Origin of the sequence: Pseudomonas sp. CYM-20-01 (assembly GCF_023169845.1) — a bacterium.
Lineage (GTDB): Bacteria > Pseudomonadota > Gammaproteobacteria > Pseudomonadales > Pseudomonadaceae > Aquipseudomonas > Aquipseudomonas azotoformans.
In genome coordinates this window covers 5151221-5208218 of the sequence record NZ_AP025169.1, presented here as the reverse complement: position 1 = coordinate 5208218, position 56998 = coordinate 5151221, and the positions used below count along the sequence as shown (strand labels likewise).

Genomic DNA, 56998 nt, shown 5'->3' with positions numbered 1-56998 from the left:
AAATTTCGTACACTCTTTTATATCGATAATCTGGGGTCGACTATTGATAGTTCGTACGTCTACGCGGCGGGCAAACCATACAGCGTCGCTAATCTGCCGGACGATAAGAAGTGGGTGCTGGCGGTTGGGGATGTTGAGTTTGAAAAGGGTGAATTTGAGGTGTTGAATCTCAATGGGTTCTCTTTGGCCAAAAAGGCAACAGGAGCGTATTCTGTTCTGGATTTTCGCAAAGGGGCGATCTGGGATCCATCGATAAAGACCTCCGGACTATCCAGTGCTGAAGCATGGGGTACATGGTCTGACAGCGGGAAGGTGTCCATAAAGTTTGAGAAACCACTGCCAGAAGTTTTTGACCTGGTTCTCACGGCAAGTGCCTTTGGACCTAATGTTGATCAAAATTTCTATGTTGAACTCAATGCCCAAAGAACTCCGTTTAAATTGACGGCCACTAGTGCGTCCCATGTGGTTCGTGTGCGCTATTCAGGGAGTAGCAACGTCTTGTCTATAATTATCCCGTCGCCTTCATCACCCAAACAATTAGGTCTAAGCGGGGATGATCGTCCACTTGGGTTGGGAATTGAGCAAGTCGAGATTCGTAAGGCAAATTAATGTATGGGTATCTTTTTTCGACGCTCTTCGTTGAAGAGACTGGACTTACGCTGGATAGAGTATTTGTATGAGAAATTTAAATGGGAACGCATTTTTAAGGTCGTCTACTCAAGACCGAAATTCATGTGATAGTATCACGATCTTAGATGCTGTTTTTTGGAGTGTTTTAGTTGGTGATTTGGATTCATGTCACTGTTTTATATGAATCGCTGCCATTGTCACGGGCTCGAGTTCGCCCAAGCGGAATGGGCCGTTGCTCTTTGCACTAAAAGATGACTTCAGGAGAATGGGCAGCCATTTCTCCGCCCTGTCACCGCTTTGTGTCAACCGGCTCAGGCATTCCGATCATCGTAACGTCACTGCGGGAAAAAATTGATGAAGGCACTGAGGGATTTTTTGTCGGACCCATCGCTCAAGACATTGGATGTCGATGGTCCAGAGCGTATGGAGTTGCACGAGAAGGTGCTAGACAACAAACCGATGCTACGCGAGGTTTTTATCGAGTTCCATCATTCGTTCCATCGCCTCGCGGAGCTCTTCTTCAAGGTCCAGGGCTCCGAGATAGAGCTGGGGGCAGGAATTGCACCTATGCGCAATTCCTACCCGCATGTACTGGCCACTGATGTTGTCTCCAGCGACCGGCTGGATATGGCGCTGAATGCTGAGGCCATGAGCTTGGACGATGATTCGGTCAGGGCATTTTATGGCCAGAACTGTTTTCACCACTTTCCTCACCCTGATCGGTTTTTTACGGAGCTACAGCGCACTTTGAAACCGGGAGGTGGAGCGATTTTAATCGAGCCTTACTATGGTCCTTTTTCGGCATATCTCTACAAGCGCCTGTTCAAGTCCGAGGGCTTCGACATGGACTTTGTGTCATGGGAAACGCCGTCCGCGGGCCCGATGAACGGTGCGAATCAGGCCCTCAGCTACATTGTTTTCGTCCGTGATCGCAAGACATTCGAGCTCAAGTACCCTGATCTGGAAATTGTTCATCAGGAGGTGTGCGGCAATTACCCGCGGTACCTGATTTCGGGGGGGCTTAATTTTCGCCAACTGCTCCCAGATTTTCTTATCCCAGTGATTAAAATCGCGGAGAAGTTGCTAAGTCCTTTGAAGCGCATACTAGGGCTTCATCACATTGTGGTCATCAGGAGGAAGTCTTGACCTTCGTCCGTTATGGCACCATTCAAGTGTTAGCCTATGCGCTGGATATGGGCACCTTTTTGCTACTGCTTTGCTTATTCAGTGATCAGGCGGTGTTGGCTAATATTGCTGGCAAGGGTGTCGCCGGTGTATTTGCGTTCTTCCTGCACCGGTATTTCACATTCCAGTCCACGGGATCCAGCGGTAAAGTCCAGGCGCTTCGGTATTTCTCTCTGCTGGCGATCAACATTCCGGTGGCGTCTGCTTTGTTGGGGATTGGTTTGTTTTTTGTCGATAACCCAACCCCTGTGAAGGTTACTTCTGATGTGGCCTGTGTGCTCATGACTTACTGGATCAGCAAGCTATTCGTTTTTCGTTCCAAGCAATACGATCCTGCCCCCTCTGATCACATGCAAGGCCAATAGCAATGAAGCTGCTTATTACCGGCGCTACCGGCTACATTGGCGCGCAATTGGCGTCTCTTGCCCAATCAGAGGGCCATGAAGTCATTGGGGCGACGCGCCAGCCGTGCTCCAAGGCCTACTTGTGGTGCCCTTACGATTTGTCAAAGCCTGTGCCGGTTTTCCCGCCGGGCATCCAGGTTTTTATTCATCTGGCTGCCGATACCTCGACGGGCACCCAGATCAGCCCGGATGATGAAGTCCGTGCGGCTCAAATGCTTATCCGCAGCGCTTATCAGGCCCAAGCAAGGTTCATCTTCATTTCCAGCCAAACCGCTGATGCTGCGGCCCCCAGCGTTTATGGGCAGACCAAGTGGCGTATAGAGCGTGATGTCCTAGCTGCAGGCGGTATTGTGGTACGGCCAGGGCAAGTCTATGGCGGCCCCGAACTAGGCCTCTTCGGAGTGCTGACAACGCTGGTTCGTAGAGTGCCGTTTATTCCCGTATTCGTGCCGGCACCTCGCGTTCAGCCCATCCATGTCGACGACCTTGCCGCCTCCATATTGACCTTGGTCGAGCGACCGGAGATTCGTGGCGACTTATTCAACCTGGGCGCTGTGCAGCCTGTTTCCTTTCATCATTTTCTGAAAACAATTGCGTCAGATCGCGTCCGTGCCGTTCGCCTGCCAGTCCCCGTCCCGGTGGTACTCCTCCGATTGCTGGTGCGGGTACTCGGGCACTCTTTGAGTGCGAAGTTAGGGCTCCAGCGCATTTTTTCGCTTATTGAGCTGCCTTCAATGGATAGTGCAGACTCCCTCGAGCGATTGGGTAGAGTGTTGCGTCCTATGGCGTATGGCATGCATCGGTCTGGCCGGGGGAGTCGCCGTCAGCTTCTTCAGGAAGCGGTTGTGCTCCTGAGCTACTTGCTGAAAAAAGTACCGCATGCAAGCCTGGTTCGTCGGTACGTGAGAGTGCTTGAGCGCGCCGGGAAAAGTAGGCCAACTGTTGCTTCTTGCCTGTTGAGGCGCTGGCCGATACTGCTGACACTTCTCGACAATCAAACCGTTCTGAAGTCGACCCACGGCGAGGGGTTGGCCTGGCGGCTTCAAGTTGCACTCGGCATCGCTGAAGCCAGTCCTCAGGGGGCGCAAGCGTTTCTCGGCACACTGCGCCAGCGTGGCTTCGTTGTTACACTGCTTGCATTGGGAGGGACCACGATCAAGGAGATTGCCTGGATGATGGCGAGTGTTCTGTTACGGCCTTTTGCCTGTCAGTTGTTTCTAGAAAGTGGAAACCCGCGTGAAGCCTGAATTTGATGTGATTATTGTCGGCAGTGGCCCGGCTGGAACTTCGGCTGCCTACCCGTTGGTCAAGGCCGGTCTTAAAGTGCTGATGGTCGATGCCCAAAGCGATCCTGGATCTTTGGCCGCGCCACAGCGTCCGTTTCTGGTTAGCAGGGCGAACGATGAGCAACAGTGGAAGTGGATGATTGGCGAAAACTTTCATGCATTGAATCAGCTGGATGCGGTTTCACCCAAGCTCAAGACGCCCACCCATGCTCATGTATTTCAAGGCTTCAGCGCAAGCAATCGCATTGAATCCGAAAACTTTATCGGCATCGGTTCCCTGGCAACAGGTGGTTTGTCGAACGCCTGGGGGTGTGGCGTCGCGAGGCTGCCTGCCAGCGACTTTTCCGAGGCCAGCATTGATTATGTTGAACTGGAAAAATCCTACGAAACTGTTTCCAGGCGGATAGGTATCAGTGGCCAAGCCAGCGATGATTTGTCGGGCTACTTTGGTCTAGATGACTGGTCACAGCCGCCATTGCCGTTGGATAGGCTACATCAGCGAATGCTTGATAACTACAATCGCCACCGAAAGGCATTTCCTGGCCTGGGGTTTCGGCTTGGGCGCTCCAGGGTCGCGGCCCTGAGTGAGCCTCTTGATGGGCGTCAGGCCTGTGACCTGTCAGGAAACTGCTTGTGGAAGTGTCAGAATCAGGCCTTGTACAGCGCTTCGTTGGAACTGCCAAAGCTCAAGCAATACCCCGGCTTTCATCATGTGCAAAACTTTCTGGTGGGTGACTTTCTCCAGCAAGGCGGCTCCTGGACTGTCACCGATGTTCGCTCTACCCGACGCTTCTCGAGTAAACGACTGCTGCTGGCGGCGGGCACGTTGGCCACGACGAGGCTTGTGCTCAAGCAACTGAATCATTCAGCCCCATTGCCATTGCTGTCATCGCCAACTGCTGCTTTCCTGCTATGGCTACCGAGGCTCCTAGGCAGCCCACGGGCGCCAGGGTTTGGCCTTGGCCAACTCTCTTTTGCGCTGGAGTTGAACGCCACTGCAACAGCCTTTGGTTCGACCTTCAGCACCACCGGCCTCCCAATGACGGAGTTTGTCAGCCGGGTTCCCATGAGTAAGCGCTCCAGCATCGAGTTGCTGAAAAACCTGCTGAGTTCCTGCCTTGTAGGCAATATATTCCTGCCCGGCAACCTGTCCAGTAACACTGCGGTATTACGTCCGGATGGTTTTCTGAAGATCAGCGGTGGTGTGCAGCCGGAAATACCTGCACTCATGGAAGCGGCCGAATCAACACTGCGTCGAATTTATTGGAAAATGGGCGCGATCCTGATGCCAATGAGCTTCACTGTGGGTAAGCCTGGAGCCGATATCCACTATGCTGGAACGCTCCCTATGCGCTCTAAGCCGCGAGTAGGGCAGACGGATAGTTTCGGAGAGGTGGAGGGGTTGTGTGGTGTACATGTGGTTGACGCTGCCTGCCTGCCCACGCTTACCGAGAAGTCCCATACGCTGACCATCATGGCGAATGCGGACCGGATCGGGCGTTCAGTGGTAACGCAACTGCAGCAGGCTTGAAAGCATAAAAACAGGGCCCTGGCGATAATTGAAGCTGGCAACAGGTTTGTGAGTATCTCAATGGCAATCGATATCTCCCAAAATGTTACGGCGACGAACTGTGCAAGTTGTAACCAAGCGGGCCTGAATTATCACTAAGCGCGAAAGGCCATTGTGCTAGCATTCTGGGCTGAATGCGTTCGGAGCCTATTATTCGATTCGCTGTTAAACAATGAGGGATCATGATGTTTTTCAAGACCAAAGCCGCAGCTCTTGGTGCAGACGAAAGCCCTGCTTATACGCTCGATTCATTTCCGCTCCGACCACCGCTTCCTCTTCCCAATGGAGTGTCGAGACAAGAATTGTTCGATTGGTTAAAAGCTGTGCGTGTCGCTGATGCTCCCGATTCGATTGCCAGTTACTGTACTCAGGATTTTGAGCGGTTTGTTCATACCTTCGGTTTGGTTCAGCGAGCGACGTCGAGCGCGACTGGCAACTTGACTGGGCTGGAGTTGGGCGGAAATCCTTACTTCACGACAATGTTGTTGAAGCAGTTCACGCCGATTGATTGGCGCCTTGGCAATTATTTTGGTGACCAGATCCCGAAGGGCGATGCCCATCAGCGCGTGTACATGAGCGAGTTTGGGGCGCTGGATAAGAAAACGCATGTCGACCTGACTTACTCGCATTTCAATATCGAAGAGGATGCCTTCCCTTTTGAATCAGGATCACTCGATATCGTGCTGTTTTGTGAAATTATCGAGCATTTGCTAAACGATCCATGCGCTGTACTCCGGCAGATAAAGCGTGTTCTTCGAGATGACGGAACGCTGGTGTTGACTACACCTAATGTCAATCGCATCGAGAACGTCGCACGCATGATCGTCGGCGCCAACTTGTACGACCCTTACAGTGGCTATGGACCTTATGGGCGCCATAATCGGGAATACAACAAGCACGAACTCTATAATCTACTAACGTATCTCGGGTTCACTATCGACGAGATTTTCACCGCCGATGTACACGATAACGCTACCGGCTCCTACCTCGATCCGGATAAGTTCGGGCATTTAATAAAATATCGAGAGCACGATCTCGGTCAGTATATTTTTATACGGGCCAGGAAGACCGGGGTTGATAAGGGTAAAAAACCCGCGTGGTTGTACAGGTCCTACGATTCGGCCGAGCTTGAGTGAATTTCAATGTCTCGTAATCAATGGGGGCGCTGAGGAGGCTGCCCCCACGTTTTCATTCACGCCAACATCGGATAAACAAACAACCCAAAATGCACCAAGTTCACCCCAAAATGCGTCATAACCGCAGCCCCCAACCCACCAAACCGATACGCCAACCCATACCCCACACCCGCAATGGTTGCCAGTAACGTCCACTGCCACCCCGCGCCAAGATGCACCAGCCCAAACAGCAACGAAGCCAGCAACAGCGCTACGTTGTCGCCATACGACAAGTGTTTGAACCGCCGGCTCAGCCCACCTTGCACGTAGCCTCGAAACAACGCCTCTTCCACCAGCGTGACCAACAGTAAGTTGTTCAGTACCCATAACCACGCCTGCTCTGGCCACTTCGGCGCCCAGTGAGTGATCCCCAGCAGCACTGCTCCACCGAGCGCAACAACAGCAGTCAAGGTTAGCGCCAGCGCTGCCACACAGATCGACAAACGCAACGAGCGCCGCGCCACAATCCACGGGCAGGCCAGCAACAGCCAGAAGCCAATCAGCGGTTTGTCCTGGTTCAAGTACATCGAGAAGGGTACTGCATCTTCGGTGAAACGCTGCGGGGCAATGCCACGCCCGTTGTAGAAGCCGGGCAACCAGTGCATCGCCAGGCTCAGGGCCAATACGATAAACAACCCGTGGCCCAGGTAGCGTGCCCACGGCGTGCGTTGCTGGCGTACGGCGTAGCCGGCAATCAGCAGCAGGGCGACGGACACGCCCGCCAGTACGCCCAATTGCCCGTAGATCAAGGCCAGTAGATAGCCAATCGAAAGAAGCGCCAGGTACAGCCAGGGCAATGCGATCATGGGAAATCCTTGGAAAAAGCTGGGCGGCATTATAGCGACCCGTCCTGCAGGCCCCACATGAAAACTCCTCCATTCATGCCGATTGCAAAACCTATCACCGGCTGGTTATAGTCCTCGCGTCTTCATCCCTTCAAAAGATCAGCCCATGCCAGCTCTCCAGCGCACAGCGGTAGTCGATTCAGCGGTCAACGCTGTGGTCGTGCCGTGCGCGAACAAGCAGCCTGCGCAGATCAGTCACTACCCCCCTCCTGTCGGCAGCACGCCGGTGTACGCAGTCGTATCACCGCCGGGTGTTGGTATTTCGGGCTGATCAGCTGATTGCTGTTCCCGTCTGCCCGCCTGAAAAAAACCTAATGCATTTCAGCGTCTGCTGAATCGGCTTTTTTGCCTGATGACAGGTGGTAACCATGTCTGTTCTTTCGAAACAATCCGTGGCCGCGGCGGCCTCGACGAGCCTGTTTGTCCTGCTGTGGAGCAGTGGGGCGATCTTCTCCAAATGGGGTCTGGCTCACGCGTCACCCTTTGCGTTTCTGCTGATCCGTTTTGCCATTGCCCTTGTGGGCCTGGTGGTGCTGATACCGATCCTCAAGTTGAAACTGCCTCGCCCCGGCAAGCCTCTGTTGTATGCGGCGGCGACGGGGTTGGTGTTGTTGGGGGCCTATCAGATTTTCTATCTGTTGGCCCTGGACCTCAACGTCACCCCCGGCGTGATGGCAACTATCATGGGCGTACAGCCGATCCTCACCGTGGTGCTGATGGAGCGCCAGCGTTCTTTCAGCCGGGTGTTCGGCCTGGGCCTGGGGTTGGCGGGGCTGATCATGGTGGTCTACCAGGGTATCGGACTTTCCGGCATGTCCCTGGCGGGCATGCTGTTCGGGCTGCTGGCCCTGGCCAGCATGACCTTCGGCTCGATCATGCAGAAACGCATCACCGACAACCCCTTGGGCACGTTGCCGGTCCAATACCTGGCGGGGTTGCTGCTGTGTTCGGTGTTTGTGCCGTTCCAGCCGTTTCATTTTGAACACAGCGGCAGCTTCTACCTGCCGGTACTGTGGATGGGCTTGGTGGTGTCGTTGCTGGCCACGCTGTTGCTGTACCGCCTGATCGCCCGGGGCAACCTGGTGAATGTCACCAGTCTGTTCTATCTGGTGCCGGCGGTGACGGCGGTGATGGACTATCTGATCTTCGGCAACAAGCTCGCGATGTTGAGCCTGTTGGGGATGGGGTTGATCATCATCGGTTTGGTGTTTGTCTTCCGTAAGCGTTGACACCGCACTGTAGGAGCCTGGCAAGCCGGGCTCCTACAATTTTCGCGGCCGCAACACCAACCACAACGCCCCCGCAATCAACACCCCGCCATACAGATGCGCCATGGACAACGGCTCATCCAGCAGCAACGCCCCCCACAGCACTCCGAACGGTGGAATCATGAACGTCACCGTCATCGACTTAACCGGCCCGATGGACGTCAGCAACCGGAAGTAAAGAATGTAGGCGAACGCCGTACACACCAGCCCCAACCCCAGCAACGACCCCCACACCTGCCATCCACCCCAACTCGCCGGCGGTTGGCTGATCGCGCTGTAGGCAAAGAACGGCAACAGGAACAACGTAGCGCCGAGCATGCTGCCCAGGGCCGACAGGCGGCTGTCCAAGCCACCACGCTGATCCAGCCAGCGCCTTGCCAGGAACCCGGCAAAGCCATAACAGGTGGTCGCCAGCAAGCAGGCCAGCGCACCCATCAACAATTCCAGGTCAAACGCCACCGGCCCGGCGCGGGTCAGTACCCCCACGCCCAGCAGGCCCAGGCACACCCCGGCGACTTTCGACGGGGTCAGACGTTCGCTGAAAAACAGCCCGCCGATCAGCACACCCATCAACGGCGTGGTGGCGTTGAAGATCGCCGAGTAACCCGCCGGCAGCACCTGGGCGGCGACTGAATACATGGTCGCCGGGATCCCGGAGTTGATCACGCCGAGCAGCAATACAGTCTTGAACTTGCCTTGGAAGTCCCAGCTCACCCGCATCACCGCCAGGATCACCAGCAACCCGGCGGCGGCGATCGACACGCGGAAAAATGCGGTCGGCAGCGTGCCGATCTCCGGCGCGATAATGCGCATGAACAGGAAGCTCGCGCCCCAGATGGCGGCGAGCCCCAGCAAGTACAAGGTGTCGACAGGTCTCACGGAACACTCCTACCTCAATAAGCCGGTGAGTGTTACATGACACTTCTAAGGATTACAGGACAAACCGCGTCACCAGCCCATTCAGGTCTACCGCCAGGCGTGACAGTTCCTGGCTGGCGGCCGAGGTCTGGGTGGCACCGGCGGCGGTCTGGGTGGACAGGTCGCGGATGTTCACCAAGCTGCGGTCCACGTCGCGTGCCACCAGCGCCTGCTGCTCGGCGGCGCTGGCGATCACCAGGTTGCGCTGGCTGATCTGCGAGATGGCCGCGGTGATTTTTTCCAGGGCACTGCCGGCGCTGTTGGCCCGCTGCAGGGTCTGGCCCGCGTGCTCGGCGCTGCTGTTCAGCGCGTCGACCGTATCCTGGGTGCCGCGCTGGATGCCGGTGATCATCTGCTCGATTTCTTCGGTGGAGTCCTGGGTGCGTTGCGCCAGGGAGCGCACTTCATCGGCCACCACCGCAAACCCCCGCCCGGCCTCGCCTGCGCGGGCCGCTTCGATGGCGGCGTTGAGCGCCAGCAGGTTGGTCTGCCCGGCGATGCCGCGGATCACTTCCAGCACCTTGCTGATGTCCTGGGCCTGCACTGCCAGGCCTTCGGCCTTGTTCGAGGCGCCAAGCACTTCGTCGACCAGGTTCTGGATCGAGCTGATGGTTTCGCTGATCTGGTAGTGGCCGTGCTTGCTGTCCTCGTCGGAGGCCTGGGACGCCTCGGCGCTGGACACCGCATTGCCCGCCACTTCGTCCACGGCCGCGCTCATTTCGGTGACTGCGGTGGCGGCCTGTTCGATTTCGTCGTTCTGCGCCTGCAGGCCACGGGTGCTTTGCTCCATCACTGAGCTCATCTCTTCGGCGGCGGAGGCCAGCTGTTGCGCCGATTCGCTGATGCCGCGAATGGTGCCCTGCAACTGCGCCTGCATGGTCGCCAGGGCGTTGAGCAATTGGGCCGGTTCGTCCTTGCCGCTGACGGCAATCGGCTGGCTCAGGTCGCCGCCGGCAATGGTGCGGGCCACGCTCAGCGCCTGGCCGAGCGGGGCGGTGATGCTGCGGGTCAGCAGCCAGGCGAGCAACAAGGTGGCGATCAAGGCGAATACGATGATCAGGCCGACGATCCACTGTGCACTGGAATAGGTCTGTGCGGCTGAATCCACCGCCGTTTCCACGCCGTTCTGGTTGAACACGATCATGTCCTCCAGGCTCTTGTTGAGGATCACACCCTGCGGAGCGAGCCGGCTGTTGAGCAGGTCAATGGCGTCTTGCTGCTGATCCTTGTCCACCAGGGTGACGATCTGTTCGACGAGGGCCAGGTAAGTGTTCACGTTCCCTTCGAGTTGCTTGAGCATCTGGCGTTCTTCGTCGCTGCTGAGCAGGCTTTTGTGATGGTCGAGCAGGGTTTGCAGCTCGCTGCGCTGGCGAGTGATCAGGGCTTTGCTGTTGTCGCGGATCCGCGATTCGTCGGTGGTCGCCAGGCGCAAGGCCTCCAGGCGGATGCTGGCGACAAAGGCCGCGCTGTCGTGGATGTTCTCGATGCTCGGCATCCACGATTGTTCGATGACCAGCGCGCTCTGTCGCAGCTTGGCCATCTGGCCCAGGCCGAACAGGCCCACAATCACCAGCAAGCTGGCCAAAACCCCAAAACTCAGACTGGCACGCAGACCGATCCTCATGTTCCTCAATGACATCTCTATGCTCCTTGGGCGATTAGAACCTGTTCCCGGATCGGTCTTCGGACCTTGTTAGGGTGGGAGAGGGCGCGCTATATATCAAAGTGCCATCAAGGTGGTAATCAGGGTTTCCCTTAGTTGGATCCAAAGATGTATGCGGAGCAGAGTCCCCGGGGGAGTACACGTGTTTCCGGCGCTAAGCAGCAAAGCCGCGTCGTTGTGGGCGTATGGGGAAAACAATGTGCGACTTTTCAGTGCGTTTATTGACCAATTGGTCGAATTAAATAAATTGAAAATAAATGTACGAAATGAACGGAGTTGTACAAGGCTGCACGAAAAATGACCCTTCTCCTGTGTTCGTACACTGGCTAAGCTCAGGGCTTCCCGATGCCCGCTCGAGGTTTCCCGCATGTCGCAATCCGCCCTCGCCATTGCCCAGATGATCCTTGATGGCTTCGACGATTACCGCGAACACTTCCGCCAGATCACCGATGGCGCCCGCGAGCGTTTCGAAAAGGCCCAGTGGCAGCAGGGCCAGGCGGCGTCGGCGGCGCGGATCAATCTCTATGAGGAAAAGGTCACTGAGGTGACCCAGCGGTTGCGTGAGCGCTTCGATGACGCCGCCCTGCTCGACATCGATGCGTGGCCCTTGGTCAAAAGTGCCTACATCGGCCTGATCGACCGGCGCTTTGACGATGAACTCTCCGAGACCTGGTACAACTCGATCTTCTGCGGGCTGTTCAGCCACGACCTGATCAGCGACGGCTGTATGTTCATCCACACCACCCGGCCTAGCCTGCGTCGGGCACGGGCCGCGCAGACGCGCACCTACACCCCCGCCGCGAAAATCCCGGAAATGCTCGCGCAGATCTTTGCCGACTACCGCTTCAGCGAACCCTACGCCGACCTCGCAGGCGACCTTCAACGCCTCGAAACCCAACTGCGGGAAAACCTGCCGGACTGGGTGTGCAAGGACCCGGACCTCAAGGTCGAGCTGTTTTCCTCGGTGCTCTACCGTAATAAAGGCGCTTACCTCGTCGGGCGCATCTACACCCGCGACGAACAATGGCCGCTGGTGATCCCGTTGCTGCACCGCGAAGGGCAAGGTATCCAGATCGATGCGCTGATCACCGACGAAGCCGATGTATCGATCATCTTCTCGTTCACCCGCTCCTACTTCATGGTCGATGTACCGGTGCCAGCGGAATTCATCGGCTTTCTCAAGCGCATCCTGCCGGGCAAGCACATCGCCGAGTTGTACACCTCCATCGGTTTCTACAAGCACGGCAAGTCGGAGTTCTATCGCGCCCTGATCAACCACCTGGCGACCACCAACGATCAGTTCATCATGGCCCCCGGCGTGCGTGGCATGGTCATGAGCGTATTCACGCTGCCGGGCTTCAACACCGTGTTCAAGATCATCAAGGACCGTTTTTCACCGTCGAAAAACGTCAACCGCGCCACGGTGATCGAGAAGTACCGCCTGGTCAAAAGCGTCGACCGGGTAGGGCGCATGGCCGACACCCAGGAGTTCGCCGACTTCCGTTTCCCCTTGAGCAAGTTCGAGCCCGAATGCCTGGCCGAGCTGTTGGATGTGGCGGCGGGCACCGTCGAAGTGGAGGGCGATACCGTGTTGATCCGCCACTGCTGGACGGAGCGGCGCATGACCCCGCTCAACCTCTACCTCGACAACGCCAACCCCGCCCAGGTGCGCGAGGCCCTCGAAGACTATGGCTTGGCGATCAAGCAACTGGCGGCGGCGAACATCTTTCCCGGCGACATGCTGCTGAAGAACTTCGGCGTCACCCGCCATGGCCGCGTGGTGTTCTACGACTACGATGAAATCTGTTTTCTCACAGAGGCCAACTTCCGGCACATCCCGGCGCCGCGTACCCCGGAGGATGAAATGGCCTCCGAGCCCTGGTATTCCATCGGCCCGTTGGACGTCTTCCCCGAAGAATTCCCACCGTTCCTGTTCGCCGACGCCGGCCAGCGCAAGCTGTTCGACGAGCTGCACGGCGAGTTGTACAACGCCGATTACTGGAAGGGGCTGCAGGAGGCGATCCGGGCGGGCAAGGTGATCGATGTGTTCCCGTACCGGCGCAAGGACCGCGATAACGAATGAGGGGGCACGCTTGGGGGCGGTTTTCTGCGACAATCCGCCCCCTGCATATATAGACGACCCCTGCGTACCTGATGACTGACCAAGCGCCCACTATCGACCAACTGCTCAAAACCCTCGATCACGCCATGCTCGCCGACCGCCACCGCTTGCGGCGCCAGCTGCTTGAGCTGCGCAAGAAGCCCGACGAGGAGAAGCTGGCGCAGTGGGTCGCGCGCATGCAGGCGTCCTGCGCCCAGGTCACGGCGCGGCGCGCCAGCCTGCCGGTGATTCGTTATGACGACAGCCTGCCGATTGCGGCCAAGCGCGATGAAATCAAAGAGGCGCTTAACAAGCATCAGGTGCTGATCATTGCCGGCGAAACCGGTTCGGGCAAGACCACCCAGTTGCCGAAGATCTGCCTGGAAATCGGTCGCGGCCAGTTCGGTCTCATTGGTCATACCCAGCCCCGCCGGATCGCCGCACGCAGCGTGGCCAGCCGGGTCGCCGAAGAGTTGGCCACACCGCTCGGCGCGCTGGTCGGCTATCAGGTACGGTTCGAAGACCAGAGCGATTCCAACACGCTGATCAAGCTGATGACCGACGGCATCCTGCTGGCGGAAACCCAGAACGATCGCTACCTGGAGCGCTACGACACCATCATCGTCGACGAGGCCCACGAACGCAGCCTGAACATCGACTTCCTGCTGGGCTACCTGAAAACCCTGTTGCCACGTCGCCCGGACCTCAAGGTCATCATCACCTCGGCGACCATCGACCTGGAGCGTTTCTCCAAGCATTTCGACGATGCGCCGATAGTCGAGGTCTCGGGCCGTACCTTCCCGGTGGACACCTGGTACCGCCCGCTGACCCTGGAGCAGGATGAGGAGGGCAACCGCGTCGAGGACGACCTCACCGTCGACCAGGCGATCCTCGCCGCCCTCGATGAAATCGCCGCCTATGAGCGCAGCGAGCGGCGCAGCCCCGGCGACGTGCTGGTGTTCCTGCCGGGCGAGCGTGAGATTCGTGACGCTGCCGACATGCTGCGCAAGGCCCAGCTCAAGCACACCGAGATCCTGCCGCTGTACGCGCGCCTGTCGCCAGCCGAGCAGCAGCGCATCTTCCAGTCCCATCCGGGCCGACGTGTGGTGCTGGCGACCAACGTCGCGGAAACCTCCCTGACCGTGCCGGGCATTCGTTATGTGATCGACAGCGGCACTGCGCGCATCAGCCGCTACAGCTACCGCGCCAAGGTGCAGCGCCTGCCGATCGAGGCGATTTCCCAGGCCAGTGCCAACCAGCGTAAAGGCCGTTGCGGCCGGGTCGAGCCGGGCATCTGCATTCGTTTGTACAGCGAAGAAGATTTTATCGGCCGCCCGGAATTTACCGACCCGGAAATCCTGCGCACCAACCTCGCCGCCGTGATCCTGCAAATGCTGCATTTGCGTCTCGGCGAAATCACCGACTTCCCGTTTATCGAACCGCCGGACGGCAAGGCCATCAGCGACGGTTTCAACCTGCTGCAAGAGCTGTCGGCGGTCGACCGCAACAGCCAGCTCACCCCACTGGGCCGCCAGCTGGCGCGCCTGCCGGTGGACCCGCGCATGGGCCGCATGTTGCTCGAAGCCGCCAAGCTTGGCAGCTTGCAGGAAGTACTGATCGTCGCCAGCGCCATGTCGATCCAGGACCCGCGCGAGCGCCCACCGGAGCGTCAGCAGGCCGCCGACCAGGCCCACGCACAGTGGAAGGACCCGGATTCGGACTTCGCCGGCCTGGTCAATTTGTGGCGCGGTTTTGAAGAGCAACGTCAGGAACTGACTGCCAGCCCACTGCGTAACTGGTGCCGCAAGAACTTCCTCAACTACCTGCGCCTGCGCGAGTGGCGTGATTCCCATCGCCAGTTGAGCCTGATCTGCCGCGACATGCAGTTGAGCGTCAATAAAGAGCCGGCGGACTTCCCGAAACTGCACAAGGCGGTGCTGTCCGGTTTGCTCAGCCAGATCGGTCAGAAAACCGAGGACGGCGATTACCTGGGCGCACGTCAGCGGCGTTTCTGGATTCACCCCTCGTCGGGCATCGGCAAGAAACGCCCGCAATGGCTGATGACCGCTGAACTGGTGGAAACCACCAAGCTGTATGCGCGCATGGTCGCCAAGATCGACGCCGACTGGATCGAACCGCTGGCCGGGCACCTGATCAAGAAAAACCACTTCGAGCCCCATTGGGAGAAGAAGCGCGGCCAGGTCGTGGCCTTTGAGCAGATCACCCTGTTCGGGCTGATTGTGGTCGGGCGCCGGCCGGTGCACTACGGGCCGGTCGATCCGGTGGTGTCCCGCGAGCTGTTTATCCGTGAAGGCCTGGTACGCGGCGAGATCCAGTCGCGGGCCAAGTGCCTCACCGCCAACCAGCAACTGCTGGAACAGCTCGACGAGTTGGAAGCCAAGGCGCGCCGGCGCGACATCCTGGCGGACGAGGAAACCCTGTTCGCCTTCTACGATGCGCGCCTGCCGGCGGAGATCCACCAGACCGCGACCTTCGACAGCTGGTACAAGGTCAACAGCCAGAAAGACCCGCAACTGCTGATCATGCGTGAAGAAGACGTACTGGCCCGCGAGGCCAGCGAAGTCACCGCCGCGCATTACCCGGACACCCTGCACCTGGGTGACCTGGAACTGGCCTTGAGTTACCACTTCGAACCCAACCACCCGCGTGACGGTGTGACCCTGCGTGTGCCGGCGCCGCTGTTGCCCGCCTTGCCGGCGGAGCGCCTGGAGTGGTTGGTGCCGGGGGTGATCGAAGCCAAGTGCATCGCCCTGGTGCGCAACCTGCCCAAGGCGCTGCGCAAGAATTTTGTACCGGTGCCGGACTTCGTCAAGGCTGCCCTGCAACGCATCGAGTTCGGCCAGGGGTCATTGCCCCAGGCCCTGGGCCGCGAATTGTTGCGCATGACCGGGGCGCGGGTCAGCGATGAAGCCTGGGCTGAGGCCGCGCAGCAGGTGGAAAGCCACCTGAAGATGAACCTGGAAGTGGTCGACGGCCAGGGCAAGTTCCTTGGTGAAGGCCGGGATCTCGCCGAACTGACGGCGCGTTTTGCCGAGGCCAGCCAGGCCGCATTGGCTGTGCCGCAAACCGCAAAAAGCCAGCAGCCGGTGGAGGCCAAGGTATTCGCGGCGGTGGCCGAGAAGACGCAACAAAAGATCGCCGGGCTGTCGATGACGGTATATCCGGCACTGGTGGAAGACAACGGCACGGTCAAGGAGGGGCGTTTCTCCACGGCTGCCGAGGCTGAGTTCCAGCATCGCCGCGCCTTGCAACGCCTGCTGATGCAGCAACTGGCGGAACCGGCGAAATTCCTGCGCGGCAAACTGCCAGGCCTGACCGAACTGGGCCTGATGTACCGCGAATTGGGACGCATCGATGCGCTGGTGGAGGACATCCTGCTGGCCAGTCTCGACACCTGCGTGCTCGAAGGCGAAGCCAACCTGCCGCGTGATGGCGCCGGTTTGGCTGCCCTGGCCGAGCGCAAACGCAGCAGTTGGACCGAACACGCCGAGCGCCTGGCGCGCCTGACCCTGGAGGTGCTGAAACTCTGGCATGGCCTGCAAAAACGCTTCAAAGGCAAGATCGACCTGGCCCAGGCCGTGGCCTTGAACGACATCAAGCAGCAACTGAGCAACCTGGTGTACCCCGGTTTTGTGCGGGAAACCCCGGCGCAGTGGTTTAAGGAGTTGCCGCGTTACCTCAAGGCCATCGAGTTGCGCCTGGAAAAACTGCCGAGCCAAGTGCAAAAGGATCGGGTGTGGAGCGGCGAGCTGGCCGGCCTGTGGACGCAGTACGAAAACCGTCTGAAAAAACACGCCCAGGAAGGCAAGCGCGACCCCCAGTTGGAGCTGTATCGCTGGTGGCTGGAGGAATACCGGGTGTCGTTGTTTGCCCAGCAGTTGGGCACCAAGGTGCCGATTTCCGACAAGCGTTTGAGCAAGCAGTGGAGCCTGGTAGAAGCCTGATATCTACACGGTTTCCAGGGCAATACAGGTCCAGTGTGGGAGGGGGCTTGCCCCCGATTGCGGTCTGTCAGTAAAGGATGTGTTGACTGGCCCACCGCTATCGGGGGCAAGCCCCCTCCCACAGATAGCGCCAAATTCCGAGGGTTGTGGCAAACTTCGCGGTTATAAATGCCGGGATCGTCGTGAAAGGCTGCGGCGCGATGGAATAAAGCGATGCCAGTTTGGTGTCCGCGGAGCGGAATCGGACTACTTACAGTTTGGTACGACGGTACCAATATCTTCTGCCTGACAGATTTAGAGGAACGACCGTGCATAACGTCGTCATCAGCGGCACTGGCCTGTATACCCCGGCCAACAGCATTTCCAACGAAGAGCTGGTGCAGTCTTTCAATGCTTACGTGCAACAGTTCAACAGCGACAACGCCGCCGCCATCGAGCGCGGTGACGTGCAGCCGCTGACCGAATCCAGCGCCGCCTTCATCGAAAAGGCCTCCGGCATCAAGAGCCGCTTCGTGATGGACAAGGACGGCATTCTCGATCCGCAGCGCATGGCCCCACGCCTGCCCGAGCGCAGCAACGACGAATGGTCGGTCCTCTGCCAGATGGCCGTCGGCGCCGCTGAACAAGCTCTACAGCGCGCGGGCAAGACCGCCGCCGACATCGACGGCGTGATCGTCGCCTGCTCCAACCTGCAACGTGCCTACCCGGCCATCGCTATTGAAGTCCAGGAAGCCTTGGGCATCGAAGGGTTTGGTTTTGACATGAACGTGGCCTGTTCCTCGGCCACCTTCGGCATCCAGAACGCCGCCAACAGCATCCAGCTAGGCCAGGCGCGGGCGATCCTGATGGTCAACCCGGAAGTCTGCACCGGCCACCTGAACTTCCGCGACCGCGACAGCCACTTCATCTTTGGGGATGCGGCCACCGCCGTGGTCCTGGAGCGCGCCGACCTGGCAACCTCCGAACATCAGTTCGACGTGGTGAGCACCAAGCTGCTGACCAAGTTCTCCAATAACATCCGCAACAACTTCGGCTTCCTCAACCGCACCGCGGAAGAAGGCATCGGCGCGCCGGACAAACTGTTCGTACAGGAAGGCCGCAAGGTGTTTCGCGACGTATGCCCGATGGTGGCCGAGCTGATCGGCGTGCACCTGGAAGAGAATCAGTTGAACGTGACCGATGTGAAGCGCTTCTGGCTGCACCAGGCCAACCTGAGCATGAACCACCTGATCGTGAAGAAACTGCTGGGCCGCGAAGCCACGGTGGAAGAAGCGCCGGTGATCCTCGATACCTACGCCAACACCAGCTCGGCGGGTTCGGTGATTGCGTTCCACAAGAATCAGGATGACCTGCCCAAGGGCTCCGTGGCGGTGCTCAGCTCGTTTGGCGCGGGCTATTCGATCGGCAGCGTGATCCTGCGCAAACGCTAAGACAGTCGAGGTCTTGAATGGCAGCAGCGGACGACGCGCACCTGCTTGAACGCCTGCTCCAGGGTGAGCAGCGGGCCTACAAGGAATTGGTCACCACCTACCAGAGCGCCATGCGGGCGGTGGCCTATGCCATCGTCGGCCAGCGTCACGCCGACGAAGTCGTGCAGGACGCCTGGCTGTCAGTGGTGCGCAACCTGGCCAGGTTCGAAGGCCGTTCCAGCCTCAAGACCTGGCTGCTGACCATTACCGCCAACGCTGCCAAGGGGCGCTACAAGCAGAACCGTCGCGAAGTGTTGCTCGACGATCTGCCCTCGCCCCACGGCACTATCGGTGACGATCGCTTCACCCCCGACGATGGTCACTGGGCCGTCGCCCCGTATGCCTGGCACCAGGACACCCCGGAAGCCTTGCTCACCGAGGATGAACTGCGCAAATGCCTGGAGCATACGATCCTGAGCCTGTCGGAGTTGCAGAGCAGTGTGCTGGTACTGCGTGAGCGCCAGGGCCTGGAGTTGGAAGAGATCTGTAATCTTCTGACGTTGTCGCTCTCCAATGTCCGTGTGCTGTTGCATCGGGCACGGCTTAAAGTCTTCGCCACGGTGGAGCATTTTGAGGAAACGGGCGAATGTTGACCTGTAAAGAACAAGTGGCACGTTCCAGTGACTATCTCGATGGGCAGTTGACCTTTCGCGAGCGTCTGCTGGTGCGTCATCACTTGATGTTCTGCCCGAACTGCCGCCGGTTTATCCGCCAGATGCGCCTGATGCAGGCGACGCTGAAGATAATGCCGGATGAGCCGGTAGAGGGTGTGGAGGCCTTGGCGCAGCGTCTGGCTGACGAGCGGCTCAAGGATCACAAAGGCGGGGAATAAACAGGCTCGCGTGGGTGGAGCGAACGGATGATGGGGACCGATCCACTCACGCAAGACTGGTACAGCCACCTCGGGCCGTCCTGGCCCAAGGCTTTCAACACTTACTGTTAGAACTTGGCTTCTGCATCCAGCTGCAGGGTGTTGGTATTGGCGTCACGCTGGGTACGGCTGGCGTAGTCGGCCTTGGTCAGGAAGTACGTGGCACCGAGGGCGAAGTTCTTGTCGATGTCGTAGCTGACCTTCATCTTGTGACCGCGCGAACCGGTGGTGCCGTTGGCGAAGTCCGAGTCGGTGAAGGCGCCAACCACGGCATTACGCTGGATGTCGCGGTAGTTGTAGTCCAGGTTGAAACCGAACACTTTCGACTTGGCGCCGATCAGCCAGGCGGTGTCCTGGTCGGTCACGGCGTCGTTGTTTTTCACGTACTGGCCGTAGAACGCCAGCGGTACAGCCAGGCCACCGATGTCGGCTTGGGCAAAGCCTTCATACAGGCGGAACTGGTTGTCGGCCGAGTTACCGTTGACCGCCAGTGCGCAAGGCGTGGTGGTGGTTGTGCAACGGCTGTCCTTGTCGTTCTGGTAGGCGTAGATGCTGCCGCCCAGGGTCATTTTCAGGTTGTCGGTGACCGAGAAGCGTGTGCCCAACTGGCCAGAGGTCAGGCGCAGGTCGTGGCGGAATTGCACGCCATCGCCGTCGACGTTGTCCTTGAGGTTGTAGTTACCGAGGCTGCCGAACAGCTCGGCGCTGCTGCCCAGCGGGTATTTGTAGGTCAGGGCCAGGCCTTCAGGGTTGATGTCGCTATCCCAGATGACGTCGCCCATGTTCACCCACGGTTGCAGCATCTTGCCGCCGATCACGTGCAGGTTCTTGATCTGGTCCGGGTGGTAGTCGATGTAGCCAAGGTCCAGCCAGATCGACTTCTTGTCGAAATAGTTGTCCTGGTCCTGGTTGGTCGAGCGCGCATCGTCGCTGCTGCCGGTGGCAATGCGGATACCGGTGTCGACTTGCGAGTTGATCTCGGTGTAGGCGCCCAGGCGGGCACGGATGCGCTGACGGTCCTTGTCGCGGCCGCCGTTGTTGGATTCGCCCTGGATTTTCACGGTTTCCTGACGGAAACGTACGTCACCCTTGAACTGAGTCTTGGCGGCCCAGGCCAGCTTCTGGTCGAAGCTGCTCAGCTCATTGGTTTTCTTCGCGGTGGCCGCGATCTGTTCGTTGGTCTCTTGTTGAGCTTGCCGTGCGATCTGCTGTTCTTTCTGGTCTTTGGCCAGCTCGCTTTGCAGTTCGGTGTACTGCGCCGCGGTGATCTGGCCGTTGGCCTTGAGCATGTCGAGCAATTTAGCGTCGACTGCAGCGCTGGCCGGAACGCTCAGGGCCAGTAACAGGCCGCCGCACAGGACCGCCGCAGTTTTAGTGGAAGCAAGACGCATATCAATCTCCGAAAGTGAGGAGGGATGGCAAACCATCCAGGACACAACCGACCGATGACGGACGGAAAAATAGCCGCCGGGTAGAACCAGGCGCTCTAAAAACAGGCGTCAGTATCACGATCGTTTATGACGGCGCAGTGGCGAAGTGATGTCATCTAGATGACAAATTTTTCACGTTCGGAACTATTGGTTTAGAGCCTTGTCGTGCGAAACGGGGGTGTGCCAGGGTCGGCAATCGGCGATACTCGCCAGGCTTTCACGCCCCGAACCAGTGAGGATGCCGATGCCGCTGCAACGCCTGGACAGCCTGTCCGAAATTGCCCCGCAAGCCTGGGATGCGCTGGTGCCGCAGGGGCAGCCGTTCGTGCGGCACGCGTTCCTGAGCGCCTTGGAAGACAGCGCCAGCCTGGGCCCGCAATCGGGCTGGCAGCCGGAGCATTTGCTGCACTGGGAGGGTGAGCGGCTGGTGGCGGCGTTGCCCAGCTATCGCAAATGGCATTCCTATGGCGAGTACGTGTTCGATCACGGCTGGGCCGATGCCTGTGAGCGCGCCGGCATCGATTATTACCCCAAGTTGCTGACGGCGGTGCCTTTCAGCCCGGTCAGCGGTCCGCGTCTATTGGCCGCCAGTGCCGAAGACGGTTTTGAGCTGCTCAAGAGCCTGCCGGGTTACCTGGAGATCGAAGGGCTTTCCAGCGCCCATATCAACTTCACCGATGACCTGGCCGATGCTGCACTGGCCCGGCAACCGGGTTGGTTACAGCGCCTGGGCTGTCAGTATCACTGGCAGAACCGAGGCTACCGGGACTTCCAGGACTTCCTCGACGCCTTGAGTTCGCGCAAGCGCAAACAGATGCGCAAGGAGCGCGAGCAAGTGGCGGGGCAGGGGATCGATTTCGAGTGGTTGCAAGGCCATGAACTGAGCGAGGCGCAGTGGGATTTTGTCTACGCCTGCTATGCCAACACCTACGCCGTGCGCCGCCAATCGCCCTACCTGACTCGCGCTTTTTTCAGCCTGCTGGCCGAGCGCATGCCTGAAGCGATCCGCGTGGTACTGGCCAAGCAAGGCTCGCGCCCGGTGGCGATGGCCTTCAGCCTGCTCGGCGGCGACAGCTTCTACGGCCGCTACTGGGGCTGCCTGGCAGAGTTTGACCGTTTGCACTTCGAAACCTGCTTCTACCAGGGTATGGACTACGCCATCGCCCAAGGCCTGCAACGCTTCGATGCGGGAGCACAGGGCGAGCACAAGTTGATCCGAGGGTTCGAGCCGGTGATCACGCGGTCGTGGCACTACCTGCGCCATCCGGGATTGAAGAATGCCGTGGAGGATTTTCTCGAGCGTGAACGGGTGGGGATCGTGGCGTATGCAGAGGAGGCGAGGGCAGCCTTGCCGTATCGGCAAGGCTGAACCACTGGTCTTGTGGCGCTTTCAGGAAAGATTGAAATCGCTATCCCGTATGTACAAAAGTACATACAGGATGTGCCATGCTATTTGAGTGGGATGAATCCAAGAATAAAGCCAATATTGTTAAGCACGGCATTGACTTCAATGACGTCCCAGATCTCTTCAGGCATCCAATGCTGGCCTTACGCGATGATCGAGCGGATTATGGCGAGGAGCGTTGGATCAGTATCGGCTGGATCAAATTGTTAATGGGTGTGGTCGTATACACCGAGCGGCGTGGTGACGTAATTCGCATCATCTCTGCCCGAAAAGCAACCAAGAAGGAGGCCAAATACTATGACGCAAACATCGAAAACTGATTGGGAGCGCCTGGCCAAAATGAATGATAAAGAGATCGATACCAGCGATATTCCTGAGCTGGATGCCGATTTTTTCCGGCGTGCCGAGTTGCGTGTTCCAGTGAAGCAGGCGGTCACTATCAGGCTGGATGCTGATGTACTGGAGTGGTTCAAAGGTCAAGGATCTGGTTACCAGACGCGTATTAACCAGCTACTGCGCCAGTACATGCAGGCCCATCAAGGGTGATTGGCGATCCGATAAGTTCAGCCCTGCCTCATAGGCCGGGCTGAACCCGTTTGCCTCAGCCCGGCGCCTCCTTGCCCAGCCATCGATAGGTAAAACCACCGATCACCGCACCCAGGATCGGCGCAAGCCAGAACATCCACAATTGCTGGATCGCCCAACCGCCGACGATCAGTGCCGGACCTGTGCTACGGGCCGGGTTGACCGAGGTGTTGGTGACGGGAATAGAGATCAGGTGGATGAGTGTCAACGCCAAGCCGATGGCTATCGGTGCAAGGCCCGGCGGGGCACGGCGGTCGGTGGCGCCGAGGATGATCAGCACGAACATCGCCGTCATCACCAGCTCACAGACAAACCCCGCCGCCATCGAATAACCGCCAGGCGAATGCTCGCCATAGCCGTTGGACGCCAGGCCTGACGCCAGTTCGAAGCCTGGCTTGCCGCTGGCAATGAAATACAACAACGCCGCGGCGAGCGTACCGCCGACCACCTGCGCGACGATGTACGCCGGTAACTCCCTGGCCGGAAATCTTCCGCCCACCACCAGCCCCACCGACACCGCCGGGTTGAGATGACAACCGCTGATATGCCCGATGGCGAACGCCATGGTCAGCACCGTGAGCCCGAAGGCCAGGGACACGCCCAGCAACCCGATTCCGACTGCGGGAAACGCCGCGGCCAACACCGCACTCCCGCACCCGCCCAACACCAGCCAAAACGTACCTAACCCCTCTGTGACTGAACGCTTGAACAAAGACATGCAACCCGTCCTTGATAGATCGCTCTACCGAATCCGTAAATCAGTGATGCTCCCTGCAGATTTACTTCAGCGCCCGTCTGGGCACTGCATTGAGTACAGCACGGGTATGGCACAAATCCAGGGCTCTAATGTGGGAGGGGGCTTGCCCCCGATGGCGGAGTATCAGTCGCTGTATCCGGTGACTGATCTGCCGCTATCGGGGGCAAGCCCCCTCCCACAGGTTGGATCGGAAAGGGGTTGTAAGGGTCAGTCGATACCGACGAAGCCGCCGGTCTGGTGCTGCCACAACCGCGCATACAACCCACCATGGGCCAGCAGTTCGGCGTGGCTGCCGCTTTCGGCGATCTGGCCTTTCTCCAGCACCACCAGGCGGTCCATCCGCGCAATGGTCGACAAGCGGTGGGCAATCGCGATCACGGTCTTGCCTTGCATCAGGGTTTCCAGGCTTTCCTGGATTGCCGCTTCCACTTCCGAGTCCAGCGCTGAGGTGGCTTCGTCCATGATCAGGATCGGCGCGTCCTTGAGCAGTACGCGGGCGATGGCGATACGTTGACGCTGCCCGCCGGAGAGTTTCACGCCGCGCTCACCCACGTGCGCATCCAGCCCGGTGCGGCCTTCGGAGTCCGACAGCAAGGGGATGAACTCATCCGCACGCGCCTTGTGCACGGCGGCCCAGAGTTCTTCGTCGGTAGCGTCCGGTTTGCCGTAGAGCAGGTTGTCGCGGATCGAACGATGCAGCAGCGACGTGTCCTGGGTGATCATGCCGATCTGTTCGCGCAAGCTTTCCTGGGCGACGTCGGCGATGTTCTGGCCGTCGATCAGGATGCGCCCACCTTGCAGGTCGTACAGGCGCAGCAGCAGGTTGACCAGGGTCGACTTGCCCGCACCGGACGGGCCGATCAGGCCGATCTTTTCACCGGCCTTGATCTCAAGGTTGAGGCCGCCAATGATCCCGCTCTTCTTGCCGTAGTGGAAATCCACCTGCTCGAAACGCACTTGGCCCTGGGGCACGCTCAGGCGCGGGGCATTGTCGCGGTCGATCACGGCCAGCGGCTGGGCGATGGTCTTCAGGCCATCCTGCACCTGGCCGATGTTTTCGAAAATGCCGTTGACCACCCACATGATCCAGCCGGACATGTTGACGATACGGATCACCAGGCCGGTAGCCAGGGCAATCGCGCCAACGGAAATCATCGATTGCGTCCACAGCCACAACGCCAGGCCGGTGGTGGTCACGATCAGCAGGCCATTCATGGTGGTGATCACGATGTCCATGCTGGTGACCACGCGGCTGGCCAACTGGGTTTTTTCGGTCTGCTCGACGATCGCTTCCTTGGCGTACTCCTGCTCATAGCGGGTATGGGCGAACAGCTTCAAGGTGGTGATGTTGGTGTAGCCGTCGACGATGCGGCCCATCAATTTGGAGCGCGCCTCGGAGGAAATCACCGAGCGCTCCTTCACCCTTGGCACGAAGTAGCGCAGCGCCAGGCTGTAGCAGAGGATCCAGGTCACCAGCGGGATCATCAGGCGCCAGTCGGCCTCGGCGAACAGCACCAGGGAACTGATGGCGTAGATCGCCACGTGCCAGATCGCATCCACCGCTGCCACGGCGGAATCGCGCAGGGAATTGCCAGTTTGCATGATGCGCTGGGCAATACGCCCGGCGAAGTCGTTCTGGAAGAAATTCAGGCTCTGCTTGAGCACGTAGCTGTGGTTCTGCCAGCGGATCAGGCTGGTCATGCCAGGGCTGATGGTCTGGTGTACCAGTAGGTCATGCAGGGCGCCGAAGATCGGGCGCAGCAGCAGGGCGACCACGGCCATCCAGATCAGCTCGGTGCTGTGAATCTGAAAGAAGTTGGCCGGCGGCGTGCCCTGGGCCAGGTCGATGATGCGACTCAGGTAGCTGAACAGCGCCACTTCGATCAGCGCACCGATCAGGCCCACCACCAGCAAGGCAGCAAAATGCGGCCACACCTGGCGCAGGTAGTAGAGGTAGAAGGGGAGGACTTTATCAGGCGGGGCGGCGCTGGGGGCGTCGCGGAAGATGTCGATCAGTTGTTCAAAGCGACGATAGAGCATTCAGTTTGACGCCCGCCGTGCGGGCTCTCCTTTTACAAATGCGCGCGCGGCCTTGTGGGCTGCGCGCGGAGCTGCCTGCCAGGCATCAGTCGATGCGCTTGGCCGACTTGATCAGGACAGGATCGATTGGCACGTTCTGCATGCCCTGCTTGGTGGTGGTCTGGGAGTTGACGATGATGTCGACCACGTCCATGCCCTTGACCACCTTGGCGAACACGGCGTAACCGGCATCGCGGCCCGGGTCGAGGAACGCATTGTCGGCGACGTTGATGAAGAATTGGCTGGTGGCCGAATTCGGGTCATTGGTACGCGCCATCGACAAGGTGCCACGCACGTTATGCAGGCCATTGCTGGCTTCGTTCTTGATCGGCGCCTCAGTCGGCTTTTGCGACATCGACTGGGTAAAACCGCCGCCCTGGACCATGAAGCCCGGGATCACACGGTGGAAAATCGTGTTGGTGTAGAAGCCCTTGTCGACGTAGGCCAGGAAGTTCTTGGTGCTGATTGGCGCCTTGACCGGGTCCAGTTCGATCTCGATGTCGCCGTTGGTGGTGGTGATCAGAACGTGGGGCGCCTTGGCGGGCTCGGCGGCCATCAGGTTGGCGGCGAACAGAACAGAACCGGCAAAGAAGGCGATTTTTTTCAGCATGGGTCAGTGATCCTGGGTAGTGGTTTCGACTGTCTTTAGAAATTCGAGCAAGGTTGCGTTAAAGACTTCGGGTTGGTCCAAGGGCGTGGCATGGCGGGAATCTTGTATCACCACCAGTCGCGCATCGGGCAGCAGTTTTACATAGTTTTGTTTCTGCGCCACAGGGGTGTAGTCGTGGTCGGCGCTGATGACCAGGGTTGGACAGGTGATCCGCGAAAGTCGTTCCTGCACGCCCCAGCCCACAATCGCATCGAAGCTGGCGAGATAAGCACGTTTGTCGTTCTTTGCCCAGCGTTCGGCCATCTTGCGGCGCAGCTCGGCCTGGTGCGGTTTGGGGAAGAGCCGCTCGCCCAACGCCTTGCCGATCGTGGACAGGCTCAGCAAGCGTGCCAGGCTCCAGCGCTTGGCCCATTGCCAGTAATCGTCAGCGCTGCGCACCTTGACCTCGGGGGCGCTATTGACGATGCACAGGCTTCTGATCAGTGCGGGTTCGTCCACGGCCAGTTGGAAAGCGATCATGCCGCCCATGGACAAGCCCACCACGTGGGCCGGCGGCAGGCCCAGGTGCTCGAACAAGGCGATCAGGTCGTAGGTGAAACCCTGGATGCTGTAGCGTTCGCGCGGCTTGTCCGAGCGGCCGTGACCGCGCACGTCCACCACGACCAGGCGGTAATGCCGGGCCAGTACTGGAATCTGCAGTTCCCAATCCTGGCTGCTGGAGCCCAGGCCGTGGATCAGCACCAGCGGCGTGCCGTGACCATATTCCTCGTAGTGCAGGCTGCATCCTTCATGGTCGAACCAGGCCATGGGCGAACTCCGTTTCAGGCTTGCCGGGGGGCGGCGAAAGGCGCGTCCAGCGGTGCGGTATCAAAGGTGCGCAGCAGTTCCACGAGGATCTGCGTGGCAGGCCCCAGGGGTTTGTCCTTGTTTGAATACAGGTAGAACGTGGGGTGGCGGCTGCCGCCCTGTTCCAGGGGCAGTTGCTTGAGCACGCCCTCGGCAAGTTCGCGCTCGATCATGTGCCGGGGCAACCAGGCAAAGCCCAGGCCGCTGCCGACAAAGGCGGCGGCGGTGGCCAGGCTGCCGACGGTCCAGCGCTGTTCGGCGCCGAGCCAGCCCACGTCGCGAGGTTGCTGGCGGCCGGAGTCGCGGATCACCACCTGCATCTGGCTTTCCAGGTCCTGGAAGCTCAGCTCGCGGTTCATGCGGTGCAGTGCATGCTCCGGGTGGGCCACGGCGACAAACTCCACATCGCTCATTTCCGTACCGAGGTAGCCGGGTATGCTGAACCCGCAGATCGCCAGGTCGGCCACGCCTTCGATCAGCAACTCTTCTACGCCCGACAATACCTCTTCACGCAGGCGCACGCGGCAGCCACGGCTTTGCGGCATGAATGCGGTGAGGGCGCGAACCAGACGCGCATTGGGGTAAGCCGCATCCACCACCAGGCGCACCTCGGCTTCCCAGCCCTGTTCCATATGGTGGGCAAGGTCTTCCAGCTGGCTGGCGTTTTTCACCAGTTGCCGGGAGCGGCGCAACAGCACTTCACCGGCGTCGGTGAGTACCGCCTTGCGCCCGTCAATGCGCAGCAGCGGTACGCCAAGCTGGTCTTGCATGCGGGCCACGGTGTAGCTCACCGAGGACTGCGAACGGTGCAGTGCTTCGGCCGCCTGGGCGAAGCCGCCATGGTCGACCACGGCTTGCAGCGTGCGCCATTGATCGAGGGTAACGCGGGGCGCTTTCAAGATGGGCTCCTCTTGTCCTAAGCTGGCTGTCCTTATTGGAGACTGCCGAATGAGAAAATTCTGTTGTGTGTTGCTGGCGCTGCTGCCGATGAGCGCGTTTGCCTACCCCATCGACGTGACCAAGAAGATCGACGGTGTGAGCATCGATTACACCGCCTCCGACGTGGACGGCGATATCAGCTCGATCCAACTCAATAACTACGGCACCAACGATGCCGTGTGCTCGGTGACCTTCACCAACGGCCCGGAATCGCCGCGTCGTCGTACGGTCACGGTGCCGGCGGGCAAAAGCACCAACACCACGGTCAAGTTCAACCGCGCGATTATCAAGATGCGTATCAGCCTGGCCTGCACGCCGAAATAACCCGAGAGCGGAGCATGCTCCGCCTATAAACAAATTTATAGATGGGTTATAGCAGTTTTTTGCGCTTTTTAATCGAATTGGCTCTGTTTAATCTTCACTCCATCGACTTACAGCAATTACAGATGGAGCCTACAACGCCATGTCCAACGTTCTGATCATCGAAAGCAGCGCCCGCCAGCAGGATTCGATTTCCCGCCAACTGACCCAGCAGTTCATCAGCCAATGGCAGGCCGCCCACCCGGCAGATCAGATCACCGTACGTGACGTGGCCCTCAATCCGGTCCCGCACCTGGATGCCAACCTGCTCGGCGGCTGGATGAAGCCGGCGGATCAGCGCAACGGCAACGAACAGGCTTCCCTGGATCGTTCCAACGAATTGACCGACGAGTTGCTCGCCGCCGACGTCCTGGTGATGGCCGCGCCGATGTACAACTTCGCTATCCCCAGCACCCTCAAAGCCTGGCTGGACCACGTGTTGCGTGCCGGTGTGACCTTCAAGTACACCGCCACCGGCCCTCAGGGTCTGCTGACCGGCAAGCGCGCCATCGTGCTGACTGCTCGCGGCGGCATCCACACCGGCGCCAGCTCAGATCATCAGGAACCGTACTTGCGTCAGGTCATGGCCTTCATCGGGATTCATGACGTCACCTTCATTCATGCAGAAGGGGTGAACCTGAGCGGGGACTTCCAGGAAAAGGGCATCAACCACGCCAAAGCGCTGCTGGCTAAGGTGGCTTGATCCTTTAATCGTCACATAATCGCGCGGTGTTTATATCGCTTCACGCCAACCCTTCAAGTACGCGTAACGAACCTCCCTTTGCACTATTGCTCCTGAGTGCTACCGCCCGACTGACGCTTTAGCGAGGTCGGGTTTTTTTTGCCTCGAGTTTCTTCAACCGCCGAAAACCTTTAATGTCCCGCCCATTCGAAATGAGGCGCGCATGGGCTATTTACTGGTTGTCACCCTGATTCAGGCATTTTCCTTCAGCTTGATTGGCGAATACCTCGCCGGTCACGTTGACAGCTACTTCGCCGTGCTGGTGCGTGTGCTGCTGGCCGGCCTGGTATTCATTCCGCTGACCCGCTGGCGCTCGGTGGAACCGGCCTTTATGCGCGGCATGCTGGTGATCGGCGCACTGCAGTTCGGTGTGACCTACGTGTGCCTGTACCTGAGCTTTCGCGTACTCACGGTGCCGGAAGTGTTGCTGTTCACCATTCTCACGCCGCTGCACGTGACCCTTATCGAGGACGCCATCAACCGTCGCTTCAACCCCTGGGCGCTGGTCGCCGCACTGGTGGCGGTAGCGGGCGCCGCAGTGATTCGCTTCGACCAGATCACCCCGCACTTCCTTGGCGGCTTCCTGCTGCTGCAACTGGCCAACTTCACCTATGCCGCCGGGCAAGTGATGTACAAACACCTGGTGGCGCGTTACCCGAGTAATCTGCCGCACTACCGGCGTTTCGGTTACTTCTACCTCGGCGCGTTGCTGGTGGTGTTGCCGGCATTCCTGCTGTTCGGCAAAGCCAACTTTCTGCCGGAGGCGCCGCTGCAATGGGGCGTGCTGGTGTTCCTCGGCCTGGTCAGTACAGCGCTGGGCATGTACTGGTGGAACAAGGGCGCTTGCCTGGTGCAGGGTGGCACCCTGGCGGTGATGAACAACCTGCATGTGCCGGTGGGGCTGTTGCTGAATCTGCTGATCTGGAACCAGCATGAACCGCTGGGGCGGTTGGCGTTGGGCGGGTTGGTGATTCTGGGGGCGGTGTGGATCAGTCGGTTGGGGGGGCGCAAACAGCCGATACTGCGCTGACCCCCTTGTGGGACTAGTGTCAGGCAGATTTGTTTTCCTGCGTTGGCAAATGACTGGCGCCGAGCAAGGCCGGTAGCAGCCCAGTACGTAAGTCATTACCACTCGGCTGCTGATACAAACTCAAGCCAAACTCCGGCAACACCGCCAGCAGGTAATCAAAGATATCCCCCTGGATTCGCTCGTAATCCGCCCACGCCGTGGTGCGGGTGAAGCAGTAGATCTCCAGCGGCACGCCCTGGGCGGTGGTCTGCATCTGGCGCACCATGCAGGTCATGTTCGGCTGGATGTCCGGGTGGCTTTTCAGGTAGGCCAGGGCGTAGGCACGAAAGGTGCCGAGGTTGGTCATGCGGCGGCGGTTGGCCGACAGTTGCGCGCTGTGCCCCTGGGCTTCGTTCCAGGCCTTGAGTTCGGCCTGTTTGCGCCCGATGTAGTCAGTGAGCAGGTGCACCTGGGTCATGCGCAGTTCTTCGTCGTCGCGCAGGAAGCGCACGCCGCTGGCGTCGATGAACAGGCTGCGCTTGATGCGGCGCCCGCCGGACGCCTGCATGCCGCGCCAGTTCTTGAACGACTCGGACATCAGGCGCCAGGTGGGTATGGAGACGATGGTCTTGTCGAAGTTCTGCACTTTGACCGTATGCAGGGTGATATCGACTACATCACCGTCAGCGCCGACCTGGGGCATTTCGATCCAGTCGCCGACCCGCAGCATGTCGTTGCTGGTCAACTGCACGCTGGCGACGAACGACAGCAGCGTGTCCTTGTACACCAACAGGATCACCGCCGACATCGCACCCAGGCCCGACAGCAGCAACAGCGGCGAGCGGTCGATCAGGGTGGCAACGATGATGATCGCGCCAAACACGAACAGCACCATCTTCGCCAACTGCACGTAGCCCTTGATCGAGCGGGTACGCGCGTGTTCGGTGCGGGCGTAGATGTCCAGCAGGGCGTTGAGCAGGGCGCTGATGGCCAGCACCAGGAACAGGATGCTCAATGCCAGGGCCACGTTACCGATGAACAGGATGGCGGTCTTGCTCAGGTCCGGCACCAGGTACAGGCCGAACTGGATCACCAGTGACGGCGTCATCTGGGCCAGGCGATGGAAGACTTTGTTGTGCCGCAGGTCGTTGAGCCAGTGCAGGGACGGTTGCCGGCCAAGCAGTTTGACGGCGTGGAGAATGAGGTAGCGCGCCACTCGTCCGAGCACCAGCGCCACCACCAGCAACACCAGCAAGCCGAGGCTGGCGTGCAGCAGCGGGTGTTCATCGAGGGCGCCCCAGAGGTCTTGGGCGTTGAGCCAGAGCTGTTTGATATCCATGGGTGAAACCGATTCTTCTGTGGGACAAGACGGGGCGATTAGAGCATTTAAGTGCAACAAAGTTGACGTCGTGGACAAATGTCCTGACAAAAAAGCGGCCGATTAGCACCGTTCGCGTAAAGAAACTCGGTTTGGGCGCCCGAAACCGGTAACCTATGCAGCTGATTTTTTGTATTTCTTCGAGGTAGCACCCGTGTTTTCCCAATTCGCCCTGCACGAACGCCTGCTCAAAGCCGTGGCCGAGCTTAAATTTGTCGAGCCTACGCCTGTGCAAGCAGCGGCCATCCCGCTCGCGCTCGAAGGGCGTGACCTGCGGGTGACAGCTCAAACCGGTAGCGGTAAGACCGCCGCGTTCGTCCTGCCTGTACTGAACCGCCTGATCGGCCCGGCCAAGGTTCGCGTCAGCATCAAGACCCTGATCCTGCTGCCGACCCGCGAGCTGGCCCAGCAGACGTTGAAAGAAGTGGAGCGCTTCTCGCAGTTCACCTTCATCAAGTCCGGCATCATTACCGGCGGTGAAGACTTCAAGGTCCAGGCCGCCATGCTGCGCAAGGTACCGGACATCCTGATCGGCACCCCGGGCCGCATGATCGAGCAACTCAACGCCGGCAACCTAGACCTCAAGGAAGTCGAAGTGCTGGTGCTGGACGAAGCCGACCGCATGCTCGACATGGGCTTTGCCGACGACGTGCAGCGCCTGGTGGGCGAATGCGTCAACCGCCAGCAGACCATGCTGTTCTCCGCCACCACCGGCGGTTCCACCCTGCGCGAGATGGTCGCCAAGGTGCTGAACAACCCTGAGCACCTGCAGGTCAACAACGTCAGCGACCTGAACGCGACCACGCGCCAGCAGATCGTCACCGCCGACCACAACGTGCACAAAGAGCAGATCCTCAATTGGCTGCTGGCCAACGAGACCTATCAGAAAGCCATCGTGTTCACCAACACCCGCGCCGCCGCCGACCGCATTTACGGCCGCCTGGTGGCCCAGGAATACAAGGCGTTCGTGCTGCACGGCGAGAAAGACCAGAAGGACCGCAAGCTGGCTATCGACCGCCTCAAGGCCGGCGGCGTGAAGATTCTGGTGGCCACTGACGTTGCCGCGCGCGGCCTGGACGTGGACGGCCTGGACCTGGTGATCAACTTCGACATGCCCCGCAGCGGCGACGAATATGTGCACCGTATCGGCCGTACCGGGCGTGCCGGCAACGATGGCCTGGCCATCTCGCTGATCTGCCATGGCGACTGGAACCTGATGTCGAGCATCGAGCGCTACCTCAAGCAGTCGTTCGAGCGCCGCACCATCAAGGAAGTCAAAGGCACCTACACCGGGCCGAAGAAGGTCAAGGCATCGGGCAAGGCCGTTGGTGTGAAGAAGAAAAAGACCGACGCCAAGGGCGACAAGAAGAAAACCGGCGCCAAGTCGCCGACCAAGCGCAAGATCGCCAACCGGCCGAAGACCGACAACCTGTCGCTCGTCAGCAAGGACGGCATGGCACCGCTCAAGCGCCGCAAGCCGGAAGCCCCGGCTGCCGAATAAGGCGCGGGTGATGGGAAAAAACCGGACGATCGTCCGGTTTTTTTATGGCCTCAGTTTTTGGCTTTGGCGGCGGCTTCCTTGAGTTCCTTGAGGCGGGCGTCGATCAATTGACATTTGTCGGGGAACTCAGCGCTTTCCGTATCCAGGTCCATCTTCTGCAGCTCGTCGTTCATCTCCTTGGCCTTGGTCGGGTTCTGTTCCGTCAGTTTGGCCACTTCCTGGGCCAGTTGCTCGCGCTTGGCCGTGGCTTCGTCGGGCGTACAGGCCCAGGCGGGCAGGGCGCTCGCCAATGCGGCCGCGACGGCCAGGTTCATCAGGGTTTTCATGGGCACACCTCCTTGGCGGTTATGAGTTGTTGAGGCCGCGAACGTCTGGAAAGTTCAGAGAAATGACGTCTGTCTATTGAGCTGAACGGCGGCGGACAGGGCGTGTCACACCTCTAGACAGGCTACTTTCCACCCGCCTGCAGGAGGAATCAGGATGACGACTTACAACTGGGATCTGATCGAACGTCTGCTGCACGAAGTGCAGAACGGCGAAGGCAGTTTCGCCCCGCGCAAATACGCCGAGCAGGAAGCGGCCGAAAAGGCCACGGCGGGCGAGTCCACTGGGAATCTGGACGCGCTGAAAAAGACTGCTGCCGATTATGAAGCGCTGCTGTTCAAGCGTGGCTTTATTGAGTCGCGTCCCGAAGAAGAGGGCGGCAATGGTGAGAATTTTATCCTGACCCCGCTCGGCGCACAGTTGCTGGCGCTGATCGACAGTTCGATTCCGGGCAACGATCACCCGCGTCAGGTGCTGGACGAGCAGGCGGATGCGCTCGACCCGACGACCTTTGCCGAGGTGGCCTCCAAGGCGCAGATCGCCTGATCCCCTTCACGCCCCGGCACTGTCGCAAAGCCGGGGCGAAACTGTCAGATCGGTAATCTGCCGCTAAGCTGGCTGACAGCCGGCCGTGCTTAATCTGCTGCCATTCAACTCATGGAATTGAATCGGCATGCACCCCACAACCACCCGACGAACCTTCGTCAAAGGCCTGGCCGCCTGCAGTTTGCTGAGCGGGCTCGGGCTTTGGCGCAGCCCGGTCTGGGCCCTCACCGGCCTCGGCCAACCCACCGTACTGGCGGGCACCGAATTTGATCTGTTCATTGACCAGACGCCGGTCAACCTCACCGGTCGCAACCGCACCGCGCTGACCATCAACGGCAGCCTGCCTGGCCCCTTGCTGCGCTGGCGCGAAGGCGACACGGTCACCGTGCGCGTGAAGAACCGCCTGGCCGAGCCGACGTCGATCCACTGGCACGGCATTCTGCTGCCGTCGACCATGGACGGCGTGCCCGGACTGAGTTTCCAGGGCATCGAGCCAGGCGGGGTGTTTGTCTACCAGTTCACGCTCAAGCAGCACGGTACCTACTGGTACCACAGCCATTCCGGGTTCCAGGAACAGCAAGGCGTGTATGGCCCGCTGGTGATTGATCCCAGGGAGCCCGAGCCCTTCACCTACCAACGTGACTACGTGGTGATGCTGTCGGACTGGACCGATGAAGACCCGGTCGCGCTGATGAAAACCCTCAAGAAACAGTCCGACTACTACAACCTGCACAAACCCACCGTGGGCGATTTCGTGCGGGATGTGGGCAAGCAGGGCTGGTCGGCCACCGCCGCCGATCGCCTGATGTGGGCGCAGATGAAGATGAACCCCACCGACCTCGCCGACGTCAGCGGTGAGACCTACACCTACCTGCTCAATGGCCAGCCACCGGAACGCAACTGGACCGGCCTGTTCCGGGCGGGCGAGACCGTGCGCCTACGCTTCATCAACGGCTCGGCGATGAGCTATTTCGATGTGCGCATCCCGGGGCTGAAAATGACGGTGATCGCCGCCGATGGCCAGCCGGTGCAGCCGGTGAGTGTCGATGAGTTCCGCATTGCCGTGGCGGAGACCTTCGATGTGCTGGTCGAACCTACTGCAGCCGCCTACACCCTGTTTGCACAGTCGATGGACCGCAGCGGCTACGCCCGCGGCACGTTGGCCCTGCAAGCCGGAGCAATCGCGGCGGTGCCGGCGCTGGACCCGCGCCCCTGGATCACCATGGACGATATGGGCATGGGCGGCATGGATCACGGCGCCATGGCGGATATGCCGGGCATGGCAGGCATGGCAGGCATGGACCACAATGCCATGTCGATGCAGGCCCATCCGGCCAGCGAGCAACACAACCCGCTGGTGGACATGCAGGCCATGAACCCGGTGCCCAAGCTCGATGACCCTGGCATCGGCCTGCGCAACAATGGCCGCCGTGTACTCACTTACGCCGACCTGCGCAGTACGTTCGAAGACCCTGACGGTCGCGACCCCGGCCGCACCCTTGAGCTGCACCTCACAGGGCACATGGAGAAGTTCGCCTGGTCGTTCAATGGCGTGAAGTTCTCTGATGCCGAACCCTTGCAACTCACGTATGGCGAGCGGGTCCGGCTGGTGCTGGTCAACGACACCATGATGAGCCATCCCATTCACCTGCACGGTTTGTGGAGTGATCTGGAGGATGAAAACGGCCAGTTCCAGGTGCGCAAGCACACCATCGACATGCCGCCGGGCTCGCGGCGCAGCTACCGGGTAACCGCTGATGCGCTGGGGCGTTGGGCCTATCACTGTCACCTGCTGTACCACATGGAAATGGGCATGTTCCGTGAGGTGCGGGTGCATGAATAAGGATGCAAGCATGAGCCATCGTGTTTTATTGACCTTCTTATGGCTTGTGCTCGCTCCGCTGGCGCAGGCCGATGAGTTCCAGGGCATGAGCCCGGCGTCACCGGCGCTCACCGAGAGCCGGACACCGATTCCTGCCCTGACCGATGCTGATCGCGCGGCGGTGTACAACGCCCCCGGTGGGCACAGGGTTCACGACAGTGGCATCAACTCTTTGCTGCTGATCAACCAATTGGAATGGCAGGGCGGTGACGGTGCAGGCGCGCTGAACTGGGATATCAACGGCTGGGTCGGCGGCGATATCGACCGCCTGTGGCTACGCAGCGAAGGCGAGCGCAGTGCCGGTCGCACTGAAAGCGCCGAAGTCCAGGCCCTGTGGGGGCATGCCATCAGCCCGTGGTGGGACCTGGTAGGCGGCGTGCGCCAGGACTTCAAGCCAGGCGACGGCCAGACCTGGGCGGCCTTCGGCGCCCAGGGCATGGCGCTGTACAACTTCGAAGCCGAAGCCACGTTGTTTGTCGGTGAGGCGGGTCGTACCGCTGCTCGCCTGGAAGGCGACTACGACATCCTGCTGACCAACCGGCTGATCCTGCAGCCCACCGCTGAACTCAACTTCTATGGACGCAACGACCCACAGCGCGGCGTCGGCTCGGGCCTGTCGGAGAGTGAGCTGGGCTTGAGGTTGCGTTATGAAGTGCGCCGTGAGTTCGCGCCCTACGTGGGCGTCAGCTGGAACCGCAGCTACGGCCAGACCGCGCAATACGCCCGGGATGAAGGCGAAGACATCAGCCAATGGCGCTGGGTGGTTGGTGTGCGAATGTGGTTCTGACGGTTTTACCCATCCTATAACTTACTCGCCGCCATGAGCGGCCTGGAGCCTTGCATGTCATTGTTGAAAACTACTGTGCTGTGCGCCGGACTGATTACCAGCCTGGCGGTATCGGCTCATCCGAAGCTGCTGTCGTCTACACCATCGGATGGGGCCAAGGGGGCGCCGCCGGCCGTGATCGAACTGCGCTTCTCGGAAAACCTGCTGACGCAGTTTTCCGGTGCCAAACTGACCATGACTGACATGCCCGGCATGTCCCATTCGCCGATGCCGGTGAAGGCCAGTGTCGCGGCCAGTACCGATCCCAAGGTGATGCTGATCAAGCCGGCGTCCGCGCTGACGGCGGGTACTTACCGGGTGGATTGGCGCGCGGTGTCGTCCGATACGCACCCGATCCTGGGTAATGTGATGTTCAGCGTCCAGCCATGAGTGAAGCGGTCTCGATACTCCTGCGTTTTGCGCTTTATCTGGACTTGATGCTGGTGTTCGGCCTGGGGTTGTTCGGCCTCTATGGCGACCGCCGCCTATTGAATCTGCAGTCGCTGTTGCGACTGACTGCGTGCCTGGGTGGATTGCTTTCGGTAGCGTCGTTGCTGTTCATGACCCAGGCCATGAGCGGCGCCGAAGATTGGCAAATGTTGTGGCCGCACCTGCAAATGATGCTCTGGCAGACCGAGCTGGGGTGGACCTGGTGCCTGCGAATGGTTGCGTTGGCGCTGGTTGCGCTCAATACCCGAATGGCACCGCTGTTCGGTGCGATAGCGCTGGTAACGCTGGCGTGGGCGGGGCACGGCGTGATGCATGAAGGCACGCAGGGGGTATGGCACGTTCTCAGCGACAGTGCGCACCTGCTGGCGGCGGCGGGTTGGGTCGGTGCGTTGGCTGCATTCGGGGTGGCGTTGAGGAGCACGTCTTTGTCGACGCTCCACAGGTTGGCACACGCGCTGGCGGCTTTCGAGCGGATGGGCATGCTGTTCGTAGCGGTGCTGATCGGCACGGGCGTGGCGAATTATCTGTTTGTGGTCGGGCCGAAGCTCGATGGCATCACCGGTGGCACCTACGCGGTCCTGTTGTGTTTCAAGTTGGGCCTGTTCGCTTTGATGCTGGGGCTGGCGGCGCTCAATCGCTCGCACTTCACGCCGTTGCTGCAACGCGCCCTGGCGGCGGGCGACATTACCGTGGCAAGCAAAGCACTGCGCCGCAGCATTGTGGTGGAGTCTGCCGCAGTGGTGTTGATCCTGGCGCTGGTGGCTTGGCTGGGGACGTTGGCGCCCGGTTAGGACTGCGTGCTCTTCAAGCATTTAAGTGCCTGGAAATCACTGCGCACCTTGTCGATTTTCTGGGTGAGTTTCTGCCGTTGTTGCAGCGTACTTTCGGCCATCACATCGACAATCAGGCTGCGCGCCGCCGCTTCGGTCTGGGCGTAGGCCGCTCTGTACTCCGGGGTCCACAGGCTTTCACGGTCCACTAGTAACTGCTGGATCTTCTGCGGGAAATCGGCACTGCGGCGCTGTTGCACAGCCTCGATAAATTGCGCCTGCCAGCGGGCGCGATTGCCGATCCATTCCCGGTTCTGCTCGCCGAGGGCGATGGACCACGCGGTCACGCGGCTCTGCTGGCTGGCGCTGAGCGGGCCGATCCAGGCGTCCAGGCGCTTGCTCATGCGCTCGGCGCGTTCCTTGATCTGCTGGGCCAGGGGCGGCTTGAGGTATTCGTCCTGGCGTTTGCGCAGGTCCTTGGCCAAGGCGTCATTCATGTCCTTGACCTGCTGATCATCCAGGCCTTGAAGCAGCTGGATGGCGGAGGGAGTGATCTCTCGAGCGATGTCGTCGATGGCCTGCTTGGCTTCGGCGGTACGGGCCTGCAAGGCGGCGTCGGTGACGTGGTTGTCGTCGGCCATCTGTTGCAGGCGGTCCAGCCAATCCAGGTAACCCGGTAATTGCGTGGTGCAGTGCCAGGCCAGGTGCTGCTTGAGGGTGTCGTTGAACCAGCTCTTCTGCCCGGCGTTCATGTCCAGGTAGTCGTTGAGGGTCCAGGGGATGATCACGTCCAGATTGCGGTAGGCCAGGCCCACGCGATTGCAGCCGGCGAGCACGAGGCTCAGGGTCAGCAATAGCACCATTAGTTTGAGCCGACGCAGCATGGGCGGGTCCTTCGCGAAGTGGGTTATCACATGTGAACCCGCGCAGGGTGCGACAGTTCAGCCCATCAATAGAACGACCGTGCGGCCTTCAGCGTCAACAGACCATCGCATTGCGAATTGTGTCCGGAATAGGCCGAGCAGTCCCCGCCGCTGAGGCTGGAGTCGCTGTAGATCAGGTTCAGGTCAACGCCCATCCATTCCCGGGAGAATTGCACCGACCAGTCGCTGAAGCTGCGGATGGAACCGCCGTCCACCGACACCGGGGTGCCCAACTGATGGGTGGTGTATTTCATACTGACGCCAATACCAAACGGTTGTGTGCCACCAAGGTCGGCGAACAGGGTGCTGTCCTTGCGGTCCGGGTCGTTGCTGAAGGATGCGCCGAAGCGGTTGCCCAACAGGTTCAGGCCGCCATAGAACTCCTGGCTGTCGAGAGGGCTGAGCTTGGGGTAGCTGTAGTGGATCAGGCCCACTTCGTAGCCCAGGGTCTGGTCGAAGGGGTGTTTGAAACCCATGTAGGAATCGACTTCGAGGTTGCTGGACGAAGACAAGCCCATGTTCGGTGAGAACTGGCCGAAGTACAGGCCACTGTCGTGGCTCAGGTCCAGCCCGCCATGGAACGAGTCACTGCCGGGGGAGGTTGGCTTGACCAGGCCTTGGGCCATACTGCGGCTAGGCGTGGTGCCCAATTTCAGGTCGAAGTCGCCCAATTCGCGCTGGAAGATCTGCGCTTCGGCGAGAGGGCTGGCAACCAGGGCAAAGACCAGGAAGATGCAGGGTTTGAACATGCTTCACTCCATGAAAAGCGAGGAGCAGTGACGGAGAAAATCGGGCAGATGCCCGTGCTAGACGTGTGCAAGCATACCGGCGAATGCCAGGCGGTGAGGCCCGTTCGTCGATTAGAGGTACAGAAGGGGTATTTCGGGCTCTAGTCCTAGCGCCTTGAGAGTCAAGACGCTTAGGGACCAGGGGGGGTGCGCGGTATTACTTTTTACCCAGGCTGATCTGCTTGGACGGGCCGAAAGTCTGGCCGCTTACGCCCTTGGCAATTTGCTGGATTTCGCCGCCGGACTTGAGGAACGCCGCAATCTGGCTGTTGATCGACTCGCTGGTTTCAACGGCGGGAGCTGGCTTTGCTTTGCTGTTGGATGCTTTTACGCGCATGGCGGCCACTAACCTGTAGAAAATTAACTTGGCCAGGCATCGTACAGGAAATACTTGACAATTGCTTGGTAAATATCCCCTGAGAATAACTACGGCGGCCGGAAATCGCCGAAGTTCATCTTATCAATAAGCCCCTAACTTACTGTTTTAACTCGAAACCATGGGGGCGGGTGGCGCTTGCCAACCATGGAAAATTCAGCCGATTGATCGGACGAGCGGGGCACTGCCATCGGAAGGCCACGCCAGCCCGCGATTTTTCAGGCGCGCGCGCGTGGCGAGCGCAACTCGGGTAGAATGCCGCCCACGTAATGAGGGTATTGGACATGGCTTTAGTCGGGCGCTACAACAGCTTGCAAGTGGTTAAACACACTAACTTTGGTTTGTACCTGGACGGTGCGCAAGATGGCGAAATCCTCTTGCCCAATCGGTATATCCCCAAAGATATTCCCAGTGAAGATGAAGACTGGCTTAATGTTTTCATTTATCTGGACAGCGATGACAAACTTATCGCCACGACTGAAAAACCCAAAGTTCAAGTCGGCGAATTCGCCAGTTTGAAAGTGGTGGAAGTCAATAGTATTGGCGTGTTCCTCGACTGGGGGTTGCCCAAGGATCTGCTGCTGCCGTATTCGGAAGAAAAGCGCCAGCTTACCGCCGGTGAATACTGCGTGGTGCATGTCTACCTCGACAAGCACACCAAGCGCATCACCGCCACCGCGCGCCTGGATCGCTACCTGGACAAGACACCGGCCAACTACCAGGTGGGCCAGGAAGTCGACCTGCTGGTGGCCGAAGCCACGGACATGGGCTTCAAGGCGATCATCAACAACAAGCACTGGGGCCTGATCCACAAGAACGAAGTGTTCAAGTTCCTGCGCCCGGGCAAAGAAGAAAAAGGCTTTATCAAAGAGATCCGCGCCGACGGCAACATCAGCCTGAGCCTGCAACCGGTCGGCCAGGAAGCGGCCTCCAGCCTGAACTCGAAGATCCTCGCCAAGTTGCGTGAAAACAACGGCACCTTGCCGGTCAGTGACAAGAGCGACCCCGCGGTGATCAGCAACTTGTTCGGCGTGAGCAAGGGCAACTTCAAGAAGGCCATCGGTGCGCTGTATAAGCAGGGCCAGATCGTGATCCATGCGGATCGCATTGAACTAAGCTGAGTGCGTTTTGCTCTTCTGTAGGCGCCCATTGGCGTCTACAGAGGTCGCCTCAATGAATAAGAAAACGCTGTTCGCCTACCTTGGCACGTTGCTCGCCTTCCTGATTCTGGATGGCCTCTGGCTCGGCGTCATCATGGGGCCCACCTATAAGTCCCTGTTGGGTCCACTGATGCTGGATCAACCTCGGCTGTTGCCGGCAACGCTGTTCTATCTCCTTTATGTGCTCGGTTGCGTCGTGTTCGTGGTCTTGCCCAGTGCAAGTTGGCAACGCGCCGCGCGCCTGGGCGCCTTGCTCGGCCTGGTCGCCTACGGCACCTATGACCTGAGTAACTGGGCCACGCTGCAAGGCTGGTCCGCGCAATTGGCGATCATGGACATGGCATGGGGGACGTTCCTGACCGCCGCATGCTGCACGGTGGGTTACCTGTGTGCACAACGAGTGCACCGCTGATTGTGTACAGGATCTACGTGCACCGTTGCTGAGCGTAGCGCCACCCTATACGCGCTTATCAACCCTTTGGAGCGCCGTGCCAGAGGGATTGCGTTCAATTGGCACGCATTCTGCTGACTGTCTCGTATACAAACCATGCCGCCTCCCGTATGCACCCTGCGACGGAAGCGCAGGCGGGTATTTCGAGGAGCCCAGCGATGACCGAACAATTGCCCAAAGGCTACAGCCCGCGCCTGTACAACCAGGACTTGGGCCCGCTGCCGCAGAAGTGGACTTGGTACAACATCTTCGCCTTCTGGATGAGCGACGTGCACAGCGTCGGCGGCTATGTGTTCGCCGCCAGCCTGTTCGCCCTGGGGCTGGCCAGTTGGCAGGTGTTGATCGCGTTGCTCACGGGCATTTGCATCGTGCAGTTGATCGCCAACCTGGTGGCCAAGCCGAGCCAGCAGGCTGCGGTGCCTTATCCGGTGATCTGCCGGCTGGCGTTTGGTGTGTTCGGCGCGAATATTCCGGCGGTGATTCGCGGCTTGATCGCCGTGGCCTGGTACGGGATTCAGACGTACCTGGCGTCGAGTGCCTTGATCATCGTGGTGCTGCGCTTCTTCCCACAGATGGCGGTGTATGCAGAGCCGCATTTTGCAGGCCTGTCCTACCTTGGCTGGTTTGGTTTCCTCAGCCTGTGGGTGTTGCAAGCGGCGGTGTTCTGGGCGGGCATGGAGTCCATCCGCCGTTTTATAGATTGGGCAGGGCCGGTGGTCTACGCGGTCATGTTTGCACTGGCGGGTTGGATCGTGTGGAAGGCCGGCTGGTCGAACATCAGCTTTACCCTGGCGGAAAAATCCCTGTCGGGCTGGCAGGCGTTTGGCCAGGTGATTGTGGCGACGGCGCTGGTGGTGTCGTACTTCTCCGGGCCGACCTTGAATTTCGGCGACTTCAGCCGTTACTGCCGCAGCATGCAGGACGTACGACGCGGCAATTTCTGGGGGCTGCCGGTGAATTTCCTGGCGTTTTCCCTGGTGACTGTGGTGATTGTCTCGGGCACCTTACCGGTGTTTGGTGAAATGCTGCATGACCCGATCGCCACCGTGTCGCGCATCGACAACAGCATGGCCGTATTGCTCGGGGCCTTTGCCTTCGTCACCGCGACTATCGGTATCAATATCGTCGCCAACTTCGTCTCGCCGGCGTTTGACTTCGCCAACGTCGCGCCGAGCAAGATCAGCTGGCGCGCCGGCGGGATGATCGCTGCCGTGGCGTCGATCTTCATCACCCCGTGGAACCTGTTCAATAACCCGCTGATGATCCACTACACCCTGGACATCCTCGCGGCGTTTATCGGGCCGCTGTTCGGGATCCTGCTGGTGGATTTCTATTTGATCAAAAAACAGCAGATCGACGTGGATGCACTGTTCGATGACAGCCCCAGCGGGCGCTACTACTTCGACGGTGGCGTGAACTGGACGGCGGTCAAGGCATTGGTGCCCGCGACGCTGGTGGGCGTGGCGATCACTTTCACCCCGGCCTTGCAGGGCATGGCCAATTTTGCCTGGTTTACCGGGTGCTTTCTGGGTGGGCTGTTTTTCCTGGTACTGGCGCGGCGTGAACAGGTGCGTGTGCCTGCGCCGCTGGTTGCCGGTTGATCAGCACCGAGCCCGCTACCAATAAGCCTGCTCCAGCGACCACCAGCGCCGGTTGCAGGCCACCGCTCAAGTGGCTGCTGACCGACGCCAGCAACGGCCCGCTCAATTGGCCGATGGCAAAGCTGGCGGTCAACAGCCCGGTGCTGCGCTGGTAGCCATGGGGCGCGACGTCCCGCAGCCGGGCCATCACCAACTGCATGCAGGCCAGGAACGGCCCGCCACACAGCAGGACCCCCAGTGCCAGGCCCCAGCCATTGCCCAGCAAGCAGGCAAACACCCCGGCCGCTTGCAGCCATAGCGTGGCCATCAACCAGCGGCGCGTGGTGTTCGGGTCCTTGCGGCGCAGGGTCGCCACCACCACACCGATCGCGGCCGCCAGGCCGAAGCACGGCCAGAACAGGTCAGCCTGCCAGGCGCCCTTGAACTGTGCGCTGGCCATCTGCGACAGGAATGTCGCCGGGATGATGTAGCCCAGACCGTACAACACGTAGATCCAGCACAAATGCGCGATGCTGCCGTTGCTGCCCGTCTCGCTATGGCTGGCAATGGGAGCGCCGGCGGCAGAAGGCTTGGGCAGGAACGGCAGAATCGCCAGCAACATCAGCAGTGCCACGACGCCGTACACCAGCCACAGCGTTGCCGAGCTTTGCCCCAACAGGTTGGAGCCCAGCGCCAGCAGCCCCGTCAACAGAATCCCCAGCCCCGGCCCGGCGAACACCAAGGCACCCAGACGTGGACGCCCGGCGGCGATCGCCAGCGGCTGGCTCAGGCTGGTGATCATCACCAATGCCCAGGCACTCGCGACACCGGTGCCAAAGCGCAGCAACAGATGCGGCCAGAAACCATGGGCCCAGTACGACGCCAGGGTCAGCAGCACGCACAGCCACAACCCGCCATACAAACGGCCACGCACGTGGTGATGGCTGCGCGCGAAGATCGAATCCACCGCGCCCACGAAGTAGCCCAGATAATTGGCGGCGGCGATCAGGCCCGCACCAGTCAAGTCGATCTGCCCTTCGCTGAGCAGGTGCGGCATTTGCGGGGTGAGGGCGAAGCGGCCAATACCCATCGCCATCATCAAGGCGACAAAGCTGGCAGTTAAGCGAATCAGGGGAGACATGGTCAGGTTTCCTGCAGGTAAGCGAATACCCTCAGGCTAAGATGGATTGACTTTCTGTAAAATTGAATAATAGTGAGTAACTTGTTCAGTTTTGGAGAAAGTCATGGAGTTCAGTCAATTGCGCATTTTCCAGGCCGTGGCGGAAGAGGGCTCCATTACCCGTGCGGCTGACCGCTTGCATCGGGTGCCGTCCAACCTGTCGACGCGCCTCAAGCAAATGGAGGAGCAGCTCGGCGTAGAGCTGTTCGTGCGTGAGCGCCAACGCTTGCAGCTTTCTCCTGCCGGCAAGGTGCTGCTGGACTACAGCACCCGTCTGCTCGCCCTGCATGACGAAGCCCACGGTGCCGTGCAAGGTGGGCAACCGGCTGGCGATTTTGTATTGGGCAGCATGTACAGCACGGCCGCGGTGCATTTGCCGAAGTTGCTGGCGGGCTATCACAAGGCTTATCCGATGGTGAACCTTCAGGTGCAATCGGCGCCCAGCGGGGAGTTGCTCGAAGGGTTGATCACCGGTCGCCTGGACGCGGCCTTTGTGGACGGTCCCATCACCATCGCCTCCCTGGACGGCATCGCCTTGTGCGAAGAGCGCCTGGTGCTGATTTGCGAAGCCGATCATCCGCCCGTGCGTGGACCTCAGGATGTGGCGGGGCGTTCAGTGTTCACCTTCCGTCGCAGCTGCGCCTATCGCACCCGCCTGGAGACCTGGTTTTCCCACGAGCGCGTGGCCATGGGGCGGGCGATCGAGATCGAGTCCTACCAAGGTATGCTCGCCTGCGTGATCGCCGGATCGGGTGTGGCGTTGATGTCCGAGTCCATGCTCGACAGCCTGCCCGGCAAGGACAGCGTGTCCGTTCATCCGCTGATAGGGCCTTTTGCCACTGCGACCACCTGGCTGATGTGGCGAAAGGGTATGCTCGGCGCTAACCTCAACGCATGGATCGACCTGCAGCAAGCCGGCAAGGCTGCGGTTGTGCAAGACACCCGCGCCATTGCTTGAGCGATCCGTCAGTATTTTGATGAATTCAGTAATAGTTCGTTGTGTTTTCGTTCAAGCAATACGTAGGACTTAGGGCTACTATCACTGTAGGAAAGGGCGACAGAACTTGCGCCTACCCGCATTACCCTCAAAGGGGGCAACCATGAAAGAGAAAATTCAAAACTGGCTCCATGACCTGGGTGTTGCATTGGGCTTGATCGAGCCTCCGCTGCAGCCGGTACCGATTCGCACAGATGACGAGCAGCGTCGTCCACGTCGCAGGTAAGTCCTGAAGCGCTCACGCGATTGAATCGCGCGGGCGCTCATGGCTGGGTTGTTCTTCAGGGCGTGTTCGGTTCCCTGTAATCAGACTGTATTCCCGTTCATTGGGTAGTGTGCCCAATTGTCTGACGAGGCACGTGTCATCGTCAGAGCCTTCTTCTTATCCCGTCATCCATGCCCTTTTCCCTGTTTGTCCTTCTATATTTTTGCCTTCACATGGATGAATGGGCAGTGGCATGTCGAGTATTGATAGCGAAGGGATGTTGATTGCCGACAGAGTCGAACTCCGTCGGTTTCAATCGATCGAGCACGGGGATTTGCGCAGCGTGAGCGCGCTGGTGATTCACCAGACAGATGCCCCGACCGCCCAGCACACCTTTAACGCCTATCTTGCAAAAGGCAACGGAGCACACTTTCTCATTGAGAAAAATGGTGTGATCTACCAGACGGCCAGCCTCAAGAAACGTTGTTATCACGTTGGCCGCTACCTGCGCTCCAGGTGCATGGCAACGGACAAGGCGACGTGCGACCCCGCCCGAATCCAAGCTATTCAAGCACTCACCTGGACCTTGCAGATCCGCGCGCTGGATCGGTATGAACGCACCAAGGGCTATCCTGAGCGATTCCCGATGAATGCGGATTCCCTGGGCATCGAATTGGTCGGCAAGCATCTGGATGCTGCACGTTATGAGGAAGTGACCGCGATGCAGAATCAATCTCTGCGATGGCTGGTGGGGGAGTTATATGGTCATTTCCGCCTGACGCCGGAGGACGTCTACAGGCATCCGCAAATCTCTTACAAACACCCCGGCGAAGCCAGCAGTGCGGTGTGGCAATGAGTCTGCGCCGATGGTCACTTGGCGTGTGGGTATTCCTCGCCGGATGCACGACTTCCCCTCCCGATATCGACGAAATTGCCCTTTTGGGCTTTCACTCCGAAGAGCCGGAACGCTGTCGACCCAGTGACGTTGCGCTGGATGAGCGACAGGTCGCGTCCTTTTTCAAGCGTGCTGAGCCCATTGATGGAGGCACGCTGCATGACGAGTACGACTGGGCGCCTTGTTACCTTGAAGGCACACTGAAATATCATGGCAAGGCGTGTGTGTGGCGGGTGAGGGCGGGGGCGACAGGGGAGATCGAATGCCCGGCAGTCGAGCAATATTTCGGCTGTAAGGATTGTGTTGATTTGTTTAAAGGTCTCAGCAGCGGGGAGGAGTGAGCAAGCGCTGTGGGTCTGCCGGTTAGCCCTTGGCGTTCGATTGTCGGAATCGGACTACCTGTCACTCGGAATCGGCTGGCTTATCCAATTCTGGAAATACCCATAGCTTGAAACTCAAGCGCCTCTTCATAGCGCCCCAACGTTGTTGAGTGCCTCTTTTCGAGGTGTCAGTCAGAGTTGTTGGAGACAAAGCTATGTTGCTCTCTTCAGTTCCTCCGGTCGCCGCGTCACTCATCACCACCACCGACTGTGTTTTACAGGCTGCGCCTGTGTCGAAAAGCTGGAAGGCCGAGGCACCCAGAAACGTCGTGTTTCTTTCCCCGGCATTGACCAGGCAGGCGTTGCTCATACAGATCGCGCTCCTGCGTCCAACAACCATCATTGTTGGAGACCAACCCATCGATGCGGATGTCTTGGAGCAATGGCGTACCTCCCACCCCTTTGGAAACCTCTGTTTGATCCGCAGAGGGACGAGCCTGGACAAGATACGACTGGACCTGTGTGAATCCCACGCCATTCAAGTACTCAACACCCCAGGGGTGAACGCGCCGCATGTGGCCGCCTATATCCTGCGTTGGCTGAGACTGGCTGATGGTTCCATTCCCCGTGACGTGCGTGTACTGGGATACGGCAATGTGGGGAAAGAACTGGTCAACCTGTTGCTTGATCGAGATCCAAATGTTCGGATCAGAGTGCTGGTCCGGCCAGGTCGAGCGCCGGATACTCTCGGGAATGCCGCTTCCGACAGTCGAGTGTCATTTGTCGTGGACTGGTTCGAGGCCTTGGAGGGCGCCGCTGCTGTGGCAGTGTGCGTATCCCTCAATGATGAGTCCGTTCATCGCCTTGATCAGGCCCGCATTCAGTGCCTGCACAGCCAAGCCCGCCTGATCTGTGTCGCCAAGCCGGACGTCTTCAGCGACGGTGCGTTGCATGCCCTGGCCGAGGCTGAACATATCCAGCTGGTATTGGATTATGGGCCTGCGACATTGGATGCGTTCCGGCAACGCACGCAGACGCTCGGCTGCGAGGTCTCCACCTGGTACAGGCCTGCGACGCTCACTACCCAGGCATCAACCACCGAGGCCTGCCAGCGCGACCTTGACTATGCCGTTTCAATACAGCTGAGTTTGATGGCCTTGCGCGGTCTGGTGAGGCGTAAACTTGCACAATCATTGACGCTCCCTTCTCTACCCGTAGAGGCCAGTGCGCCGCGTGTTTCAATCATCGGCAGAGGCATCAATGGCCTGTTCCAGGCCGTGATGCTCCGGTTGGCGAATTATCAGGTCACGGTGTATGGGGGAGAGCAGAGGAGCGATCGCGCAAGTTATGCCGATCTGTATTTGGCCGTTGAGTGCAATCGTACGGGCATCAAACTGTTTGAAAAGTTTCTGGCTGACAATCCAATACTGGCACGATTCGCGCGGGCTCGGGATGTTGAGGTGTCGGGCTACGAACTGGGACTTATCCATTTGAAGAAGGAGATCGAGGCGCTTTTGAGAGGCTCCGGGGTTCGGTTTCCGTCACAGTTTCTGAGTCGGGTTCAGATCGCCGAGCAGAGCAGGGAGCACTTCGTCGTTATGGCCAGTGAGGAGGAAGGCACTTCGATAGTTTACTGTTGCGCCCACCACCAAATCGCAGCCGGAGGAACCTACGCCGGCGGCACAACCCAAGGACTGGTATGGGCCTCCCTGGTCCAGGAGATCATCCAGGCAAACCAGAACCTGGCGGTTGAGTGAAAAAAACGGGCGCGACATCCGACGTCGCGCCCGCTGAAGAAACCCCTCTAAAACCCGCTTTTTCTCAAACCGCGCTGGCCGCTACACCTTCTGGCCGACGGGACAACAAACTCACCACCACAAAGCTCACCAGCCCCACCGCCAGGCTGTAGTAGATCGGCGTGTTCGCATCCAGCCCATCCTTGATCATGAACACCAGCGCGGTGACAAAGCCCAAGGTCATGGAGGTGATCGCGCCAGAGGTGGTAGCGCGCTTCCAGAAGATCGCACCGATCAGCGGGATCAACATGCCGCCCACCAGCAGGTTGTAGGCCAGCGTCAGGGCGCTGATCACATCGCTCACCACCAGGGCGATGCCCAGCACGGCGATGCCGGTCAGCATTGTGAACAGGCGATTGACGGCCAGGCTCGACTGTTTGCCGCCACGCAGGCGCGGCAGCAGGTCTTCGGTCAGTACGGTGGAGGCAGCGAGCAGGCCGGCGCTGGCGGTGGACATCATCGCGGCCAGTGCGGCGGCAATCACCAGGCCACGGATGCCGTCTGGCAGCGAGGCTTTGACGATAGCGGCAAACGCATTGTTGACGTTGTCCAGGTCCGGGATCAGCACGTGCGCGGCCATGCCGATCAGCGCACAGGCCAGGCCGTAGAGGATGCAGTAGAAACCGGCGAAGGTGCCCGCGTACTGGGCGACCTTTTCGTCACGGGCGGTGAACACCCGCTGCCAGATGTCCTGGCCGATCAGGATGCCGAAGAAGTAGATCATGAAGTAGGTGATGATCGTGTCCCAGCCGATGGCGGTGAAGCTGAAGCTCGACGCCGGCAGCTTGGCGACCAACTCATCCCAGCCGCCGACGCGGTACAGGCAGATCGGCAGCAGGATAAACATCAGGCCGACAGTCTTGATCACGAACTGCACGATGTCGGTGAGGGTCAGCGACCACATGCCGCCGATGGTCGAGTACACCACCACCACGCCACCGCCGAGCAGCACCGAAATCCAGAATGGCAGGCCGAACAACACTTGCAACACGGTGCCGATGGCCAGGATCGAGGTCACGCCGATCATCAGCGCGTAGGCCAGCATAATTACCGCACTGGCCTGGCGGGCCATGGGGTTGTAGCGTTTTTCCAGGACCTGGGTCACGGTGAAGATCTTCAGTTTCAACAGTGGCTTGGCCAGGAACAGGTTCAGCGCAATGATGCCCATGCCCAGCGCGGCACACAGCCAGAAGCCGGAGATGCCATGTACGTAGCCCAGACGCACGGTGCCGACGGTGGACGCACCGCCCAATACCGTGGCGGCCATGGTGCCCATGTACAGCGACGGGCCCAGGTTGCGCCCGGCCACCAGGTAGTCTTCGTGGGTCTTGGCGCGGCGCATGCCGTAGTAGCCGAGCACGAGCATGCCGGCGGCGTAGATGAGTACGACGAATAAATCCAAAGCCATGACGGCGAGTCTCCGATTATCGTTTTTATGGGCGATCAGGCGGCTGGTTGCAGCGCCGGTTTAACGCGCGCATCCGTGCGCTTGCTGCGAGGGTCGGCGGGCCCGTAGACGGCCGCCGGTTCCGGGAACATGCGTAGCAAGGTCAGGTACACCACCGACGCCAGCCCCAGCGTCACCGGCAGGCTGATATCGATGCCGTCGGCCAGGTTGCCCAGTGGCCCGACAAACTGCCCCGGCAGGTTGACGAAGCACAGGCCCACCAGCGCACTCGGAATCCACGCCCCCAGCCCGCGCCAGTTCCAGCCATGGCTGAACCAGTAGCGCCCGCCGGTTTCTCCACGGGTGAATACCTGCAGGTCATCCGGGCAGTAGAAGCCGCGACGCACGATCAGGCCGATGATCATCATCACCATCCACGGCGTGGTGCAGGTGATGATCAGCACGGCGAAGGTCGACACGCTCTGCACCAGGTTGGCGGCGAAACGTCCGATAAAGATGAAGGCAATCGACATCACCCCAATCAGCAAGGTGGCCTTGACCCGTGACAGCAGGCGCGGGAACACACTGGACATGTCCAACCCGGTGCCATACAGCGAGGTGGTGCCGGTGGACATTCCGCCGATCACCGCGATCAGGCACACCGGCAGGAAGAACCAGGTCGGTGCCACTGCAAGCAAACCGCCGACGTAGTTATTCGCCGCGATGTAGTCCGGTGCCTTGATCGCCACGATGGTCGCGGTGGCCAGGCCAAACAGGAACGGGATCAACGTCGCGATTTGTGCCAGGACCACTGCCAGCATGATGCGCATTTTCGGCGTTTCACGTGGGATGTAGCGCGACCAGTCGCCGAGGAACGCCCCGAAGGAAATCGGGTTGCTCATGGCGACCAGCGCGGCGCCGATGAAGGCGGCCCAGAAGCCGGTCTGCCCCAGCGCGACGGTGCCTGCGAAGTGGCTGTCGAAAGCCGGCGCGAAGGCGAAGATACCCAGCAGGAACAACAGGCTCGCCGCCCACACCGCAATGCGGTTGACCCACAGCATGAAGCGAAAACCGTAGATACACACCGTCAGCACCAGAACGGCGAACACGCCGTAGGCCAGCCCCAGGGTCAGGTCGGTTTCCGGCAAGCCGATCAGGCGTTTCGCACCACCCACCAGCGCATCACCCGAACTCCACACCGACAGCGAGAAGAAGGCAATCGCCGTCAGCAGCGACAGAAACGAGCCGACGATCCGCCCGTGCACACCAAAGTGCGCACCGGAAGACACAGCGTTGTTGGTGCCATTGATCGGCCCGAACAGGCCCATGGGCGCCAGGATCAGCGCACCCACCAGCACGCCCAGCACAATCGCCCAGACGCCGGCCTGGAATGACAGGCCAAACAGCACGGGGAAGGAGCCCAGCACGGCGGTGGCAAAGGTATTGGCACCGCCGAAGATCAGTCGGAACAGATCCTTGGGGCCGGCGGTACGTTCGTGGTCCGGGATCTGCTCGACCCCGTTGGTTTCTATTTTTCGAATACTTTTATCGTTGTTTTTATTATTCATGATCAGCTCCGATCACATTGGCTAAGGGGGCGGCAGCCCTTCCGGCATAGCGGACAAATGTTCGTGACAGGCCAGCCACCGGCCTTGTTTTTGTTGTGCGCCAGATCCTTGCCGTGTGAAGACAATGGTCTCGCGTTCCTGGCTTTTGAATTGCTCCCCGTTCATGCGCAGCTCGGTGGCCACGTCATGGATAAATATCGCCACGTCGCCCTGCAGGCTGACCACGGCGTTGCTCGAGGTGCACGACAGCACCTCGAACCCCTCGTCCCGACGCCAGCTGTCCCACAACGCCTGGTAGGCATCGCGGCTGAGCAGCGGCTGGGGGAGGGTGTAGAACACAAAGCTGGCATCGGCCGTGAACGCGCCGAAGTAGGCGGCGCGGTCATTGCGCGCGAAGGCCGCCACCAGGTCGGCGGCGGCTTGCAGCACTTCGCGGGTGCTCATCAGCGATGCGCCACGCCCGGCAGTACGCAGAGCATCTCGTACAGCAGGTTGGCGCCCAGCAGCGAGGTGTTGCCGGTGGTGTCGTAGGGCGGCGAAACTTCTACCAGGTCACAACCAATCAGGTCGAGGCCCTGGCAGCCGCGGATGATCTCGATCGCCTGGATGGTGGTCAGCCCGCCGATTTCCGGGGTGCCAGTGCCCGGTGCCCAGGCCGGGTCGATGCCGTCGATGTCGAAGCTCAGGTACACCGGGCCGTCACCGACTTTTTCACGCACTTCGGCCATCAGCGGCGCGAGGGAGTGGTGCCAGCATTCTTCGGCCTGGACCACGCGGAAGCCCTGTTTGCGGCTCCAGTTGAAGTCTTCGGCGGTGTAGCCCTGGGCGCGCAGGCCGATCTGCACCACGCGGTCGCAGTCCAGCAGGCCTTCTTCCACGGCGCGGCGGAAGGTGGTGCCGTGGGCGATTTTCTCGCCGAACATATGGTCGTTCACATCGGCGTGGGCATCGATGTGCACCAGCCCGACCTTGCCGTGTTTCTTGTGGATCGCGCGCAGGATCGGCAGGGTGATGGTGTGGTCGCCACCCAGGGTCATCGGGATCACGTCGTGTTCGAGGATCTCGTCGTAGGCTTCTTCGATGATGCGCACGGCGTCGAGCAGGTTGAAGGTGTTGATCGCCACGTCGCCGATGTCCGCCACCGACAGCGAGTCGAACGGTGCAGCGCCGGTGGCCATGTTGTAGGGGCGGATCATCACGGATTCGGCGCGGATTTCACGCGGCCCGAAGCGGGTGCCGGCGCGCAGCGAGGTGCCGATGTCCAGGGGCACGCCGATGAAGGCAGCGTCCAGGCCCTTGGCGGTTTGCAGGTGGGGAAGTCGCATCATGGTGGCGATGCCGGCAAAGCGCGGCATTTCGTTGCCGCCCAGTGGTTGGTGGAAAATCTTGTCCACGGGAGTGCCTCATCGTTGTTTTGTTTATTAGGGCCTGATTCTGCGAAATACCGGGAAACGAAAGAATCGGCAGGGGCAAATACTTAGTTCAGATTTTTCTAAACTAATGCCTGGGGTAAACTGCGTTTAAATGTGGGAGGGGGCTTGCTCCCTCCCACAGGATTTTGTGTGTGCCTCTGGAGCCGCCCATGGCCAACGCCTTGCCCGACCTGAAACTCCTGCGCATCTTCGTCAGCGTCGTGCGTCACCAGGGGTTCGCCAATGCCCAGCACGAACTCAACTTGTCCACCTCGGCCATCAGCACCTATATGAGCCAGCTGGAATCGGCGTTGGGCCTGGTGCTGTGCCATCGCGGCCGCGGCGGGTTCAGCCTGACCAGCAAAGGCGAGCTGTTCCATCAGGAGACCTTGCGCCTGCTCGGTGAACTGGAAGGCTTCGAGCAATACGCCGCCGCGTTGAAAGGCGAGTTGCGCGGCACCCTCAAATTGGGCGTGCTCGACTCCACTGTCAGCGACAAGGCGTTGCCATTCGCCGAAGTCATCGGCGCCTACAGCCTGGAGCACCCGGCGGTGCACCTGCATTTGTCGGTGATGAGTCCCTACGAGCTGCAACTCGGCGTGCAGGACAACCGCCTGGACCTGGCCATCGGCGCCTTCTCCAACCGCATGAGCGGGCTGATCTACATGCCGCTGTACCGCGAGCAGCACTGGCTGTATTGCAGCACCCGTCACCCTTTATTCAACGAGCGGCGTATTCCCGAGCAAGTCATCACCCAGCAACGCATGGTCGGGCGCGGCTACTGGAGCCAGGCCGAACTGGCGCGCCATGGCTTCAAGCACAGCGCAGCGACAGTGGAAAGTATGGAGGCGCAGCTGATCCTGGTGCTGTCCGGCGCCTACATCGGCTACCTGCCCGAGCACTATGCCCAGGCCTGGGCCGACAAAGGCGATTTGCGCGTGTTGCTGCCGGCGACCTTCGGCTACCAGGCGCCGTTTTCGATGATCATGCGCCGTGGTCGCAGCCGTGAACCGTTGATCCAGACCTTCCGCGATCTACTCAAAGCCCAGCTCAACCAGGCCTGATAACACCATGTCCAGACCCCAATGTTCCCGCTGCCTACGGCCCGTCACCCATTGCCTGTGCGCGCTGATCCCCAGCCTCGACAGCCGCACCCGCGTGCTGCTGTTGCAGCACCCGAGTGAGGTCAACCACGCGCTGAACACGGCGAGGCTGGCAGCGCTGGGCTTGAATAACGCGCAGTTGGTGGTGGGGGAGGTATTCGACGATCTGCCGATGTTGTTGAACCCACCCGGTTATCAGGCGCGGCTGTTGTTTCCGTCGGACGATGCACAACCCTTGCAGCACTATGCGCCGGACGACACCCCGCTGTTGCTGGTGGTGCCCGACGGCACCTGGCGCAAGGCGCGCAAATTGTTGCACCTCAACCCGTTGCTGGCGGCGCTGCCACGGGTGACGTTGGCGGGTGACGCCGTGTCACGCTATCGACTGCGCAAGGCTCCCGGGCCGGGTGCGTTGTCCACCGTCGAGGCGATTGCGCAGGCCCTGCAGGTATTGGAGGCCCCCACCTCCTTCGAGCCATTGTTGCGGCCGTTCGACGCGTTGATCGAGGGGCAGATCGCGGCGATGGGCGCAGCGGTATTCGAAAAGAACCATGGCTGAATCAATGCGCTACATAGCTACCGGAGCCATCGACGGGTAGTGGATAGGCTGATCATTTCAAGGAGCGTGAAATGATTGAGCCGGTAGCGACACAGCAGCAGGCAGACCCGTTGGCGGCGTTCATGGCGGAGCAGCGAGCGAGGCTGCCCTTGGTCGCAGGCGACGAGTGGGCGACCCTGCAAACCGTGGACGCCTTGCAGGAGAAGTTTGCCGCTTTCATGGCCGGGCTGGATGACGATGGCCAGCGCGAATATGTACGCCTGCAACGGGCGTTGGTCGAGGCCCAGGCGGAGGTCGAACGAAACGTTCGTCAATTCGTCACACAGTTTGAACACCAGAGCCTGGAGCGTTTGCGAACGGGCCTCAAAGACCTCTCCGGTCAAGAGGTTGACCCCAAAGCCCAGCATATCACCACCACCTATTCGTTCGGCCCTCGCCGCCATCGGCGCGACCTGGCAGACCGTACGAATGAGCCCAAGGTCGTCCGGCTTTCGCTGTGGGACGCCGCCTGCATGAACTATGACGGCCTGACGGGTTGGGATTACCCCGGCCATGACGGCGTGGCAACGTCCAGCAGGCTCAGTATCGACCTCAGCCCCGAGGATTTCATCGCGTTGGTGCGCGCGCTCAATCTCGGCGGCCAACTCAGAACCCTGCTCGATGACAACCTGGACAAGACCAAGCCATTGGGCCAGGCGATTGTGAGCCTGGGGCGGCTGGAGTTTGAGTTCGCCCTGATTGAAGCCCTGAGAGACTCGAGCACCACCCGAGTCGACCGGGAAAAATACCGCGCTATCAAGCAAGCGCTGGAGCAGCAGGAGGGGTGGGGGCACTGCGAAGAAATGCAGCTGTTCATCCCCGACGGCAAGGACAACATCGGTTGGGTGCCTCAATTTATCGGCAACACCGGGCAAATACTCAGCAGGCCGCCGGGGGACAGCCTGAACATCCCCCATCTGGTGTTTGCCGTTAACGGTTGCAAAGGCGCGTTCAGTTACTTTCCCCGTCGGCCGGGTGGGGGCGACCTGCGTCATTTCGACAACCACCGGGAAGCCTGCCAGGAATTTTATGTGGCGTTCAGTGCTTTCTACCGGCAGGGCCGGGTGGCGTGGTTATACGCGGTCATGTCACAGCCCGACAGCGCACGCTTGACCAGGCTCAGGCAAGGCGCCGTCCGTGAGCGCGGGCTTAATCCTTTTGCCGAGGCATTACAGGATCTGTTTCTTGAGGTGTTCGAGCCTCGCCTGGAGGACCGGACCGGCTATACCCGCAAGGTCGTGACCAAAGCCCCTCCCGTCAGTTTGGGCGACCTCTACCTGGCGCGCATTCGCACTAACCTGAAGAGCCTGGCCAACGAGACGCCGGGGGTTCTGACGACCCTTGCCGGCATTGCGCGCACCGTGATCGGTGAGGTGTTGGAGCTATTACTGATGCCGGTACCCGGTCCGCTCAAGGGGTTGGCACGTGTAAGAGCGATCGCGCTGTTCGCGGCGCTGGGTGAAGGGTTGCTCAATGGCCTGTCCAGTGTGCTGGAGGGGCATGCAGGTGAACTGGTGCTGGCCTTTTCCGACCTGGCCGACCTGCTGATCAACGGGCGGCTGCATAGCCGCCTGGCATTCAGTGTACGGCGGCGCCATCAAGCCTTGTATCAACGCCTTTCGCAAATGCCCGCCGCCAGCATCAAGGACAGTACGGGGCTGAGTAGCCCCCAGTTGCTTGAGCGCATGTTGCTGCCCTCCCAGGCGCCTGCGCATGAGCTGCAGGCCTTGCTGGAAACCAGCGGCACATCACGCGAACAATTGGAACGTGTCTGGGCAGGCGCACGCCCATCAGCCTCGTTGGTGGAGGCGGCGCATCGGTTCAACGCCGACCGGCTGATTGACTGGGCCGCCAACTCGGTCGATTCCAACCGGCCAGTGCCCATGGGGGCATTCGAAGTCCTGGGCCCGTTGCTGACCCAGCTGCCGGCGTGGCCGCTGGACACGGCGTTGAGAATCGTCAACACACAGGGCCAGGAGCTACGTCGCTACAGCAGGGATGCGACCCGCCCGACGACGGTTGTGATCACGGTTACCGCCCTGGAGAACCACCAGTTTGGCTACTCTGCACCGCAGCGCATCACCGCGCACCTGTCCCACGCGGTGGTACAACTTTTACCCTCGAGTTTTTCCGCCGGCGAACAGGCGGTCCGTTTGCAACTGGCGGCCCAGGCCCAGGCGTCGCGGTTCGATCTGTTCGAAGCCTTGACCCGGTTTGCCGACACCCATCGCTCGAGCGCTATCCGCGCTTCGGTGTCCGTATGTAAATGGTTGCCTGACAGCCTTGGGCATGACTACCCGGTGCCCGAGGTGATCGAGGCGCTGCGCGTATTGCACCCCGGCGTCAGCCTGCCGAGGTTGCTGGAGGTGCTGGATCAGCATCCGCTGTCGGCCGACCAGCAAACCCGTTTGCTTGAAGTCCGACAACAACCCGAGCCGCTCTACGATGCGCTCAAGGTTGCCGCGCAGAT

The 56998-nt window shown here is 60.0% G+C and carries 54 protein-coding genes (2 of these 54 cut by a window edge); 35 read left to right on the top strand and 19 right to left on the bottom strand.

From position 1 onward, the window contains the following. The 6 genes from M2497_RS23530 to M2497_RS23505 form a co-directional block, all read left to right on the top strand. Positions 1–609, top strand: partial view of a glycosyltransferase family 39 protein gene (locus tag M2497_RS23530; RefSeq protein ID WP_248483558.1) — the final stretch only. 1410 nt of this gene lie to the left of the window's left edge; 609 of the gene's 2019 nt are visible here — the last part of the coding sequence; its start codon lies beyond the left edge, outside the window; it ends in the stop codon at positions 607–609. Between the two features lie 375 nt (positions 610–984). Continuing rightward, positions 985–1776, top strand: a complete 792-nt coding sequence (locus tag M2497_RS23525; protein ID WP_248483556.1) for a methyltransferase domain-containing protein — start codon at positions 985–987, stop codon at positions 1774–1776. Further along, on the top strand, positions 1773–2180 hold the full coding sequence (locus M2497_RS23520) for a GtrA family protein (RefSeq protein WP_248483554.1): 408 nt from the start codon (positions 1773–1775) through the stop codon (positions 2178–2180). Before M2497_RS23525 ends, M2497_RS23520 begins: the two co-directional genes overlap by 4 nt. Positions 2181–2182: 2 nt before the next feature. After that, positions 2183–3466, top strand: coding sequence for a sugar nucleotide-binding protein (locus M2497_RS23515; protein WP_248483552.1), 1284 nt, complete (start codon positions 2183–2185; stop codon positions 3464–3466). Then, positions 3456–5036, top strand: a complete 1581-nt coding sequence (locus M2497_RS23510) for a GMC oxidoreductase (RefSeq protein WP_248483550.1) — start codon at positions 3456–3458, stop codon at positions 5034–5036. Before M2497_RS23515 ends, M2497_RS23510 begins: the two co-directional genes overlap by 11 nt. A gap of 221 nt (positions 5037–5257) precedes the next feature. Beyond that, complete coding sequence (locus tag M2497_RS23505) at positions 5258–6211, top strand: methyltransferase domain-containing protein (RefSeq protein WP_248483548.1); 954 nt, start codon at positions 5258–5260, stop codon at positions 6209–6211. A gap of 56 nt (positions 6212–6267) precedes the next feature. Here the strand turns inward: M2497_RS23505 and M2497_RS23500 are convergent, their stop codons facing one another. Then, positions 6268–7056 carry a CPBP family intramembrane glutamic endopeptidase gene (locus M2497_RS23500; protein ID WP_248483546.1) on the bottom strand — a complete coding sequence of 263 codons (789 nt, stop codon included), beginning with the start codon at positions 7054–7056 and terminating at the stop codon, positions 6268–6270. 407 nt (positions 7057–7463) lie between these two features. On the opposite strand from M2497_RS23500, the gene M2497_RS23495 reads away from it, so the two are divergent. Further along, a complete protein-coding gene (locus M2497_RS23495) occupies positions 7464–8324 on the top strand; it encodes a DMT family transporter (protein ID WP_248483544.1) in 861 nt (286 codons plus the stop codon). A 33-nt stretch (positions 8325–8357) separates the two neighbouring features. Here M2497_RS23495 and M2497_RS23490 read toward each other — a convergent pair whose 3' ends face one another. Then, positions 8358–9242 (bottom strand): DMT family transporter, encoded by an 885-nt coding sequence (locus M2497_RS23490; protein WP_248483542.1) that lies wholly within the window; start codon positions 9240–9242, stop codon positions 8358–8360. 52 nt (positions 9243–9294) lie between these two features. Next, on the bottom strand, positions 9295–10920 hold the full coding sequence (locus tag M2497_RS23485) for a methyl-accepting chemotaxis protein (protein WP_248483539.1): 1626 nt from the start codon (positions 10918–10920) through the stop codon (positions 9295–9297). Positions 10921–11311: 391 nt separating this feature from the next. Here M2497_RS23485 and aceK point away from each other — a divergent pair, with 391 nt between their 5' ends. The 5 genes from aceK (at position 11312) to M2497_RS23460 (ending at position 19311) form a co-directional block, all read left to right on the top strand. Beyond that, positions 11312–13027 (top strand): bifunctional isocitrate dehydrogenase kinase/phosphatase, encoded by a 1716-nt coding sequence (gene aceK / locus M2497_RS23480; RefSeq protein ID WP_248483537.1) that lies wholly within the window; start codon positions 11312–11314, stop codon positions 13025–13027. A 71-nt stretch (positions 13028–13098) separates the two neighbouring features. Further along, positions 13099–17010 carry an ATP-dependent RNA helicase HrpA gene (hrpA, locus tag M2497_RS23475; protein WP_248483535.1) on the top strand — a complete coding sequence of 1304 codons (3912 nt, stop codon included), beginning with the start codon at positions 13099–13101 and terminating at the stop codon, positions 17008–17010. A 308-nt stretch (positions 17011–17318) separates the two neighbouring features. Continuing rightward, positions 17319–18440, top strand: coding sequence for a beta-ketoacyl-ACP synthase III (locus M2497_RS23470; RefSeq protein WP_071491358.1), 1122 nt, complete (start codon positions 17319–17321; stop codon positions 18438–18440). A 17-nt stretch (positions 18441–18457) separates the two neighbouring features. Next, complete coding sequence (locus M2497_RS23465) at positions 18458–19072, top strand: RNA polymerase sigma factor (protein ID WP_071491357.1); 615 nt, start codon at positions 18458–18460, stop codon at positions 19070–19072. Continuing rightward, entirely contained in the window at positions 19066–19311 is a 246-nt protein-coding gene (locus tag M2497_RS23460) for a zf-HC2 domain-containing protein (RefSeq protein WP_058425368.1), read from the top strand. The genes M2497_RS23465 and M2497_RS23460 overlap by 7 nt, the downstream gene beginning before the upstream one ends. Positions 19312–19418: 107 nt before the next feature. Here M2497_RS23460 and M2497_RS23455 read toward each other — a convergent pair whose 3' ends face one another. Beyond that, positions 19419–20741 carry a putative porin gene (locus M2497_RS23455; protein WP_248483533.1) on the bottom strand — a complete coding sequence of 441 codons (1323 nt, stop codon included), beginning with the start codon at positions 20739–20741 and terminating at the stop codon, positions 19419–19421. 283 nt (positions 20742–21024) lie between these two features. Between M2497_RS23455 and M2497_RS23450 the strand changes: the two genes are divergently transcribed. The 3 genes from M2497_RS23450 to M2497_RS23440 all read left to right on the top strand — a co-directional run bounded on the left by M2497_RS23450 (position 21025) and on the right by M2497_RS23440 (position 22731). Next, positions 21025–22149 (top strand): GNAT family N-acetyltransferase, encoded by a 1125-nt coding sequence (locus M2497_RS23450; protein ID WP_248483531.1) that lies wholly within the window; start codon positions 21025–21027, stop codon positions 22147–22149. A 77-nt stretch (positions 22150–22226) separates the two neighbouring features. Continuing rightward, on the top strand, positions 22227–22505 hold the full coding sequence (locus M2497_RS23445; protein ID WP_058425366.1) for a BrnT family toxin: 279 nt from the start codon (positions 22227–22229) through the stop codon (positions 22503–22505). Beyond that, positions 22483–22731, top strand: coding sequence for a BrnA antitoxin family protein (locus M2497_RS23440; RefSeq protein ID WP_016979349.1), 249 nt, complete (start codon positions 22483–22485; stop codon positions 22729–22731). The genes M2497_RS23445 and M2497_RS23440 overlap by 23 nt, the downstream gene beginning before the upstream one ends. Positions 22732–22786: 55 nt before the next feature. Here M2497_RS23440 and aqpZ read toward each other — a convergent pair whose 3' ends face one another. The 5 genes from aqpZ to M2497_RS23415 form a co-directional block, all read right to left on the bottom strand. Continuing rightward, positions 22787–23488 (bottom strand): aquaporin Z, encoded by a 702-nt coding sequence (gene aqpZ / locus M2497_RS23435; protein WP_248483529.1) that lies wholly within the window; start codon positions 23486–23488, stop codon positions 22787–22789. Positions 23489–23734: 246 nt separating this feature from the next. Continuing rightward, positions 23735–25567 (bottom strand): ABC transporter ATP-binding protein, encoded by a 1833-nt coding sequence (locus M2497_RS23430; protein WP_248483527.1) that lies wholly within the window; start codon positions 25565–25567, stop codon positions 23735–23737. Positions 25568–25652: 85 nt separating this feature from the next. Beyond that, positions 25653–26216, bottom strand: coding sequence for a peptidylprolyl isomerase (locus tag M2497_RS23425; RefSeq protein WP_213553479.1), 564 nt, complete (start codon positions 26214–26216; stop codon positions 25653–25655). Positions 26217–26219: 3 nt separating this feature from the next. After that, entirely contained in the window at positions 26220–27023 is an 804-nt protein-coding gene (locus M2497_RS23420; RefSeq protein WP_248483525.1) for an alpha/beta hydrolase, read from the bottom strand. A 14-nt stretch (positions 27024–27037) separates the two neighbouring features. Next, positions 27038–27961, bottom strand: a complete 924-nt coding sequence (locus M2497_RS23415; RefSeq protein ID WP_248483523.1) for a LysR family transcriptional regulator — start codon at positions 27959–27961, stop codon at positions 27038–27040. Between the two features lie 49 nt (positions 27962–28010). On the opposite strand from M2497_RS23415, the gene M2497_RS23410 reads away from it, so the two are divergent. The 3 genes from M2497_RS23410 to M2497_RS23400 all read left to right on the top strand — a co-directional run bounded on the left by M2497_RS23410 (position 28011) and on the right by M2497_RS23400 (position 30133). Further along, complete coding sequence (locus M2497_RS23410; RefSeq protein WP_248483521.1) at positions 28011–28325, top strand: 3-phosphoglycerate kinase; 315 nt, start codon at positions 28011–28013, stop codon at positions 28323–28325. Between the two features lie 139 nt (positions 28326–28464). Further along, positions 28465–29064, top strand: a complete 600-nt coding sequence (locus tag M2497_RS23405) for an FMN-dependent NADH-azoreductase (protein ID WP_248483519.1) — start codon at positions 28465–28467, stop codon at positions 29062–29064. Between the two features lie 202 nt (positions 29065–29266). After that, positions 29267–30133 carry a carboxylate/amino acid/amine transporter gene (locus M2497_RS23400; RefSeq protein WP_248483517.1) on the top strand — a complete coding sequence of 289 codons (867 nt, stop codon included), beginning with the start codon at positions 29267–29269 and terminating at the stop codon, positions 30131–30133. A 19-nt stretch (positions 30134–30152) separates the two neighbouring features. Here M2497_RS23400 and M2497_RS23395 read toward each other — a convergent pair whose 3' ends face one another. Next, entirely contained in the window at positions 30153–31451 is a 1299-nt protein-coding gene (locus M2497_RS23395; RefSeq protein WP_248483515.1) for a mechanosensitive ion channel family protein, read from the bottom strand. 193 nt (positions 31452–31644) lie between these two features. Between M2497_RS23395 and M2497_RS23390 the strand changes: the two genes are divergently transcribed. Beyond that, positions 31645–32991, top strand: a complete 1347-nt coding sequence (locus M2497_RS23390) for a DEAD/DEAH box helicase (RefSeq protein ID WP_025855790.1) — start codon at positions 31645–31647, stop codon at positions 32989–32991. 50 nt (positions 32992–33041) lie between these two features. Here M2497_RS23390 and M2497_RS23385 read toward each other — a convergent pair whose 3' ends face one another. Beyond that, positions 33042–33317 (bottom strand): hypothetical protein, encoded by a 276-nt coding sequence (locus tag M2497_RS23385; protein ID WP_248483513.1) that lies wholly within the window; start codon positions 33315–33317, stop codon positions 33042–33044. A 154-nt stretch (positions 33318–33471) separates the two neighbouring features. Here M2497_RS23385 and M2497_RS23380 point away from each other — a divergent pair, with 154 nt between their 5' ends. From M2497_RS23380 to copD, 5 genes are all read left to right on the top strand, one after another. After that, the gene (locus tag M2497_RS23380; protein ID WP_092242878.1) at positions 33472–33861 is read left to right on the top strand and encodes a transcriptional regulator; all 390 of its coding nucleotides are present in this window, start codon (positions 33472–33474) and stop codon (positions 33859–33861) included. 127 nt (positions 33862–33988) lie between these two features. Then, positions 33989–35704: a copper resistance system multicopper oxidase gene (locus M2497_RS23375; RefSeq protein ID WP_248483511.1), complete on the top strand. Its 1716-nt coding sequence runs from the start codon at positions 33989–33991 to the stop codon at positions 35702–35704. A 10-nt stretch (positions 35705–35714) separates the two neighbouring features. Further along, positions 35715–36530: a copper resistance protein B gene (locus M2497_RS23370; protein ID WP_248483509.1), complete on the top strand. Its 816-nt coding sequence runs from the start codon at positions 35715–35717 to the stop codon at positions 36528–36530. 54 nt (positions 36531–36584) lie between these two features. Continuing rightward, on the top strand, positions 36585–36959 hold the full coding sequence (gene copC, locus M2497_RS23365) for a copper homeostasis periplasmic binding protein CopC (RefSeq protein ID WP_092242886.1): 375 nt from the start codon (positions 36585–36587) through the stop codon (positions 36957–36959). Further along, the gene (gene copD / locus M2497_RS23360; RefSeq protein WP_248483507.1) at positions 36956–37810 is read left to right on the top strand and encodes a copper homeostasis membrane protein CopD; all 855 of its coding nucleotides are present in this window, start codon (positions 36956–36958) and stop codon (positions 37808–37810) included. The genes copC and copD overlap by 4 nt, the downstream gene beginning before the upstream one ends. Here the strand turns inward: copD and M2497_RS23355 are convergent. From M2497_RS23355 to M2497_RS23345, 3 genes are all read right to left on the bottom strand, one after another. Then, entirely contained in the window at positions 37807–38673 is an 867-nt protein-coding gene (locus M2497_RS23355) for a DUF6279 family lipoprotein (RefSeq protein ID WP_248483505.1), read from the bottom strand. The genes copD and M2497_RS23355 overlap by 4 nt on opposite strands. Before the next feature lie 65 nt (positions 38674–38738). Beyond that, a complete protein-coding gene (locus M2497_RS23350) occupies positions 38739–39461 on the bottom strand; it encodes a TorF family putative porin (protein WP_248483503.1) in 723 nt (240 codons plus the stop codon). Positions 39462–39657: 196 nt separating this feature from the next. Then, a complete protein-coding gene (locus M2497_RS23345) occupies positions 39658–39837 on the bottom strand; it encodes a hypothetical protein (RefSeq protein ID WP_003193095.1) in 180 nt (59 codons plus the stop codon). A gap of 323 nt (positions 39838–40160) precedes the next feature. On the opposite strand from M2497_RS23345, the gene M2497_RS23340 reads away from it, so the two are divergent. The 3 genes from M2497_RS23340 to M2497_RS23330 all read left to right on the top strand — a co-directional run bounded on the left by M2497_RS23340 (position 40161) and on the right by M2497_RS23330 (position 43088). Continuing rightward, positions 40161–40997 carry a S1-like domain-containing RNA-binding protein gene (locus tag M2497_RS23340; protein ID WP_017134857.1) on the top strand — a complete coding sequence of 279 codons (837 nt, stop codon included), beginning with the start codon at positions 40161–40163 and terminating at the stop codon, positions 40995–40997. A 52-nt stretch (positions 40998–41049) separates the two neighbouring features. After that, positions 41050–41448 carry a DUF2177 family protein gene (locus tag M2497_RS23335; RefSeq protein WP_179030085.1) on the top strand — a complete coding sequence of 133 codons (399 nt, stop codon included), beginning with the start codon at positions 41050–41052 and terminating at the stop codon, positions 41446–41448. Between the two features lie 197 nt (positions 41449–41645). Then, on the top strand, positions 41646–43088 hold the full coding sequence (locus M2497_RS23330; RefSeq protein WP_248483501.1) for an NCS1 family nucleobase:cation symporter-1: 1443 nt from the start codon (positions 41646–41648) through the stop codon (positions 43086–43088). Here the strand turns inward: M2497_RS23330 and M2497_RS23325 are convergent. Further along, on the bottom strand, positions 43000–44208 hold the full coding sequence (locus M2497_RS23325; protein WP_248483499.1) for an MFS transporter: 1209 nt from the start codon (positions 44206–44208) through the stop codon (positions 43000–43002). The genes M2497_RS23330 and M2497_RS23325 overlap by 89 nt on opposite strands. Before the next feature lie 103 nt (positions 44209–44311). Here M2497_RS23325 and M2497_RS23320 point away from each other — a divergent pair, with 103 nt between their 5' ends. From M2497_RS23320 to M2497_RS23305, 5 genes are all read left to right on the top strand, one after another. Further along, entirely contained in the window at positions 44312–45205 is an 894-nt protein-coding gene (locus M2497_RS23320) for a LysR family transcriptional regulator (protein ID WP_179030082.1), read from the top strand. A 142-nt stretch (positions 45206–45347) separates the two neighbouring features. Then, on the top strand, positions 45348–45470 hold the full coding sequence (locus M2497_RS30735; protein WP_003193089.1) for a PA1414 family protein: 123 nt from the start codon (positions 45348–45350) through the stop codon (positions 45468–45470). Positions 45471–45702: 232 nt separating this feature from the next. Then, complete coding sequence (locus M2497_RS23315; RefSeq protein ID WP_248483497.1) at positions 45703–46305, top strand: N-acetylmuramoyl-L-alanine amidase; 603 nt, start codon at positions 45703–45705, stop codon at positions 46303–46305. Beyond that, positions 46302–46685 (top strand): hypothetical protein, encoded by a 384-nt coding sequence (locus M2497_RS23310; RefSeq protein ID WP_179030081.1) that lies wholly within the window; start codon positions 46302–46304, stop codon positions 46683–46685. Before M2497_RS23315 ends, M2497_RS23310 begins: the two co-directional genes overlap by 4 nt. A gap of 194 nt (positions 46686–46879) precedes the next feature. Then, positions 46880–48421, top strand: a complete 1542-nt coding sequence (locus tag M2497_RS23305) for an NAD(P)-dependent oxidoreductase (protein ID WP_248483495.1) — start codon at positions 46880–46882, stop codon at positions 48419–48421. Between the two features lie 64 nt (positions 48422–48485). On the opposite strand, the gene M2497_RS23300 is transcribed toward M2497_RS23305, so the two are convergent. From M2497_RS23300 to speB, 4 genes are read right to left on the bottom strand one after another with little or no spacing between them, the layout of a single operon-like run. Continuing rightward, positions 48486–49868, bottom strand: coding sequence for a sodium:solute symporter (locus M2497_RS23300; RefSeq protein ID WP_248483493.1), 1383 nt, complete (start codon positions 49866–49868; stop codon positions 48486–48488). A gap of 35 nt (positions 49869–49903) precedes the next feature. Then, positions 49904–51415 (bottom strand): cytosine permease, encoded by a 1512-nt coding sequence (locus tag M2497_RS23295; protein WP_248483492.1) that lies wholly within the window; start codon positions 51413–51415, stop codon positions 49904–49906. A 21-nt stretch (positions 51416–51436) separates the two neighbouring features. Continuing rightward, the gene (locus M2497_RS23290; RefSeq protein WP_248483490.1) at positions 51437–51859 is read right to left on the bottom strand and encodes a nuclear transport factor 2 family protein; all 423 of its coding nucleotides are present in this window, start codon (positions 51857–51859) and stop codon (positions 51437–51439) included. After that, entirely contained in the window at positions 51859–52809 is a 951-nt protein-coding gene (gene speB, locus M2497_RS23285) for an agmatinase (RefSeq protein WP_248483488.1), read from the bottom strand. The genes M2497_RS23290 and speB overlap by 1 nt, the downstream gene beginning before the upstream one ends. A gap of 188 nt (positions 52810–52997) precedes the next feature. Between speB and M2497_RS23280 the strand changes: the two genes are divergently transcribed. From M2497_RS23280 to M2497_RS23270, 3 genes are all read left to right on the top strand, one after another. Continuing rightward, positions 52998–53891 carry a LysR family transcriptional regulator gene (locus M2497_RS23280; protein WP_017134867.1) on the top strand — a complete coding sequence of 298 codons (894 nt, stop codon included), beginning with the start codon at positions 52998–53000 and terminating at the stop codon, positions 53889–53891. A gap of 7 nt (positions 53892–53898) precedes the next feature. Beyond that, positions 53899–54489 (top strand): DTW domain-containing protein, encoded by a 591-nt coding sequence (locus M2497_RS23275; RefSeq protein WP_248483486.1) that lies wholly within the window; start codon positions 53899–53901, stop codon positions 54487–54489. Between the two features lie 71 nt (positions 54490–54560). Continuing rightward, a protein-coding gene (locus M2497_RS23270; protein WP_248483484.1) for a leucine-rich repeat domain-containing protein crosses the window boundary here: on the top strand, positions 54561–56998 show its beginning. It continues 3484 nt past the right edge of the window; the window shows 2438 of its 5922 coding nt (coding positions 1–2438); it begins with the start codon at positions 54561–54563; the stop codon falls past the right edge of the window.

Coding starts and splice junctions, on each gene's coding strand:
- M2497_RS23525 (WP_248483556.1), top strand. CDS start 985: ATGAAGGCACTGAGGGATTTTTTGTCGGACCCATCGCTCAAGACATTG.
- M2497_RS23515 (WP_248483552.1), top strand. CDS start 2,183: ATGAAGCTGCTTATTACCGGCGCTACCGGCTACATTGGCGCGCAATTG.
- M2497_RS23505 (WP_248483548.1), top strand. CDS start 5,258: ATGATGTTTTTCAAGACCAAAGCCGCAGCTCTTGGTGCAGACGAAAGC.
- M2497_RS23500 (WP_248483546.1), bottom strand. CDS start 7,056: ATGATCGCATTGCCCTGGCTGTACCTGGCGCTTCTTTCGATTGGCTAT.
- M2497_RS23495 (WP_248483544.1), top strand. CDS start 7,464: ATGTCTGTTCTTTCGAAACAATCCGTGGCCGCGGCGGCCTCGACGAGC.
- M2497_RS23485 (WP_248483539.1), bottom strand. CDS start 10,920: ATGTCATTGAGGAACATGAGGATCGGTCTGCGTGCCAGTCTGAGTTTT.
- aceK (WP_248483537.1), top strand. CDS start 11,312: ATGTCGCAATCCGCCCTCGCCATTGCCCAGATGATCCTTGATGGCTTC.
- hrpA (WP_248483535.1), top strand. CDS start 13,099: ATGACTGACCAAGCGCCCACTATCGACCAACTGCTCAAAACCCTCGAT.
- M2497_RS23465 (WP_071491357.1), top strand. CDS start 18,458: ATGGCAGCAGCGGACGACGCGCACCTGCTTGAACGCCTGCTCCAGGGT.
- M2497_RS23460 (WP_058425368.1), top strand. CDS start 19,066: ATGTTGACCTGTAAAGAACAAGTGGCACGTTCCAGTGACTATCTCGAT.
- M2497_RS23455 (WP_248483533.1), bottom strand. CDS start 20,741: ATGCGTCTTGCTTCCACTAAAACTGCGGCGGTCCTGTGCGGCGGCCTG.
- M2497_RS23450 (WP_248483531.1), top strand. CDS start 21,025: ATGCCGCTGCAACGCCTGGACAGCCTGTCCGAAATTGCCCCGCAAGCC.
- M2497_RS23445 (WP_058425366.1), top strand. CDS start 22,227: ATGCTATTTGAGTGGGATGAATCCAAGAATAAAGCCAATATTGTTAAG.
- M2497_RS23440 (WP_016979349.1), top strand. CDS start 22,483: ATGACGCAAACATCGAAAACTGATTGGGAGCGCCTGGCCAAAATGAAT.
- aqpZ (WP_248483529.1), bottom strand. CDS start 23,488: ATGTCTTTGTTCAAGCGTTCAGTCACAGAGGGGTTAGGTACGTTTTGG.
- M2497_RS23430 (WP_248483527.1), bottom strand. CDS start 25,567: ATGCTCTATCGTCGCTTTGAACAACTGATCGACATCTTCCGCGACGCC.
- M2497_RS23425 (WP_213553479.1), bottom strand. CDS start 26,216: ATGCTGAAAAAAATCGCCTTCTTTGCCGGTTCTGTTCTGTTCGCCGCC.
- M2497_RS23420 (WP_248483525.1), bottom strand. CDS start 27,023: ATGGCCTGGTTCGACCATGAAGGATGCAGCCTGCACTACGAGGAATAT.
- M2497_RS23410 (WP_248483521.1), top strand. CDS start 28,011: ATGAGAAAATTCTGTTGTGTGTTGCTGGCGCTGCTGCCGATGAGCGCG.
- M2497_RS23405 (WP_248483519.1), top strand. CDS start 28,465: ATGTCCAACGTTCTGATCATCGAAAGCAGCGCCCGCCAGCAGGATTCG.
- M2497_RS23400 (WP_248483517.1), top strand. CDS start 29,267: ATGGGCTATTTACTGGTTGTCACCCTGATTCAGGCATTTTCCTTCAGC.
- M2497_RS23395 (WP_248483515.1), bottom strand. CDS start 31,451: ATGGATATCAAACAGCTCTGGCTCAACGCCCAAGACCTCTGGGGCGCC.
- M2497_RS23385 (WP_248483513.1), bottom strand. CDS start 33,317: ATGAAAACCCTGATGAACCTGGCCGTCGCGGCCGCATTGGCGAGCGCC.
- M2497_RS23380 (WP_092242878.1), top strand. CDS start 33,472: ATGACGACTTACAACTGGGATCTGATCGAACGTCTGCTGCACGAAGTG.
- M2497_RS23375 (WP_248483511.1), top strand. CDS start 33,989: ATGCACCCCACAACCACCCGACGAACCTTCGTCAAAGGCCTGGCCGCC.
- M2497_RS23370 (WP_248483509.1), top strand. CDS start 35,715: ATGAGCCATCGTGTTTTATTGACCTTCTTATGGCTTGTGCTCGCTCCG.
- copC (WP_092242886.1), top strand. CDS start 36,585: ATGTCATTGTTGAAAACTACTGTGCTGTGCGCCGGACTGATTACCAGC.
- copD (WP_248483507.1), top strand. CDS start 36,956: ATGAGTGAAGCGGTCTCGATACTCCTGCGTTTTGCGCTTTATCTGGAC.
- M2497_RS23355 (WP_248483505.1), bottom strand. CDS start 38,673: ATGCTGCGTCGGCTCAAACTAATGGTGCTATTGCTGACCCTGAGCCTC.
- M2497_RS23350 (WP_248483503.1), bottom strand. CDS start 39,461: ATGTTCAAACCCTGCATCTTCCTGGTCTTTGCCCTGGTTGCCAGCCCT.
- M2497_RS23345 (WP_003193095.1), bottom strand. CDS start 39,837: ATGCGCGTAAAAGCATCCAACAGCAAAGCAAAGCCAGCTCCCGCCGTT.
- M2497_RS23340 (WP_017134857.1), top strand. CDS start 40,161: ATGGCTTTAGTCGGGCGCTACAACAGCTTGCAAGTGGTTAAACACACT.
- M2497_RS23335 (WP_179030085.1), top strand. CDS start 41,050: ATGAATAAGAAAACGCTGTTCGCCTACCTTGGCACGTTGCTCGCCTTC.
- M2497_RS23330 (WP_248483501.1), top strand. CDS start 41,646: ATGACCGAACAATTGCCCAAAGGCTACAGCCCGCGCCTGTACAACCAG.
- M2497_RS23325 (WP_248483499.1), bottom strand. CDS start 44,208: ATGTCTCCCCTGATTCGCTTAACTGCCAGCTTTGTCGCCTTGATGATG.
- M2497_RS23320 (WP_179030082.1), top strand. CDS start 44,312: ATGGAGTTCAGTCAATTGCGCATTTTCCAGGCCGTGGCGGAAGAGGGC.
- M2497_RS30735 (WP_003193089.1), top strand. CDS start 45,348: ATGAAAGAGAAAATTCAAAACTGGCTCCATGACCTGGGTGTTGCATTG.
- M2497_RS23315 (WP_248483497.1), top strand. CDS start 45,703: ATGTCGAGTATTGATAGCGAAGGGATGTTGATTGCCGACAGAGTCGAA.
- M2497_RS23310 (WP_179030081.1), top strand. CDS start 46,302: ATGAGTCTGCGCCGATGGTCACTTGGCGTGTGGGTATTCCTCGCCGGA.
- M2497_RS23305 (WP_248483495.1), top strand. CDS start 46,880: ATGTTGCTCTCTTCAGTTCCTCCGGTCGCCGCGTCACTCATCACCACC.
- M2497_RS23300 (WP_248483493.1), bottom strand. CDS start 49,868: ATGGCTTTGGATTTATTCGTCGTACTCATCTACGCCGCCGGCATGCTC.
- M2497_RS23295 (WP_248483492.1), bottom strand. CDS start 51,415: ATGAATAATAAAAACAACGATAAAAGTATTCGAAAAATAGAAACCAAC.
- M2497_RS23290 (WP_248483490.1), bottom strand. CDS start 51,859: ATGAGCACCCGCGAAGTGCTGCAAGCCGCCGCCGACCTGGTGGCGGCC.
- M2497_RS23280 (WP_017134867.1), top strand. CDS start 52,998: ATGGCCAACGCCTTGCCCGACCTGAAACTCCTGCGCATCTTCGTCAGC.
- M2497_RS23275 (WP_248483486.1), top strand. CDS start 53,899: ATGTCCAGACCCCAATGTTCCCGCTGCCTACGGCCCGTCACCCATTGC.